The sequence below is a fragment of the Corynebacterium sp. LK2537 genome, assembly GCF_040946485.1.
GTDB lineage: Bacteria > Actinomycetota > Actinomycetes > Mycobacteriales > Mycobacteriaceae > Corynebacterium.
Map to the genome: position 1 here is coordinate 171,516 of NZ_JAYWLQ010000003.1, position 57,671 is coordinate 229,186.

The 57,671-nt window shown below is 66.4% G+C and carries 46 protein-coding genes, 1 tRNA gene and 1 pseudogene (2 of these 48 cut by a window edge); 28 read left to right on the forward strand and 20 right to left on the reverse strand.

Going from position 1 to position 57,671, the window contains the following annotated elements; all coding sequences use genetic code 11:
- Together VVS03_RS05650 and VVS03_RS05655 are read left to right on the forward strand one after the other, a co-directional pair.
- A protein-coding gene (locus VVS03_RS05650) for an LLM class flavin-dependent oxidoreductase (RefSeq protein ID WP_368519943.1) crosses the window boundary here: on the forward strand, positions 1-648 show its 3' portion. 417 nt of this gene lie to the left of the window's left edge; only the last 648 of its 1,065 coding nucleotides appear in the window; the start codon falls outside the window, past its left edge; its stop codon occupies positions 646-648.
- A gap of 45 nt (positions 649-693) precedes the next feature.
- On the forward strand, positions 694-1,875 hold the full coding sequence (locus tag VVS03_RS05655; RefSeq protein WP_368519944.1) for a 2-polyprenylphenol hydroxylase: 1,182 nt from the start codon (positions 694-696) through the stop codon (positions 1,873-1,875).
- A gap of 13 nt (positions 1,876-1,888) precedes the next feature.
- On the opposite strand, the gene VVS03_RS05660 is transcribed toward VVS03_RS05655, so the two are convergent.
- Positions 1,889-2,704: a carbon-nitrogen hydrolase family protein gene (locus tag VVS03_RS05660; RefSeq protein WP_368521288.1), complete on the reverse strand. Its 816-nt coding sequence runs from the start codon at positions 2,702-2,704 to the stop codon at positions 1,889-1,891.
- 104 nt (positions 2,705-2,808) lie between these two features.
- Here VVS03_RS05660 and VVS03_RS05665 point away from each other — a divergent pair, with 104 nt between their 5' ends.
- Positions 2,809-3,090 (forward strand): hypothetical protein, encoded by a 282-nt coding sequence (locus tag VVS03_RS05665; protein ID WP_368519946.1) that lies wholly within the window; start codon positions 2,809-2,811, stop codon positions 3,088-3,090.
- Complete coding sequence (locus VVS03_RS05670; RefSeq protein WP_368521289.1) at positions 3,087-4,268, forward strand: alpha/beta hydrolase; 1,182 nt, start codon at positions 3,087-3,089, stop codon at positions 4,266-4,268. The genes VVS03_RS05665 and VVS03_RS05670 overlap by 4 nt, the downstream gene beginning before the upstream one ends.
- On the opposite strand, the gene VVS03_RS05675 is transcribed toward VVS03_RS05670, so the two are convergent.
- The 5 genes from VVS03_RS05675 to dnaK all read right to left on the reverse strand — a co-directional run bounded on the left by VVS03_RS05675 (position 4,265) and on the right by dnaK (position 10,394).
- Entirely contained in the window at positions 4,265-5,785 is a 1,521-nt protein-coding gene (locus tag VVS03_RS05675) for an aldehyde dehydrogenase family protein (protein WP_368519948.1), read from the reverse strand. The genes VVS03_RS05670 and VVS03_RS05675 overlap by 4 nt on opposite strands.
- A gap of 268 nt (positions 5,786-6,053) precedes the next feature.
- Positions 6,054-6,464 (reverse strand): heat shock protein transcriptional repressor HspR, encoded by a 411-nt coding sequence (locus VVS03_RS05680; protein ID WP_368519949.1) that lies wholly within the window; start codon positions 6,462-6,464, stop codon positions 6,054-6,056.
- A gap of 13 nt (positions 6,465-6,477) precedes the next feature.
- Positions 6,478-7,668 carry a molecular chaperone DnaJ gene (dnaJ, locus tag VVS03_RS05685; protein WP_368534188.1) on the reverse strand — a complete coding sequence of 397 codons (1,191 nt, stop codon included), beginning with the start codon at positions 7,666-7,668 and terminating at the stop codon, positions 6,478-6,480.
- A 126-nt stretch (positions 7,669-7,794) separates the two neighbouring features.
- Positions 7,795-8,532 carry a nucleotide exchange factor GrpE gene (gene grpE / locus VVS03_RS05690; protein ID WP_368534187.1) on the reverse strand — a complete coding sequence of 246 codons (738 nt, stop codon included), beginning with the start codon at positions 8,530-8,532 and terminating at the stop codon, positions 7,795-7,797.
- On the reverse strand, positions 8,532-10,394 hold the full coding sequence (dnaK, locus tag VVS03_RS05695; RefSeq protein ID WP_368534186.1) for a molecular chaperone DnaK: 1,863 nt from the start codon (positions 10,392-10,394) through the stop codon (positions 8,532-8,534). The genes grpE and dnaK overlap by 1 nt, the downstream gene beginning before the upstream one ends.
- Positions 10,395-10,816: 422 nt before the next feature.
- Between dnaK and VVS03_RS05700 the strand changes: the two genes are divergently transcribed.
- From VVS03_RS05700 to VVS03_RS05725, 6 genes are all read left to right on the forward strand, one after another.
- The gene (locus tag VVS03_RS05700; RefSeq protein WP_368519953.1) at positions 10,817-11,008 is read left to right on the forward strand and encodes a hypothetical protein; all 192 of its coding nucleotides are present in this window, start codon (positions 10,817-10,819) and stop codon (positions 11,006-11,008) included.
- Between the two features lie 316 nt (positions 11,009-11,324).
- Positions 11,325-12,509, forward strand: a complete 1,185-nt coding sequence (locus VVS03_RS05705; RefSeq protein WP_368534185.1) for a sensor histidine kinase — start codon at positions 11,325-11,327, stop codon at positions 12,507-12,509.
- A gap of 96 nt (positions 12,510-12,605) precedes the next feature.
- A complete protein-coding gene (locus tag VVS03_RS05710; protein WP_368534184.1) occupies positions 12,606-12,770 on the forward strand; it encodes a hypothetical protein in 165 nt (54 codons plus the stop codon).
- Positions 12,755-13,423, forward strand: coding sequence for a response regulator (locus tag VVS03_RS05715; RefSeq protein WP_368519955.1), 669 nt, complete (start codon positions 12,755-12,757; stop codon positions 13,421-13,423). Before VVS03_RS05710 ends, VVS03_RS05715 begins: the two co-directional genes overlap by 16 nt.
- Positions 13,424-14,072: 649 nt before the next feature.
- Positions 14,073-17,537: a proline dehydrogenase family protein gene (locus VVS03_RS05720; RefSeq protein WP_368534183.1), complete on the forward strand. Its 3,465-nt coding sequence runs from the start codon at positions 14,073-14,075 to the stop codon at positions 17,535-17,537.
- 52 nt (positions 17,538-17,589) lie between these two features.
- Positions 17,590-18,957, forward strand: a complete 1,368-nt coding sequence (locus VVS03_RS05725; RefSeq protein WP_368534182.1) for an AI-2E family transporter — start codon at positions 17,590-17,592, stop codon at positions 18,955-18,957.
- 90 nt (positions 18,958-19,047) lie between these two features.
- Here the strand turns inward: VVS03_RS05725 and VVS03_RS05730 are convergent, their stop codons facing one another.
- The 4 genes from VVS03_RS05730 to VVS03_RS05745 all read right to left on the reverse strand — a co-directional run bounded on the left by VVS03_RS05730 (position 19,048) and on the right by VVS03_RS05745 (position 22,988).
- Positions 19,048-19,641: a nucleosidase gene (locus tag VVS03_RS05730; protein WP_368519958.1), complete on the reverse strand. Its 594-nt coding sequence runs from the start codon at positions 19,639-19,641 to the stop codon at positions 19,048-19,050.
- Between the two features lie 87 nt (positions 19,642-19,728).
- Positions 19,729-20,544 (reverse strand): arylamine N-acetyltransferase, encoded by an 816-nt coding sequence (locus VVS03_RS05735; RefSeq protein ID WP_368519959.1) that lies wholly within the window; start codon positions 20,542-20,544, stop codon positions 19,729-19,731.
- Positions 20,544-21,545 (reverse strand): amidohydrolase family protein, encoded by a 1,002-nt coding sequence (locus tag VVS03_RS05740; RefSeq protein WP_368521295.1) that lies wholly within the window; start codon positions 21,543-21,545, stop codon positions 20,544-20,546. The genes VVS03_RS05735 and VVS03_RS05740 overlap by 1 nt, the downstream gene beginning before the upstream one ends.
- A 33-nt stretch (positions 21,546-21,578) precedes the next feature.
- Positions 21,579-22,988, reverse strand: coding sequence for an MFS transporter (locus VVS03_RS05745; protein WP_368534181.1), 1,410 nt, complete (start codon positions 22,986-22,988; stop codon positions 21,579-21,581).
- Between the two features lie 238 nt (positions 22,989-23,226).
- Here VVS03_RS05745 and VVS03_RS05750 point away from each other — a divergent pair, with 238 nt between their 5' ends.
- A complete protein-coding gene (locus VVS03_RS05750) occupies positions 23,227-24,114 on the forward strand; it encodes an Lrp/AsnC family transcriptional regulator (protein WP_368519961.1) in 888 nt (295 codons plus the stop codon).
- A gap of 18 nt (positions 24,115-24,132) precedes the next feature.
- Here VVS03_RS05750 and VVS03_RS05755 read toward each other — a convergent pair whose 3' ends face one another.
- From VVS03_RS05755 to VVS03_RS05765, 3 genes are read right to left on the reverse strand one after another with little or no spacing between them, the layout of a single operon-like run.
- A complete protein-coding gene (locus VVS03_RS05755; RefSeq protein ID WP_368521296.1) occupies positions 24,133-25,428 on the reverse strand; it encodes a sulfate adenylyltransferase subunit 1 in 1,296 nt (431 codons plus the stop codon).
- Positions 25,428-26,327 (reverse strand): sulfate adenylyltransferase subunit CysD, encoded by a 900-nt coding sequence (gene cysD, locus VVS03_RS05760; RefSeq protein ID WP_368519963.1) that lies wholly within the window; start codon positions 26,325-26,327, stop codon positions 25,428-25,430. Before cysD ends, VVS03_RS05755 begins: the two co-directional genes overlap by 1 nt.
- Positions 26,327-27,112: a phosphoadenylyl-sulfate reductase gene (locus VVS03_RS05765; protein WP_368519964.1), complete on the reverse strand. Its 786-nt coding sequence runs from the start codon at positions 27,110-27,112 to the stop codon at positions 26,327-26,329. The genes cysD and VVS03_RS05765 overlap by 1 nt, the downstream gene beginning before the upstream one ends.
- A gap of 201 nt (positions 27,113-27,313) precedes the next feature.
- Here VVS03_RS05765 and VVS03_RS05770 point away from each other — a divergent pair, with 201 nt between their 5' ends.
- The 8 genes from VVS03_RS05770 to VVS03_RS05805 all read left to right on the forward strand — a co-directional run bounded on the left by VVS03_RS05770 (position 27,314) and on the right by VVS03_RS05805 (position 39,578).
- A complete protein-coding gene (locus VVS03_RS05770; protein WP_368534180.1) occupies positions 27,314-27,733 on the forward strand; it encodes a methylenetetrahydrofolate--tRNA-(uracil-5-)-methyltransferase in 420 nt (139 codons plus the stop codon).
- A 126-nt stretch (positions 27,734-27,859) separates the two neighbouring features.
- Complete coding sequence (locus VVS03_RS05775; protein ID WP_368534179.1) at positions 27,860-29,581, forward strand: ABC transporter ATP-binding protein; 1,722 nt, start codon at positions 27,860-27,862, stop codon at positions 29,579-29,581.
- 3 nt (positions 29,582-29,584) lie between these two features.
- Positions 29,585-31,555, forward strand: coding sequence for an ABC transporter ATP-binding protein (locus VVS03_RS05780; protein WP_368534178.1), 1,971 nt, complete (start codon positions 29,585-29,587; stop codon positions 31,553-31,555).
- Between the two features lie 76 nt (positions 31,556-31,631).
- Positions 31,632-34,730 carry a (Fe-S)-binding protein gene (locus tag VVS03_RS05785; RefSeq protein ID WP_368534177.1) on the forward strand — a complete coding sequence of 1,033 codons (3,099 nt, stop codon included), beginning with the start codon at positions 31,632-31,634 and terminating at the stop codon, positions 34,728-34,730.
- 89 nt (positions 34,731-34,819) lie between these two features.
- Positions 34,820-36,289: a cation:proton antiporter gene (locus VVS03_RS05790; RefSeq protein ID WP_368534176.1), complete on the forward strand. Its 1,470-nt coding sequence runs from the start codon at positions 34,820-34,822 to the stop codon at positions 36,287-36,289.
- Between the two features lie 10 nt (positions 36,290-36,299).
- Positions 36,300-36,935 (forward strand): DUF1707 domain-containing protein, encoded by a 636-nt coding sequence (locus tag VVS03_RS05795; protein ID WP_368534175.1) that lies wholly within the window; start codon positions 36,300-36,302, stop codon positions 36,933-36,935.
- A 56-nt stretch (positions 36,936-36,991) separates the two neighbouring features.
- Entirely contained in the window at positions 36,992-38,224 is a 1,233-nt protein-coding gene (locus VVS03_RS05800; RefSeq protein WP_368534174.1) for a pyridoxal phosphate-dependent aminotransferase, read from the forward strand.
- Positions 38,225-38,318: 94 nt separating this feature from the next.
- Positions 38,319-39,578 (forward strand): YibE/F family protein, encoded by a 1,260-nt coding sequence (locus VVS03_RS05805; RefSeq protein ID WP_368534173.1) that lies wholly within the window; start codon positions 38,319-38,321, stop codon positions 39,576-39,578.
- Here VVS03_RS05805 and VVS03_RS05810 read toward each other — a convergent pair.
- Positions 39,517-40,833, reverse strand: a complete 1,317-nt coding sequence (locus tag VVS03_RS05810; protein ID WP_368534248.1) for a UDP-glucose/GDP-mannose dehydrogenase family protein — start codon at positions 40,831-40,833, stop codon at positions 39,517-39,519. The two genes, VVS03_RS05805 and VVS03_RS05810, sit on opposite strands and share 62 nt — an antisense overlap.
- Before the next feature lie 70 nt (positions 40,834-40,903).
- Entirely contained in the window at positions 40,904-41,467 is a 564-nt protein-coding gene (gene dcd / locus VVS03_RS05815; protein WP_296203483.1) for a dCTP deaminase, read from the reverse strand.
- A 115-nt stretch (positions 41,468-41,582) separates the two neighbouring features.
- Between dcd and VVS03_RS05820 the strand changes: the two genes are divergently transcribed.
- The 3 genes from VVS03_RS05820 (at position 41,583) to VVS03_RS05830 (ending at position 43,678) form a co-directional block, all read left to right on the forward strand.
- A tRNA-Gly gene (locus VVS03_RS05820) sits at positions 41,583-41,656 on the forward strand.
- A 350-nt stretch (positions 41,657-42,006) separates the two neighbouring features.
- Positions 42,007-42,420, forward strand: coding sequence for a hypothetical protein (locus tag VVS03_RS05825; protein WP_368519973.1), 414 nt, complete (start codon positions 42,007-42,009; stop codon positions 42,418-42,420).
- Between the two features lie 913 nt (positions 42,421-43,333).
- On the forward strand, positions 43,334-43,678 hold the full coding sequence (locus tag VVS03_RS05830) for a pentapeptide repeat-containing protein (protein ID WP_368521301.1): 345 nt from the start codon (positions 43,334-43,336) through the stop codon (positions 43,676-43,678).
- Positions 43,679-43,820: 142 nt separating this feature from the next.
- On the opposite strand, the gene VVS03_RS05835 is transcribed toward VVS03_RS05830, so the two are convergent.
- Both VVS03_RS05835 and VVS03_RS05840 read right to left on the reverse strand, forming a co-directional pair.
- Entirely contained in the window at positions 43,821-45,512 is a 1,692-nt protein-coding gene (locus tag VVS03_RS05835; RefSeq protein ID WP_368534172.1) for a VanW family protein, read from the reverse strand.
- 122 nt (positions 45,513-45,634) lie between these two features.
- Positions 45,635-46,909 carry a glycoside hydrolase family 3 N-terminal domain-containing protein gene (locus tag VVS03_RS05840; RefSeq protein WP_368519977.1) on the reverse strand — a complete coding sequence of 425 codons (1,275 nt, stop codon included), beginning with the start codon at positions 46,907-46,909 and terminating at the stop codon, positions 45,635-45,637.
- A gap of 60 nt (positions 46,910-46,969) precedes the next feature.
- On the opposite strand from VVS03_RS05840, the gene VVS03_RS05845 reads away from it, so the two are divergent.
- From VVS03_RS05845 to VVS03_RS11310, 3 genes are read left to right on the forward strand one after another with little or no spacing between them, the layout of a single operon-like run.
- Entirely contained in the window at positions 46,970-47,476 is a 507-nt protein-coding gene (locus VVS03_RS05845) for a universal stress protein (protein WP_368521303.1), read from the forward strand.
- Positions 47,477-47,494: 18 nt separating this feature from the next.
- Complete coding sequence (locus VVS03_RS05850; protein WP_070768425.1) at positions 47,495-47,692, forward strand: DUF2613 domain-containing protein; 198 nt, start codon at positions 47,495-47,497, stop codon at positions 47,690-47,692.
- A gap of 53 nt (positions 47,693-47,745) precedes the next feature.
- Complete coding sequence (locus VVS03_RS11310; RefSeq protein WP_409338393.1) at positions 47,746-50,850, forward strand: alpha-(1->3)-arabinofuranosyltransferase family protein; 3,105 nt, start codon at positions 47,746-47,748, stop codon at positions 50,848-50,850.
- Positions 50,851-50,912: 62 nt separating this feature from the next.
- Here the strand turns inward: VVS03_RS11310 and VVS03_RS05860 are convergent.
- Positions 50,913-51,926: pseudogene (locus VVS03_RS05860) on the reverse strand (acyltransferase family protein); the annotation flags it as partial.
- Between the two features lie 101 nt (positions 51,927-52,027).
- On the opposite strand from VVS03_RS05860, the gene VVS03_RS05865 reads away from it, so the two are divergent.
- Positions 52,028-53,200: a porin PorA family protein gene (locus VVS03_RS05865; RefSeq protein ID WP_368534170.1), complete on the forward strand. Its 1,173-nt coding sequence runs from the start codon at positions 52,028-52,030 to the stop codon at positions 53,198-53,200.
- Between the two features lie 18 nt (positions 53,201-53,218).
- Positions 53,219-54,808, forward strand: a complete 1,590-nt coding sequence (locus tag VVS03_RS05870) for a hypothetical protein (protein WP_368534169.1) — start codon at positions 53,219-53,221, stop codon at positions 54,806-54,808.
- Here the strand turns inward: VVS03_RS05870 and VVS03_RS05875 are convergent.
- Positions 54,762-55,865 (reverse strand): glycosyltransferase family 4 protein, encoded by a 1,104-nt coding sequence (locus VVS03_RS05875; RefSeq protein ID WP_368534168.1) that lies wholly within the window; start codon positions 55,863-55,865, stop codon positions 54,762-54,764. The two genes, VVS03_RS05870 and VVS03_RS05875, sit on opposite strands and share 47 nt — an antisense overlap.
- A gap of 23 nt (positions 55,866-55,888) precedes the next feature.
- Here VVS03_RS05875 and VVS03_RS05880 point away from each other — a divergent pair, with 23 nt between their 5' ends.
- A complete protein-coding gene (locus VVS03_RS05880) occupies positions 55,889-56,653 on the forward strand; it encodes a class I SAM-dependent methyltransferase (RefSeq protein ID WP_368519983.1) in 765 nt (254 codons plus the stop codon).
- 5 nt (positions 56,654-56,658) lie between these two features.
- Here VVS03_RS05880 and VVS03_RS05885 read toward each other — a convergent pair whose 3' ends face one another.
- Positions 56,659-57,671, reverse strand: the 3' portion of a protein-coding gene (locus VVS03_RS05885) for a phosphoenolpyruvate carboxykinase (GTP) (RefSeq protein ID WP_368534167.1). 817 nt of this gene lie beyond the right edge of the window; only the last 1,013 of its 1,830 coding nucleotides appear in the window; its start codon lies off the right edge, out of view; the stop codon is at positions 56,659-56,661.

The window sequence follows — 57,671 nt, forward strand, 5'->3', positions numbered from 1 at the left end:
TTCGAGCGCTTCCTGGCGGGCATCGATGGCGCGGGCATGGCCACCGCCGCGCCGCTGGACCGCCAGTACCCGAACATGTTCCAGCCGGGCTCGCAGCTGCCCGTCTTCCCGCACTCGCCGGGGCTGCGCCGCAATATCTTCTGGGGCTCGGGAACCTACCAGTCGGCGGAGCAGGCCGCCCGCGACGGAGTGAACCTGATGTCGTCCACCCTGGTCTCGGAGACCTCCGAGCACACCTTGGGAGAGATCCAGGCCGAGCAGATCCGCCGCTACCGCGCGGCCTGGGCCGCGGCCGGACACGATTGGGCCCCGCGCGTGAGCATCTCCCGATCCATCTTCCCCATCGTCGACGGCGCCGATCACCAGCTGTTCGGCATGCAGGCCACCAGCCACGACCAGGTCGGCATCCTGCCGGACACGGGCGCGTCCACCTTCGGCCGTACCTACGCGGCGGAGCCGGACAAGCTCATCGCCCAGCTACGCGAGGACCCGGCCATCGAGGCCGCCGATACCCTGCTGCTGACCATCCCGACCGCCATGGGCCTGGAGACCAACGTGAAGATCCTGGAGAACTTCGCGAAGCACGTCGCACCGGAGCTGGGCTGGCAGCCCAACACGGAAGGCCCGGTCACCGGCTACGAAATCTAGCCCGCCCGCATCGACCGGCCGCGCCGAGCCAGTAGACTAAGGGACATGAATTCGCGTGTGGAGACCTACGGGTTAGCGGCTGCGTTTTCCCTGGAGGAAGCCGCGGAGCTCATCGAAGCCGGCCACCCGGACGCCGAGCGCCTCCACCGCGCGCTGCACGAGAACCTGTTTGTCGACGTGGTCGAGTCGCGCCAGGTCTTTGCCTGGGACCAGCACCGCGTCCACGCGGACTTCCTGCCCGCGCTGGCCTGGCTGGTGCGCGCCGTGCGCGTTGAACCGGGCGAGCTGGTCATCCCCGCCGAGGTCACGAAGCGGCTCGAGGACATGGCCCGCGCGCACCGCCGCCACGGCTTCCCCGCCGAGCTCTACTCCACGCTGGCTAGCGCCTTTGGGAAGGCGCTGCGGGATGTGGGGGCATCGACGACCATTTCGCGGCGGCTTTCCGGCGTCTTCACCCAGGTCTGCACCATTATGCGCGAGGCTCACCACGCCGCGGACGTCGCCGGCATCCCGCCGGCCTACGCGGGCCGCGTGGTGGCGGTGGACAAGCCCAACCGCGCGACTGCCATCGTGCACGTGGAAATCGGCACGGCCTTAGAATGCGCGCCCGGCCAGTCCGTGCCGGTGACTTCTTCCCTGCTGCCCGGCACCTGGCGGGAGATGACCCCGGCCACCCCGGCGGATTCGACAGGCCAGCTGGAATTCCACCTGGCCGCGGCTGGCGATGCCTCCACCTCCCTCATCCGTTCCCACCCCGGGGATTGGTGGACGCTTGGCGCCCCGGCCCAGGATTTCCCGCACGGGGCCGGCAACGCCGAAGTCCTGGTCAGCCGCAGCACCGGCTGGTCCGCGCACAAGGCCCACCTCCTGGCGTTGTGGGCCGACGTCGCTGCGGGCAAGGTGCCCGAACCCGCGCGCATCGATGTCATTCGGCTGGCCGAAAGCCCCGGCGCCTTCTACGACACCCATTTCCAGGAAAACTTCGCCGCGCTGGCGCCCTGGGTGCGCTTCCACCACCTGGCGGAAAGCCCGCGGGATCCGTGGCTGTTAAGCCCGGCGGATCCGGCGCAATCGCTGAACGTCGAGGTTACCGACGACCCGGCGGCGGCCATCACCGCCATCGCCGGCGGGCGGCCCACCCACGTGGTCGGCCCGGGGATTACGCAGCTAGCCGGCCGCGTGGCGGCGCAGGCCGCGGACTGGCAGCCGGCCGGTTTTCAGGCCTAGCCGACTACGGCTTTTAGGTCCGCGACTCCAGCACCGGCAGGGAACGACGCATGTCCGCGACCTCGTCGGCGTCGATATCGGCGTAGATGATCTCTTCCTCATAGCCGGCCTCGGCGAGGCGCCGGCCCTGCGGGTCCACAATGACCGAGTGGCCGATGCCCGTGGGCCCGGAGGGGTTGCCCGCCTCGTCGTTGCCGCCCGGGCGGGCCTGGCCGGCCGCGCACAGGTAGCTGGTCGAGTCCAGCGCGCGGGCCGCAGACAACAGGCGCCACTGCTCGAGCTTGCCCGGGCCGTCGGCCCAGCTGGTGGGCACGACGATGAGCTGCGCGCCGCGCTGGGCTAGGGCCCGGAACTGGTCCGGGAAGCGGATGTCGAAGCAGACGGCCACGCCGACGGTCCACTCGCCCACCTCGAAGGTCACGAGGTCGACGCCGGGGCGCACGGTGTCGGATTCGCGGTAGTCGAAGGCGTCGTAGGTGTGGATCTTGGCGTAGCCGCGGTGGATATCCGGCCCGGTTATTAGCGCGGTGTTGTAGACGCGGTTGATGGTCTTGTCGCCCTTGACGTAGCTGTCGGCGGGGCTGAACATGCCCGCTACCACGGTGACGCCGAGCTCGGTGGCGAGCGCGTGCAGGCGCTGAGCAAATTCACCATCTAGGTCTTGGGCGCCCTCGTCGAGACGACCCGTGGCAAAGGCCTGCATGGTCGCTTCCGGAAGGACCACCAACTGCGCGCCTTCCGCCGCCGCTTTGCGTATCTGACCTTCGGCTTTGGCGAGGTTCTCCGCCCAGTCAGGGCCCGTGGTTACCTGGACTGCTGCAATCTTCATGGTCTCCACAGTAGGGGGATATCCGCCCGGTTGCGAGAAAAATTCTGGCACTAGATCCGTGACAGCCCTAGCGCCCGCGGCGCAAAGGGGCCCAGACTAAAGGCATGAACCAGTTAACTATTAGTAGCTCTGCCCGTGAATTAGTACGCCAGCAATTAGCCACCACCTACCCCTACCCGGCGGCGGAGACCACCCCGCACCTAGGGCGCTACGGCGCCCGGACGGCGGCGGCCCTCCACCGCGCGCACGCCGCCTGGAGCGCCCGCACCACCGGCTGGGAGGCGCGCCGGAGGGCGCAATTAGCCGACCTGTCCTACTTCCTCGACCACGTGGCCGACACCGATGAGACACTGTCCGCCGCCTTCGAGAGAGGGCAGCACCGATGACGACCTCGCTCGCCCTGCGCCAGGCCGCCGGGACCCTAGACGCGGCCAGCGGAACGCTCGCCGGCCGCTCTGCACTACTTACCCATGATGGGGCCGCGCTATTGTGGGCTGGACTAAGCGGCGACGCACCGCTGGTGGCCAGCCAAAACCTGCGGCACTACGCCCGGCAGCTCGAGCCCGAAGCACAGCAGATGCGACTGGCGGCCGGGCTCCTGGAGGCCTACGCGGAGCTCCATGCTCGCCTCGAAGACTTGGAAGGCCGCGCCGTCCTAGCGCTGGGCGGGACCGCGGCCACGCCGCTGCTGCTGGCCCTGCGCGGCATCGGCGACGGGCTGGACTGGGCGTGCGCGCGCAGCATCGACGCGCTGTGCACGGGCACGCTGCCGGAGCCGCCGCAGCGGCTGGGCGATTTCGAGGACCTGAGCGTCGATGCCATCCACGAGCTCAACCTGGTGACCTCCTCCGAATTCGTCCAAGAACTGGCCCGGGCCAACCCGGATATCCGGCTCCTGGAGGTCTCGAAAGGCCGGATGGTGGCGATTGTCCCGCCGCCCGGGGAGCCGGTATCCACCGAGCCGGCCAGTGTTACCGCCTTCATCGAGGGGGTCGGCTCGGCCGAGCCGGAGAAATGGCAACGCACCATCGACAGGACGCGCCAGATAGCCCAGGCCACGGGCGGGACGGCCGTCGCGTGGGCCGGTTACGCCGCCCCTCCCGGCCTCGCGCACGGGGTCCACGCGGAGCCCGCCCAGCGCGCCGGCCGCGACCTGGCCCGCTTCCAGCGCTCACTGCGGCAGCGTTACCCGGACGCGCGGCATACGGTGGTCGGCTACTCCTACGGCAGCGTCGTCGCCGGCTCCGCCGCCACCCAGCCGGAAGGCCTGGCGGCGGACGACCTGGTCCTGCTGGGCAGCCCCGGCGCGGTGGCCGAAAACGCGCAGGACTACCGCCTGCACGGCCACAACCCGCAGGTGCACGCGCTCACGGCGAAAGGGGATCCGATCGACGCGGTCGCCTCACCGTGGGGCGGGATCCACGGTCCCGATCCCACCAGCCGCGGTTTCGGGGCCCGGCCCTGGCCCGAGCCGGTGTACGGCGATCACGGCGCGTATTTCTCGGATCCCCGGTTCTTCGCCCACCTCGGCGACATCGCGCGAGGTAAGACAGGAGGTGCTTAGAACAGGCCCGTCGGCTTCTCGGAGTAGGACACGAGCATGTTCTTGGTCTCCTGGTAGTGGTCCAGCATCATCAGGTGGTTCTCGCGACCCAGGCCGGACTCCTTGTAACCGCCGAAGGCAGCGTGCGCCGGGTAGTTGTGGTACTGGTTAATCCACACACGACCAGCCTGGATGGCGCGGCCAGCGCGGTAGCAGATGTTCTGGCTGCGCGACCACACGCCGGAGCCCAGGCCGAAGTTGGTGTCGTTGGCGATCTGGATGGCTTCGTCGAAGTCCTTGAAGGTCGCCACGGACAGCACCGGGCCGAAGATCTCCTCTTGGAAGATCCGCATGTCGTTGGTGCCCTTGAAGACAGTCGGCTCGATGTAGTAACCGTTTTCCAGGCCGTCGAGCTGGTTGACGTTTCCGCCGATGAGCGTCTCGGCGCCCTCTTCCGGGCCGATTTTCAGGTACTCGGTGATCTTGTCCATCTGCTCCTGGGAGGCCTGCGCGCCCATCATGGTCTCGGTGTCGAGCGGGTGTCCGATCTTGATCTTCTTCACGCGCTCGATGGCCAGCTCCAGGAACTTGTCCGCGATGTCCTCGTGGACCAGCGCGCGCGACGGGCAGGTGCAGACCTCACCCTGGTTCAGGGCAAACATGACGAAGCCCTCGACGCACTTTTCCAGGTAGGAGTCGTCCTCGTCCATGATGTCCGGGAAGAAGATCGACGGGGACTTGCCGCCGAGCTCCAGGGTGACCGGGATGACCTTGTCCGCGGCGGTCTTGTTGATGATCTTGCCGACCGGGGTGGAGCCGGTAAACGCAATCTTGGCGATCCGGTCGGAGCCGGACAGCGCGGCGCCGGCCTCGTCGCCTAGGCCGTTGACCACGTTGAGCACGCCCTCCGGCAGGAGGTCGCCGATAAGATCGAGCAGGAAGAGGATGGAGGCCGGGGTCTGCTCGGCGGGCTTGAGGACAATGCAGTTGCCGGTGGCCAGGGCCGGGGCGATCTTCCACGCGGCCATCAGGAGCGGGAAGTTCCACGGGATGATCTGGCCCACGACGCCGAGCGGCTCGTGGAAGTGGTAGGCCACGGTGTTCTCGTCCAGCTGGGAGATGCCGCCCTCCTGGGCGCGGATGGCGCCGGCGAAGTAGCGGAAGTGGTCCACGGCCAGCGGGATATCCGCGGCGAGGGTCTCGCGCACGGCCTTGCCGTTTTCCCAGGTCTCGGCGACGGCGATCTTTTCGAGGTTCTCCTCGATGCGATCGGCGATGCGCAGCAGCACGAGGCTGCGCTTGGCCGGGGAGGTCTTGCCCCAGGTCTCGAAGGCCTTCTCGGCGGCATCGATAGCCAGGTTGATGTCCGCTTCCTTACCGCGGGCGACCTGGCAGAAGACCTCGCCGGTCACCGGCGTGATGTTGTCCATGTACTCGCCATCGACCGGCGGGACCCACTGCCCGCCGATGTAGTTGTCATAGCGCTCGCGGAAGTTGGCGATTGCGTCCGGAGTACCGGGGTTTGCGTACTGCGTCATGGTGTGGAGTCCTTCAACTGGTAGTCGGCATGGAGTGTGGTTTATGTGAAGACCTTCGCACCAAGCTCTACTTAGTGAGCCCAGTCACGAAATCTTGCACGCCATCATATCCAGTCGGCCCGGCTGCCGCTAGGGGGTGATCCTTTCCTGCTACGAACTACCAGTTGGGACAAGCAAAAATCCCTGCCCCCGGAGTCGGGGAACAGGGATTGACTTGGCCGCGCACAACGCACACGGCGCGGCCTAAACAACACGCAAACGTAGGCGCTTAGGCCGGGCGGTGCTTGCCGCCGCGGCGCGGGGACCACATGACCACGGAGGTCGAGCGCGGCACGTGGACCAGCTCGCCGCGCTGCGGCTGGTTTCCGCGCTTTTGTAATTCGGCGCGCAGCTGCGCGACCTCGTTTTCCAATTCGTCGCGCTCGGCGGCCAGCTTGTCCCGTTCCTCGGTGAGCTCGATGATCGCCTTGATGCCGGCCAGGTTGACCCCGTCCTCCTGGGACAGGTTCTGGATCTTGCGCAGCATCGAGATGTCGCGGTCCGAGTAGCGGCGGCCGCCGCCGCTGGTGCGGGCCGGGGTGACCAGCCCGAGACGGTCATAGGTACGCAACGTCTGGGCGTGCATACCGGACAGTTCTGCTGCCACGGAGATGACGTACATGCTAGAAAACTCGCTCATAGCTTTTCACCTCCTAGTTCCGTGTGGTGTCCCCGGCCCATCCGGCGCGGGGGTTGAACCCGGAGTCCTTCTCGGCCTGGGCGTAGGAGCGCAGCGCGCTGGAGGCGGCGGCGTCCAGGTTGTTGGGAACCTTGACCTGGACGGTGACCAGCAGGTCGCCGGACTTGCCGCCCCGGGTCGGGATACCCCGGTTGCGTACGCGCAGCGTCCGGCCGTCCGGCGTGCCCGCCGGGACCTTGACGCGCACCGGGCTATCCAGGGTCGGCACCGTAATGGTGTCGCCCAACGCTAGCTCCGCGAAGGAGACCGGGACGGTGATTTCCAGGTCGTCGCCCTTGCGGGTAAAAACCGGGTCGGATTTCACGTGCACGGAAACGAACAGGTCGCCGGCCGGGGTGCCGTTGGGCCCGGCTTCGCCCTGGCCCGCCAGGCGCACCTTCTGGCCGTCAATAACGCCGGCCGGGATGCGCACGGTAATAGAGCGGGTGCGGTGGACGGTACCGGTGCCGTTGCAGGTCTCGCACGGATCCGTGACGGTCTGCCCGGTGCTGCCACAGTTCTGGCAGGGCGCGGAGAACCCGAAGCTACCGCGGTTTTCCGAGGTAAAGCCCGTGCCGTTGCACTTCGTGCAGGTGGTGGTGTGGCCGGTCTTCGAGCCCGAGCCGTGGCAGGTGGTGCACGGGGCCTCGCCGCTGAGCTGCAGCGGGATGGTGCTGCCCTTGGCGGCCTCGCGGAATTCGAGGGTTATTTCCGTTTCGACGTCCGCCCCGCGCGTCGGCCGAGCTGTGTGGCCAGCACCACCGCCGCGGTTGAAAACGCCACTGAAGATATCCCCAAAACCACCGCCTCCAGTTTGTCCAGAGTTCCCGAAGAGGTCGGAGAGGTCGAAGTCTTGCGCCCCGTGCGTTTGGCGAAACCCGCCGGGAAATCCGGCGCCTCCTGCCCGGCCGAAGCCGCCGCCCCTGCGCAGCATGGCCTTAAAATCGTCGTACTCCTTGCGTTCCTTCTCATCGGAGAGGACGTCGTACGCCTCGGCGGCTTTCTTAAACTTCTCCAGCGCCTCCGGATTGTCCGGGTTGGCGTCCGGGTGGTTTTCCCGGGCTAGCTTGCGGTAGGCGTGCTTAATCTCGCTAGCGCTCGCGGACGAGGAGACCCCCAGATCCGCGTAATAATCTTTGTCTGCCCATTCTGGTTTAGCGCTCACTGGGCATCTCCTCCTTTCGAGGTGAAATAGTGTTTCTCAGCCTCGCTATATGTTTACTAAAAATTTTATCTAAGACTAAATAAAAGGGGCGCCGAGGATAACCTCCCCCGACGCCACCATTAGGAACTAGCTCTGCTCGGACCCGTGCGAGTCCGCGCCGCCTTCCGCCTCATCCGCGGATGCGGACGAATCACTGGGGTCGGCGATGATGACCATCGCGTTGCGTACCAGCCGGTCGCCGACGCGGTAGCCGCGTCGCAAGACGGTGCCCAGCACCTTCTCGTCACCGCTGGAGAGATCCTGAACTGCTTCGTGGATCTCCGGGTCGAAGGCGTCGCCCTCTTCGCCGAAGGCGGCGAGCTTTTGGCCCTGCAGCACGTTGTTGAGCTTGTCGGCCATCGACTTCAGCGGGCCTTCCTCCAAGTCCCCGTGCTGGCGGGCCAGCTCGAGGTCGTCGAGGATGGGCAGCAGCTGGGCGATGACCTGGGCCTTGGCGTTGTCAATAACGCCCTGGCGCTCACGCTCGGTCCGGCGGCGGTAATTGGTGTACTCCGCGTTCAGACGCTGCAGGTCCTCGGTGCGCTCGGCCAGCTGTGCCTCGAGGTTCGGCTCGGCGGCCGCCTCCGGGTCGACGTCGCCCTCGACGTCGTCCAGGGCCTCGTCCACATCTGCCTCGAGCGTGGGATCCAGCACGGCCTCTTCGGCGGCGTCCGCTTCCGCGTCGGCCTGGGCGTCCGCGGCTTCGGCCGACTGGGCATCGGCAGCCTCGGCGGCAGCTTCCTCAGCACGGTCCGCCGAGGTAGCCTCCGGATCGGTGTTGTCCGGGTCGCCGGGGTTATCCGGCATTCCGTTGAACTGAGTCATTACTTGTCGCCATCCTTGTTGTCGGTGTTGTCGGTGTCCTCGTCCACGACCTCAGCGTCGACGACGTTCGGATCTCCCTGGGCGCCAGCGTCACCAGCCTGGCCTTCCTGGCCAGCCTCGGCAGCCTGTGCCTCGTAGATCTCCTTGCCCATCTCCTGGGAGACGGTGGACAGCTTCTCCACGGCGGACTTAATAGCCTCGATGTCGTCGCCCTTGAGGGCCTCGTCGACGGCGTCGGCAGCCTCGGTCACCTTGGTCTTGGACTCTTCGGAGACCTTGTCGGAGTTCTCGTCCAGGAACTTGCGGGTCTGGTAGGAGGTGGATTCCGCGTTGTTGCGGGTCTCCTGCTCCTCGCGGCGCTTCTTGTCCTCTTCGGCGTGCTGCTCGGCGTCCTTGACCATGCGGTCAATCTCCTCCTGGGACAGGCCGGAACCATCCTGAATCTTGATGGTGTTTTCCTTGCCGGTGCCCTTGTCCTTGGCGGACACGGAGACGATGCCGTTGGCGTCGATGTCGAAGGTGACCTCAATCTGCGGAACGCCACGCGGTGCCGGAGCGATGCCGCCCAGCTCGAAGGAACCCAGCAGCTTGTTGGCGGAAGCCATCTCGCGCTCACCCTGGAAGACCTGGATCTGGACGGAAGGCTGGTTGTCTTCCGCGGTGGTGAAGGTCTCGGACTTCTTGGTCGGGATGGTGGTGTTGCGCTCGATGAGCTTGGTCATCACGCCACCCTTGGTCTCAATACCCAGGGACAGCGGGGTGACGTCCAGCAGGAGGACGTCCTTCACCTCGCCACGCAGGACGCCGGCCTGCAGGGCAGCGCCCACGGCGACGACCTCGTCCGGGTTAACGCCCTTGTTCGGCTCGCGGCCGGTCAGTTCCTTGACCAGGTCAGACACGGCCGGCATACGGGTGGAGCCACCAACCAGGACGACGTGGTCGATATCGCCGACGGACATGTCAGCGTCCTTGATGACCTGGTTGAACGGAGCCTTGGTGCGGTCCAGCAGATCCTGGGTGATCTTCTGGAACTCGGTGCGGGTCAGGGTCTCGTCCAGGAACAGCGGGTTCTTGTCAGCATCCACCGTAATGTACGGCAGGTTGATGTTGGCCTGCTGGGAAGCGGACAGCTCAATCTTGGCCTTCTCCGCGGCCTCGCGCAGACGCTGCAGAGCCATCTTGTCCTTGGTCAGGTCGATGCCCTGGGCGCTCTTGAACTTCTCGACCAGCCAGTCAACGATGCGCTGGTCCCAGTCGTCGCCGCCCAGCGAGTTGTCACCGGCGGTGGCCATGACCTCGACGACGCCGTCGCCGATTTCCAGCAGGGAGACGTCGAAGGTGCCGCCGCCCAGGTCGAAGACCAGGATGGTCTGCTCCTGCTCGCCCTTCTCCAGGCCGTAAGCCAGTGCAGCCGCGGTCGGCTCGTTGACAATACGCAGGACGTTCAGGCCTGCAATCTGGCCGGCCTCCTTGGTGGCCTGGCGCTGTGCGTCCTCGAAGTAAGCCGGCACGGTGATGACCGCGTCGGTGACATCCTCGCCCAGGTAGGATTCCGCGTCGCGCTTCAGCTTCATCAGCGTGCGGGCGGAGATCTCCTGCGGGGTGTACTTCTTGTCATCAATGTCGACGGTCCAGTCGGTGCCGATGTGGCGCTTGACGGAGCGAATGGTGCGGTCGACGTTGGTCACCGCCTGGTTCTTAGCGGACTGGCCGACCAGGATTTCCCCGTTCTTGGCGAAAGCCACGACGGACGGGGTGGTGCGGGAGCCTTCCGAGTTAGCGATAACGGTGGCCTCGCCACCTTCCAGTACGGAAACCACCGAGTTAGTGGTACCGAGGTCAATACCTACTGCGCGTCCCATAGTTCTTTACTCCTTCTAAGTGTTTGTTTCTCGTAAGTTGATTGCCTGTGGCTCAACTTCTGATGAGTACGTCAGCCACTCTAACAGAAGTTTGCTCCAAGTTGTTCCAAACCTGAGTGCTGGCCACTCAATCTACACAACGCACCACCCGTCAAAGTTGTTCCCACTCGACTCAACTTTTTAAAAATTTCCCGTTTTCCCAGCTCAGAGCACGTCGTCCACCTTCGGTTCCGCGAGCGTGTCCGAAAGTTACCTCCAACAAGTATCCGAAAGAGGATAGGCAGCAGGCCCAAAACTCGGCAGACTGTAAAGCACAGCAGCCGGGAACGGTCGCAACAGCAACGGGACTGGCTGGTTTTTCGACCACCCCGGGCTGCTCCTACTCGAGAGACTCAGATTCTTATACACCGAAAGGAACTTTCATGTTCGACTTCCTGACCGACCTCAGCTCCGCCATCGACTTCGAGCAGCTCATCAAGGGCATCTCCGGCCTGATCGACAGCTCTTCCGAGGGCTCCGAGGGCGAGGGCCTGTCCTCCGCTTTCGAGGGCCTGTCCTCCTCCGAGGACTCCGCTTCTGAGGCTGCCGAGTCCACCGAGGCTGCTTCCGAGTAAGCCTTAAACCTCCACTAAACAGAGGCACGAGACTCTTTCACTGAACTTCCCCCGCCGCCCGAGTTCGCGCCGCTCCCCAAAAGAGCGTCGCATGGGACAGACTCGGACGGCGGGGGTTCCTCTATCTTCAGCCCGGCCACGGCCCACCGGCACACCAGCGCTAACGATGCCACCTGGCCCGCACTGGCCGCCCACCCCGCCACACCAGCTCGGCCCATCCGACTCCCCATATCTCGGACGATTCCTTCACGGACTAACGTTGCATACAGAACTTTCGTCAAAACCACGCCTTGTTCCGCTCGCCAAAGGAGTCCGCATGTCGGCACTACGACCCCTGCCCGCCCTGCGCAAGCTCCGATCCGTCATGACGCTCGAGCGGGCCGCTATCTTTGTGGGCGCCTTCTGTCTAATACTCAGCCTGCTCGGAGCCACCATGGAGCCGCCGGAACTCCAACTGGTCTCCGTAGTATTGGGAATCGCGCTGAGCTGCGCGACCGTGGGGGCCTACCGCTACCCCCTAGCCATGACGGCACTCTTCCTCATCGTCTGGATGGGCGCCTCGCTCAGCACGCACAACACGTATCTCAGCTGTGTTTTCATCGTTCCGGTCCTAGTCGCCATCGTGGCCTACCACGGGCGGGTGTGGCTCACCGCGGGCGCCGGGCTCACGATGTGGGTCGCCGGGCTCATCGATCCGGTCTCAGACCAAACCACCGTCAACCTCCCTACGGCTGCTACCTGGGGTATGTACGTCAGCCTGGGCATCGTCATCGGCAGCGCTTACGGACACTCGGCGCGGCGCTACAAATCGGCCATGGTGGAATGGGACCGCGACGTCCGGAGGCGGCAGAACGATCTCGCCGAAATGCTGCACAATTCGGCCGTGTCCAGCATGACGGTCAACACCATGCAACTGGAGGCCTTGAGCTTGGAGTACGCCAAGGACCCCAAGCTGGCCGAGCGCCTCGACGAGCTCAGCGACTCCATGCGCGCGACCATGTCGGAGATCCGCGCCTTGACTAGCGTGCTGCGCAGCTCCAACGACGATCCCCAGTCGGCCCTCGGCATCGGCGACAAGACCGGCAAGAAGCCCACCACGTTCGCGAAGCTGCTGACCGAAGAAGCCGCCCGACTCCAAAAACTAAACCGGCATCCAAATACGACGATCATGCTGGACGACTTCGATCCCAGCTTCAGCCAGGACGTCCTCGACGCGGTCTCCGCCATCGTCAACGAGGCGTGCATCAACGCCGTCAAATACTCCCCGCCCGGCGCAGAGATTAGCCTGACCGTCCGGCCCTATCTGGGATGGATCAGCCTGACGATTTCCAACCCGATCGCTACGTCCCGGGTGGCTGACAACGCCATGTCTTCGGGCATCGGCCAGGCGTCCATGCACCGGATCGCCACCACTATCGACGCCAAGCTCAGCAGCGCGGAAGACGACGGCAACTGGGAGGTCACGTTGTCTCTTCCACCACATAGCTATACACGTCGGTGATCTCACATAACCTTGGCGGCTATCATTGAGCTAAGTTATGCTAACGCTTGCTATCATCTCGAACACTCTCTAGAGACATCCCTGGAAAGGACCCCAATGAACGCTCTCGCAGGTTTCCTCGCACCGTTGCTCCTCTCTTCGCAGCTGATCGGCGGCGCCCCCGCCCTTGGCTCCCAGGACGCACCGGTTACCGTCGCTCCGTACGAGTCCCTCGCCGAAAAGGCCTTCGGCTGCCCGTCCCCGTTTTGCCCGGGTCGGTAATTAACCTCCTGGTCGTCGACGACGACCCGCTGGTACTCGAAGCGCTAGGACACTACTTCGCTAGCGCGGACGACATGAAGGTGGGCGCTACCGCCGAAAATGGAAAAGCCGCCCTTGCTCTGCTCGGGGAGCAAGATTTTGACGTCATCGTGGCAGATATTCACATGCCGGAAATGGACGGCACGACGCTGCTGCGCAAGGTCGGGGAGATGGACAATCCCCCGGTCTTTATCGCGATGACCGCCATGGACAATGACGACACCCTCTTGGACGTCATGTCCCACAAGGCGGCCGCCTATATCCTGAAGAGCTCGAAGCCCGCCTATATTTTGGAAACGGTGCGCGAAGCCGTGAAGGGCGGCACGGTGGTCACGCCGCAGTCGCTGACCCGCCTGGTTGAGCACCTTCCGGAGCTACAGAACACCACCACTATGCGGCCGACGGCGGCGCTCGACAATCACGATGTTCCCCCGGCGCAGCTGCGGGTACTGGAGCTGCTGTGCGAGGGCCAGTCGAACGCGGAGATCGCGGCATCGACGGGCTACGCCGACGGCACGATTAAGAAATACATCTCTTACCTACTGGCCGAATTCCAGGCCAAGTCCCGTCTTGATCTCGCCATCAAGGCGCTCAAAGCCGGCTACGGCCAGTAAAGCTGCCCAGCCCCGACCTACCCCCTAGGTCGGAACTTCCTGGGGAAACAAATCAACCTTTCTACCCCCATCGGGCAATTTCGCCTACCCACTAGCGTCAGTTGTGTGGGTCTCTTATAATGACCGCAATAGCAAGCAGTATTACACCCACCCGCTTGTGGTTGCTTAGGTCACAAAGGGAGTAGGGTGGCTGCACAACATAACGGTCGTTCCGCCCGGGGCGTCCGCAACCACGAGTCTTAGTCTTAGCTCTAGTGCCTGTGTGCTAGCTCCAGACCTAGTTCTATCTCTTTGTCCTCTAGCCAGGTAAGGAAGGTGAGCGTTGAACGTCTTTCTGGCGCGGATTCGCCGCGCGAGTGACCGGCCTCCCGTATAGATAGCCGGCACACTCCGCCAAAAGATTGGTCCAACCTGCGGCACGCGCACCCGCGTGCACGGCAAGCGTATGGCTGCTTCCCCGCCAGAGACTTCTGCCCCAACCCTGTTGGGGCGACGTTTGGCGCGGCGGAAGCGTTAAACAACACTTTCCATTTCCACCCGGCCCGGGTAAGACCCGGGACGCTCGACTAACCCGCATGCCAGCTGGGGATAGCCGCAGCGGGCCACCATTACCGGCCCGGGTCTCACCGCACAAAGAGGTAGAACCACTATGACTTCTCCTGCCAACACCCGTTTGCCCGAATCCGACGACGTCGAAGCCATCGTCGAATCCGCCGTCCGCCAGGCCCGCACCTGGCTCGCCGCTAGCGCCAACGAGAAAGACCAGGCCACCGAGCAGCTCGCGGACCTGCTGCGCGACACCGACGGCGTGAAGTTCACCATGGACTTCGTCGACCGCGTTATGCGCCCGGAAGACGACAAGGTCGCAGCTCACGCGCTGAAGAAGATTAACGAAAACTTCGATCCGGCCTTCCTCGGCAAGATTAACGCCTCCCTGATCGGCTTGGGAGGTTTCTTCGGACCGATCCTGCCGAACCTCGTGATGCCGCTGGCCCGCATGCGCATGCGCCAGATGGTCGGCCACCTGGTCGTCGACGCTGAGTCCGACGCCCTGAACAAGACCCTGGACAAGGCCGCCGAGTCCGGCGAGCAGCTCAACCTGAACCTGCTGGGCGAGGCCGTCCTCGGCGAGGACGAGGCCCGCTCCCGCGCCGAGCGCACCCTGGCGCTTATCCGCAACCCGCGCGTGACCTACGTGTCCGTGAAGGCCTCCTCCATCGTGGCCCAGCTCAACCCGTGGGACATCGACGGCTCCGTCGAGCGCCTCAAGGAGCGCCTGCGCCCCCTCTACGAGGAGGCCGCCAAGCGCAGCCCGAACGTCTTCATCAACCTGGACATGGAGGAGTACCACGATCTCCACCTGACCATCCGCCTGTTCAAGGAACTGCTCAGCGAGCCGGAGTTCAAGGAGCTGGAAACCGGCATCGTTCTGCAGGCCTACCTGCCGGATACCTTCGCGGCCCTGCAGGAGCTGGCCGAGTTCGCCAAGCAGCGCGTGGCCGAAGGCGGCGCCAAGATCAAGATCCGCCTGGTCAAGGGCGCCAACCTGTCCATGGAGCACGTCCAGGGCGAAGTCCACGGCTGGCCGGTCGCCCCCTACATCACCAAGCCGGAGGTCGACGCCAACTACTTCCGCCTGCTGGACTACATCCTGCGCGAAGAATTCGCTGACTCCGTCCGGATTGGTGTGGCCACCCACAACCTCTACACCGCCGCCCTGGCCGCGGAGCTGGGTAAGAAGCGCGGCGTGATGGACATGATGGACTCCGAGATGCTGCAGGGCATGTCCCCGGCCCAGCAGGAGGCCGTCCGCAAGGTCTTCGGCGGCCGTCAGATCCTCTACACCCCGGTCGTGCACATGGAAGACTTCGACGTAGCCGTGTCCTACCTGGTCCGCCGTCTGGAGGAGAACTCCGCCCCGCAGAACTTCCTCTACGCCCTGTTCGCCCCGGACGAGGCCCGCAGCGATCACCTGACCCCGCTGCAGGATCAGGAGGCCCGCTTCCGCCGCGCCGTGGAAGACCGCTGGGACACCTTCGCCGGCGCCCGCCGCCAGCAGGACCGCACCGCCGAGGAGGGCCAGGGCCGCCAGGCTCCGGTCACCGGCCGCTTCGTCAACGAGCCGGACACCGACCCGGCACTGCAGGCCAACCGCGAGTGGGCCCTGAAGTGGCTGTCCACCGACCCGGGCGAGCACACCGTCACCCAGGTCACCGACCCGGCCGAGGTGGAAACCGCCGTGGCCAAGGCCAAGACCCTGGCCGAGGACTGGGGTTCCAAGACCGGCCACGAGCGCGCTGAGGTCCTGGAGACCATCGGCGACCGCCTGGCCGATTACCGCGGCCGCCTGGTCAGCGTCATGGCTCACGAGGCCAACAAGACCGTGACGCAGTCCGACCCGGAGGTCTCCGAGGCCATCGACTTCGCCACCTACTACGCGCACTCCGCGCGCCTGCTGGACGAGGCCCGCTCCAAGTTCACCCCGAACCGCGTGACCGTGGTGACCCCGCCGTGGAACTTCCCCGTGGCCATCCCGGTCGGCGGTGTGCTGTCCTCCCTGGCGGCGGGCTCCACCGTCATCATCAAGCCGGCCCCGCAGGTGGTTCACTGTGCCCAGGTGGCCGTGGAGGCCATCCACGCCGGCCTGAAGGAGCATGGCCTGGACACCGACCTGGTCCAGCTGGTCTACACCGATGAAAGCGAAGCCGGCAAGACGCTCATCTCCCACGCGGACGTCGACGCCGTCATCCTGACCGGCGCTTCCGACACCGGTGCGCTCTTCCGCTCCTGGCGCCCGGACATGAACCTGATGGCGGAGACCTCCGGCAAGAACGCTCTCATCATCACCCCGGCCGCCGACCCGGATCTGGCCATCCAGGACCTGTACCTGTCCGCCTTCGGCCATTCCGGCCAGAAGTGCTCCGCCGCCTCCCTGGTGATCTTCGTCGGCGCCGCCGGCACCTCGGAGCGCCTGCGCAACCAGCTGCTGGACTCCGTGCGCACGCTCATCCCGGGCCCGGGCTACGAGGTCAAGACCACCATGAACGGCCTGGCTGAGCCGCCGAGCGAGAAGCTCTACCGCGGCCTGACCCAGCTGGAGCCGGGCGAGAAGTGGCTCATCAAGCCGGAAAAGCTCAACGAGGAGGGAACCCTGTGGTCCCCGGGCATCCGCGACGGCGTCCAGCCGGGCTCCTGGTACCACCTCAACGAGTGCTTCGGCCCGGTGCTGGGCATCATGCACGCCGAGACCCTGGAGGAGGCCATCGAGTGGCAGAACTCCACCGGCTACGGCCTGACCGGCGGCATCCACTCCCTGAATGACGAGGAGATCGACTACTGGATCGACCACGTCGAGGTCGGCAATGCCTACGTCAACCGCGGCATCACCGGCGCTATCGTCCAGCGCCAGTCCTTCGGCGGCTGGAAGAAGTCCGTCATGGGCCCGGGCGCCAAGGCCGGCGGCCCGAACTACGTGCCGCAGATGGGCACCTGGGAGGACGGCGAGCTGCGCGCCCGCGACGTGGACATCAAGGCCAACATCGCCGGCGAGCTGCGCCAGTGGACCGACCGTCTGGACTCCGTGCTGGACGAGGGCGACGCCGCCTGGCTGTGGCGCGCCGCGGAGCTGGACCAGCTGGCCTGGCAGGAAGAGTTCGGTCGCAACCACGACCGCACGGCCCTGATCTCGGAGGCCAATATCTTCCGCTACCGCCCGCTGCTGTCGGCCCTGTCCGTCCGCGTCGGCGAGGGCTACAAGGTCCGCGACGTGGCCCGCCAGCTGCTGGCCACCGCCATCACCGGCACCCCGATCGACATCTCGGCCCCGGCGAATATCGCCGCGGACCTGTGTGACATGGGCTTCCGCGCCCGCACCGCCAGCGCCGAGGAGTTCGCCAACGAGGTCGCCGAGATGTCCTCGGCCCGCATCCGCGCCCTCGGCGCGGTGGAGGAGCCGGTCCAGGAGGCCGCGGTCAAGTCCAACTCGGTCGTCCTCGACCAGCCGGTCCTGGCCGATGGCCGCCGCGAGCTGCTGCCGTACCTGCTGGAGCAGGCCGTCTCCGTGACCATGCACCGCTTCGGCATCATCCGCGAAATCGGCGATATCCGCCGCTAGGGGCGGTACCAGCGTTTCCGCGGCCGCCGCTTGTATGGCATAGTTGGTTCCTATGGATAGCCAGCATGACGATATAAGCACCGGACAGGCGTCCGCCTCCCGCCAGGCGGACGCCCAACCGGCCAAGGAAAACGCTGAACAGGACGCTAAGAAGGACCAGACCACCACCCTGGTCAGCCAGGACGACCACGGCCTGGGCCGGGAGACCGCGCGCGATACGCCCGGCGACCCGGACAAGAAGGCCCAGGTCCTGCGCGCGGACTTGAAGTCCGCCTCGCTCACCTCGCTGCAGCTCATCGCTGTCATCGCGGGCGTGGCCGTGGTCGGCTACCTCCTGCGCTTTATCTGGGTCGGGCTCTTGCCGGTCATCCTGGCCATCCTGGTCAGCACCGTGCTCTTTCCCATCGCGGCCTGGCTGCGCCACCACAAATTCCCGCGCGCTCTCGCCGCGGTGACCACTTTGCTGGCATTCTTGCTTATCTTCGTCGGCATCTTCTCCGCGATGGCCCCGGTGGTCTCCAACCAGGGCGCGACCCTGGTCAGCCAGGCCGAAAGCGGCATCAATGAGCTGGGCCGCCTGGTCGAAGAATCCCCCATCAACGTCGACGGGCAGCAGCTCGAATCCGTCATGGAAGACGCGGTCAACTTCCTCAAGGGCCAGGCCAGCAACATCGCCACCGGCGTGATGACCGGTGTCTCCGCGGCCAGCTCCATCCTGGTGGCCTTCGTCATCATGCTCTTCGTGACGTTCTTCATCATCAAGGACGGCGACAAGTTCCTGCCGTGGCTGCGCAAGTACACCGGCTCCGCCGCCGGCTGGCACATCACGGAGCTGGGCTCCCGCATCTGGGCCACCCTGGCCGGGTTCATCCAGGCGCAGGCCGCCGTGGCCTTCGTGGACGCCGCGCTCATCGGCCTGGGCCTGTGGGCCCTGCAGGTGCCGCTGGCCTTCGTCATCGCCGTGGTAACCTTCTTCGCCAGCTTCATCCCGATCATCGGTGCGGTGACCGCCGGCGCCCTGGCCGTCATCATCGCGCTGGTCTCCAACGGCCTGACCAACGCCCTGCTGGCGCTGGCGCTTATCGTCATCGTGCAGCAGGTCGAGGGCAACCTGCTGCAGCCGCTGCTGCAGTCCAAGGCCATGGGCCTGCACGCCGCCGTCGTCCTGCTGTCGGTGACCATCGGTTCTACCCTCTCCGGCATCATCGGCGCCTTCCTGGCCGTGCCGGTGGCCGCGACCATCACCGTCATGCTGCGCTACTACGCCGAGATGACCGGCCTGCGCTCCGGCGAGATCGCCCCGGACGAGCTGGACATCTCCACCGGCGAGAAGCAAAAGGATAAAGACTCCGACAGCGACGCCCCCACCCCGCGCCAGAAGGTCGCCGAGCTCTTCCAGTCCATGAGTCCACAGCGCTAAGCACCTGGCCGCCCCAGCCCAGCTGCGCGCGCACTAATACCCGGGTCGGTTTAGACCGGCCCGGGCATTGTTGTGTTTTAGACGGCTAGGCTAGCGCGGCAGCAGGCCCAAGTCGGTGACGGCGGACATCAGCTGGCGGGCGCCGCGGTCCAGCACGCCGGCCCAGGTGCCCACGGAGGACTCGTCGGCCGGGTCGGAGACCTGCTTGAGCAGGGTGCAGGGCACCTCGAAGCGCTGGCAGACCGCGGCCACGGAGTAGCCCTCCATGTCACACAGCGCGGACTCCTGGGCCAGGCGGTTGCGGGTCTGGGTATCAGAGACGAATAGGTCGCCGGTGGCCAGCGAACGCACCGGCAGGCGCCCGGAGGTAGGCAGCTCAATGCGCTCGGGCAAAAGGTACTTGCCGAGGTCGGACAGGACCTCCAGCTTGAAATCATGCTTGGTAACCGCGTCCACCTCGAAGACGCCGGCCAGGCCGTCGTGTAGGGCGCCGGCGGTGCCGATATTGACCACCCGGGAGGGCATCTCGTCACGCAGGCGGGCCTCGGTCAGAACCTCCGTCAGGGAGATTGCGGCCGGCAGCGTCCCAATGCCGGTAATCAGCAGTGCGGCGTCGTCAGGGACGTGCGCCGCTTCAGCGTCGACGGCAGCCACAAACAGCGGTTTATCAGCAATGCATCTCATACTTTCGATCTTACTTGGACGCCAAGTGACTTAGCACGGCGGCTCGGGTTTAGCCCGCATCCGCGCCTCCACAATCACGCCGCGGCCTCAGCCCTGGTGGGCGAATTGCCACAGGGTGGCTGCCTGGTGCGGATCCACGTCGATGTCGAAATGCTGCTGCAGCGCGCCGCGCAGATCCTCTGGGTCGCTCAGCTCTCGGGTCTCCTGCGCGGTTTTCAGCTTGGCATTGAAGATGGACTCGGTGCCCTCGCCGCGGCGCACCACGACGAGGTTCCCGGTAAACATCTCGCCCTCCCGGGTGGCCGCATACCAGCAGGCCATGTCCAGATCCGCCGGCTTAGGGTGCCAGTTGCAGATCCCGTAGACGTCCTTGTAGCCCGTGGGATGTTTCTCGGAGACCTCGGTGCGTGACTGCAGGATGTAGTCGACCGCGCGCGGGTCGTCGTCGGCCGCGGGCACTAGGCGGAAGCCGGCGCGTTCCGTGCCGTCGAAGGGAACCGCCACGGTGGGCGTTCCCCCGCCGAAGCCGGGATCGATGAGGTAGCGCTCCCCACCAAAATGCGCGATATTGCCGCAGTGGGTGGCCGCGCCCGGCTCCTGGCTGCCGCTGAGCAGCACCCGGGCCAGGAAGCGGTGGTGGTTTACTCCTAGCTCGTCCAAGGCCTGGTGGATGATTTCCGCGTGCTCGAAGCAGAAGCCGCCGCGGCCCTGATCCAGTAGCTTGCGGCGCACGTCGGCGGGCTTAATACTCACCCCGCGGCCCAAGGCCACGTCCACGTTGTCGAAGGCAATCGTCTTGGTGTGGCGGTCTACGACCTCGTCGAAGAAGGCGACGCCGTGGTCCGCTGCGGCATCGACAAGCGCCGCCGGACCTCCGATCCGATCGCGGTAGTTTTCCAGCATTATTCCTCCTCACTCTGGCCCGTCCGGGCGCTATCCGCGAGCTTAAGCAGGTTTGCGGCGTTGGACCACAGAATCTGTTCCTTTTCCTCCTCGCTGAAGCGGGAGTTACGCACGTAGTCGAAGGCGCGGACGTATTTTTCCTGCTGGAAATACGGGAAATCGGAGCCGCCCATCAGCTGCGAGAGTCCGAAGGTTTCCGCGGCGAGCGCTAGCGAGGGCTCGTGGAAGTTGGCGGCGTCGAAATAGAACTGCCGCAAGGTCGCGTTCGGCGATGCCGGGAACGCGTCCCAGTCCTCGTAGTTGTCCTCAATCCGCTGCGCCAGCATAGGCAGGTCGCCGCCCAGATGCGCAACGTGGAACGTAATCTTCGGGAAGCGGCGGGGGATATCGGCTTTCAGCAGCTCCAACGTGGCGGTGGCGTCCTCGACCGGTGCGCCGTTCACCCACTCCAGGTGCTGATCAAGCAGCCACTTCGAGTTCACGCCGCAGCCGGTCGGGTGGATATTGACCACCGCGCCCTTTTCGTTGAGGAAGTCCCAGACTGGGTCGAGGTAGCTTTCCGACAGGTAAGGACGCTGCGCCAGCAGGGTCGGCAGCCCGATGCCGCAGAACTGGCCGGAGCTTTCAATCCACTCCAGTTCCTTTAAGGTCGCGTCGACGTGCGGGAGTGGCAGGGCCGCGTAGTTATAGAAGCGGCCCGGGTACTGGTCCGCGATGTCGATATAGCGCTGATTAATCATGCGCGCGGCATAAGCGGCGTGTTCGGCTTCGGGCAGCGCGGGGCTTTGCGGAGTCACCGCGAGCACCTGGGCCTTGACCCCGGCTTTATCCATCCATTCGATCCGCGCCTGCATGTCCTCGCTACCGGAATCAGCGCCCATGCCCTTGGCGATCTCGGTGCTGCCTTCCGGGGCGCCGTGCGCGCCGAGGTAATCCAGGTAATCGTCCGGGTAGACGTGCGCGTGCGTATCGATGGCGTCGAGAACTCGTTCGTGCTGCATCAACTTCCGTCCTAACTGTCGGTGTTTATTGGCCTATTCCTGCCCACGAGCGCCGCGGGGAGTGCGCGCTGCGGCGGCGAAGGCAACTGCGGCTGCCCCCAAGACTATGCCGATTACTGCGAGCAGGTTGAGGGCGGCTGCGCTCGGGCTGTGTTCTGCCATGAGCGCGGCGGTGACGGCGGAGACCAGCGCGGAGGAAATCGACATGCCGATGGAGCGCATCAGGGCGTTCACGGCGTTAGCCGAGCCGATCTCCGCCGCCCGGACATGATCGACCAGCATCATCGGCAGGCCGGCGTAGCCGATGCCCACGCCGATGGAAATCACGGTCGCCCAGACAAGGATCCACCCGCCGTTGAAGTCAATAACCAGGCGGCAGAGGTAGCCCAGCGCGGTGATGACGGAACCGATGGTGATGACCATCCGCGCCCCCAGCGCCTGCGCGAGCCGGGCGCTGACCGGGGCGACGAGCAACATGGCGGCGGCGGACGGCAGCATCACGAGGCCGGCCGCGGCGGCGCTCCACTCGTGCCCGCCCTCCGTAGTGGGGTTCTGCAGCTCCAGGGTGGTCAGCAGCAGGTTTGTGAACATTAGGATGCCCAGCAGGATCGAGGCGAGGTTGGTCAGCAGCACCGGCCAGTAGGTGGTAGTGCGCAGGTTGACCAGCGGGAACTCCTGGCGGACCTCCCAGCGGATCCAGGCGGCGAAGAACACCACCGCCAGGATGAAAAGGGCGACGGTCGGCAGGCTGGCCCAGCCCCACGCCGCGCCCTGGGAAAGCGCGGTCAAAAAGGCGCTCAGCCCCAGCGCCAGCCACACCGCACCGCCGTAGTCGAATCGGCCGGCCACGCCGCGGGAAGAGGGAACGAAAACCCCCACTGCCACGAAAGAAATGACCGATAGGGCGGCGGCGATCCAGAACATGGACTGCCAGCCGAAGGAGTTAAAAAGCACTCCGCCCAGCGGGATGCCCACGCAGCCGCCGATGCCCAGGGTGGCGCTCAAGATGGCCAGGGCGGAGCCAATCTTTTCGCGTGGCAGGCTATAGCGCATCTCGGCCATCGCCACCGGGATGAGCGCCGAGCCGATGCCCTGCAGAGCACGACCAATGATGAGGGTCGCGATGTTGCCGAGCGGCGCGATGATGGAGCCCGCGACAACGGCCGCGATGGTCACCAGCATGACCGTCTTGCGCGAGTACATATCGGCCAGCCGGCCGATGATTGGGGTTGCCACGGCGCCGGCCAGCAGCGTCGCCGTGACCGCCCAGGACACCGCCGTGCCGGAGGTGCCGAGGATGCCCGGCAAGTTCGGGATCGCCGGAACGACGATCGACTGCAGCAGGGTGACCACGAGGCAAGAAAAGCCGGCGACGGCAATCAAGATCCCCGGCACCGCGCTGACCCCCGCCTGCGGCCTTTCCTGGTGCTTTTGTCCTTCCATAAGTCTGCTCCCATCCTTAGTGGCTCGATTGGGTTAAATGATCTGGAAGCGACACTAAGGAACCGGTGCATAAAGACGCTTATTAAGGCATAGTTTGAGCCATTTTTCTTTCATGCAGCATATATCCGTTACTTTTTCACTCGATGCTGCCTAGTTCCGCCACGGGAACCGGACTACGCTGGAAGCTACGGGGATAATCACCCCGAATGGCATCTGTACACACCTACGAGGAGCCGCCGTGCGCATATCCCCGTCCGCCCTGGACGACTTCGATCATCGCCTCTTATCTGCCCTGCGGCGCGCCCCCACCGCTTCTTTCGCGGACTTGGCGGCGCAGCTGGACTCGGCACCGCGGACCGTCGCGCGGCGCTACCACCGGCTCACCTCCAACGGGATTCTCAGGGTGGTGGGCCGAACCGCGGCAGCGTCGCCGGCCTCCATCGCCTGGTTGGCGCGGCTTTATGGCTCTCCCCAAGAATTGGAAAAGCTGGGGTCGCAGCTCGTGGAGCGCAAAAACACCCGGTGGATCCGTATGGCCATCCACCGCGGGGAGCTCATGTGCGGCTTCGCCACGCCCGCCCAGAGCAAGGAACCGCTCCTCGACCAGCTGCGGACCTCGCTACCCTTCGACCAGGTCGAGACTTTCCAGCTGCTGAAGATCTGGGGAATCCCGGTCGCGAACTCCGGCGCCTTCGCCGCCCTCGATGCCACCGATAAACGCATTCTCGCTGCTCTAGCCGTTAACGGTCGCGCCAGCTCCGTGGAGCTCGCCGAGGCCGCCCACGTGGATCAGGCAACCGCCTACCGGCGCCGGAAAAAGCTGGTGGAGTCCGGGATACTCTATTTCGAGGCGGACATCCCCCGCCAGGCCACCACCCATATCGCGGATGCCATGGCCTGGTTCAAAGTCGCCCCCGGGCACATCGCCGCGCTCGGCGATGCCCTCTCCGCCTCGGGCTCCACACAATTCGTAGCCGCCACGACAGGGCGCTTCCAGCTGGTGGCCAACCTCTGGGCCGACTCGCAGACGGAGCTTTTCAGCTTCCTCGACTCCCTGGCCGGGTTCCACATTGTGGACACCGAGCTCGTGCCGATGGGCCCCTCGTTTAAACAGGTGCCCTTCTGACCCGGGGACGCCGGCCGGCTAGCGCAGGCGCCGGCCCACGAAGCCGGCGGCCAGGGTGTTGCCGGTGCTCGGGTCCACCAGCAGGAAGTTGCCCACCGCGCCGCGGGCGGCGTAGTCCTCGACCGGCAGCTCGACCGGGGTCTGGACCACGACGTGCGCGATCTCGTTGAGGGTGACCGCCTCCGGATCTTCCTGGTCGGCCACGCCGTCTAAATCCAAGATGCGCTCGACCTGGGTGATGCGGGCCTTGACCACGGCGGTGCCGTAGCGCAGCTTGACCATCGGGCCGGGCTTTAGGTCCTTTTCCGTCAGCGCGACGACGGTGGCGGCGAACTCGCGGGTGGCCTCCGGCCGGTCGGTGCCGGCGATGAGGTCGCCGCGGGCCAGGTCCACGTCGTCAGCCAGGCGCAGCACGACCGATTCGCCGGCGCGGGTGGCCTCTACCTCCCCATCGGTGGTGTCGATGTGGGTGACGGTGCTGGTGCGGCCCTCCGGCAGGGTCACCGTGTCGCCGACGGCGATGGAACCCGCCTGCACGCGGCCGGCGTAGCCGCGGTAGTCGCTGGCGTGCTCGCGGATGACGTACTGGATGGGGAAACGGAAGTCCAGATCCTCGGCGCGGCCGCCGGCCACCGGCACGTCCTCGAGCGCCTGCAAGACGGTCGGGCCGGAGTACCAGTCCATCTGGGTGGAGGGCTCGACCACGTTGTCGCCCTTGAGCGCGGAGATCGGCACGACCTGGGTATCGGTCAGGCCCAAGCGTTCGGCCAGGGTGCCGAATTCTTCCTCGATGGCGCGGAAGGTCGCCTCGTCGTAGTCGACCAGGTCGATCTTGTTGACGGCCAGGATGACGTGGCGCACGCCCAGCAGGGCCGCGACGTTGGCGTGCCGGCGGGTTTGCTCGACCACACCGTGGCGGGCATCGATAAGCAGCACCACGACCTGGGAGGTCGACATGCCGGTGACGGTGTTGCGGGTGTACTGCACGTGGCCCGGGGTGTCCGCCAGAATGAAGGTGCGCTTGTCCGTGGCGAAGTAGCGGTAGGCCACGTCGATGGTAATGCCCTGCTCACGCTCGGCGCGCAGGCCGTCGACCAGCAGGGACAGGTCCATGCCGTCGAAGCCGCGGTCGGCGCTGCTGCGCTCCATGGACTCCATCTGATCGGCCAGCACGGATTTGGTGTCGTGCAGCAGGCGGCCGACGAAGGTGGACTTGCCGTCGTCGACGGAACCGGCGGTGCACAGGCGCAGCGTCTCGCGCTCTTTGAGCTGATCCACTCCCTGGACCGGGGACGGGCTTTGGGTGGTAGGCATCAGAAATAGCCCTCCTTCTTGCGATCTTCCATGGCGGACTCGGATAGCTTGTCGTCCGCGCGGGTCGCGCCCCGCTCGGACAGGGTGGAAATGGAAATCTCGGCCAGCACCTCGTCCGGGGTGGAGGCGGTGGACTCAACAGCACCGGTGCAGGACATGTCGCCGACGGTGCGGTAGCGCACGGTCTTGGTCACCAGCTCCTCGCCCTCGGCCGGCCCGCCCCACTCGCCCGGGGCCAGCCACATGCCGTTGCGGTTGAACAGCTCGCGCTGGTGGGAGTAGTAGATATCCGGCAGCTGCAAACCGCGGGCGCCGATGTATTCCCAGATATCGGACTCGGTCCAGTTGGAGATGGGGAAAACGCGGATATTCTCCCCGGCCATCTTGGCGCCGTTGTAGAGGTTCCACAGCTCCGGGCGCTGGCGGCGCGGGTCCCAGCCGCCGAAGGAGTCGCGCACGGAGAAGATGCGTTCCTTGGCGCGGGCGCGCTCCTCGTCGCGGCGCGCCCCGCCCAGCACGGCGTCGTAGCCGCGCTCGGCGATGGTCTCGACCAGCGGGACGGACTGCAGCGGGTTGCGGGTGCCGTCGGGGCGCTCCTGCAGGTCGCCGCGGTCGATCCAGTCCTGGACCTTGGCCACGTGCAGGCGGGCGCCGGATTCCTCGACCAGGCGGTCGCGGAACTCGATGACCTCCGGGAAGTTGTGCCCGGTGTCCACGTGAAGCAGCTCGAAGGGCACGGTGGCCGGGGCGAAGGCCCGGCGCGCCAGCTCGAAGACCACCACGGAGTCCTTGCCGCCGGAAAAGAGCAGCCCGACCTTGTCGAACTGGCCGGCTACCTCGCGCAGGATGTGGAGGGATTCGTTTTCTAGATCTTTCAGGTGTGGGGAAAGTGCAGTCATTATTCGTGTAACCCGCATTCTGTCTTGCCGTCAGCGAATACTCGTCCCGAGCGGGCGTCGTCGCCCTCTGCCACGGGGAAGGTCAGGGGCGCGCACCCGATGGAGCGGTACCCCTGCAGGGTAAGGGGGTGGATGATGAGATCGTGGTCTCGGATGTAGGCGTCCGTGTCATCCAGGTCCCAGGTAATCATCGGCGAAATCTTGAGCCGGCCCGTGCGGTCCAGGCTGAGCGCCGGGGCCTCCGCGCGGTGCTCGGAGTCCGCCCGGCGCAGGCCGGTAATCCAGCCCACGTAGTCGTCCATCGCCATGTTCAGCGGCTCCACCTTGCGCATGCGGTTGTAGGAGGCCACGTCCCAGGAGTACATGCGCGGGCCGTAGATTTCGTCCTGCTCCTCCGGGGTCAGCAGGGGCCGGATGCGGCGCAGCGGCAGGTCCGGGTAGCGCTTTTCGACGGCGTCGGCGGTCTCCAGGGTCTCCGGGAAGTGGAAGCCGGTGTCGATGAAGAGCAGATCCCCGTCGAGCCCGGCCTGGTGGGCCAGCTCGGCGAGCACGGTGTTTTCCATGGACATGGTCACCGCCACGCGGCCCGGCGCGTGGTTCACGGTGAAGTCCATGATCTCTTCCGCGCTGGCGTTATACAGCTTGTCCGCCCAGCGCTCCACCAGCTCCTCGTTGGCGGCGGCTACCGCGGGCGACAGCGGCGCGGTGTCCCGGGTTCCTTCCGGACTCTGGCTGGCGTCGCGATAATTCTTACCACCACCCAGCAAGTTCACGTTTGTTGTCATTATTTTAAGTGCGCTCCTTTGGGGTCAGTGCACCTTACTCTAGGTAATGCGGGCGGTTCGTGCAGCAGAAATTCCAGCTCCGGACGGCCGTGGGGGCGCTGTACTTGGGGAACGGGCAGAATATAATTGTCCCCATACTGAACCGCTCGGACTATATTTACAGACAGTACGGTCTAGACGAATTGCACTAAGGAGGTCATCATGCCTAGCGCCCTCGGCTCGCGCGTCGCTGTCATCGGCGACGGCCCCGCCGCGCTTTCCGCCACGGAACGACTCATCGGGGCCGGCATGTGTGTCGACCTCATCTCCTCCCGGCCCGCCCCCTTCGGGTTCCTGCGCCACTTCGCCGCCTCGGGCACGGCCGCTGACGGCACGCCGCACCTGCGGCTTATCGGCAACGTGCGTGTGGGGGTCGACGGCGACATCACCCACCGCGAGCTGCACGCCCTGAGCAACCACCCCGACCCCGACCTGCTGGTCCTTGAGCTCCACGCCCGCGGCCTGGCGATTACCACCTGGGAGGGCTGCTTCCACCCCGCCGCGACGACCGCGGAACCCACGACGCCCACCGACTGGGACGCCGTCATCAACCGCGCCAGCCTGGCGCCGCTGTGCTTCTAGGATCCCCGGCTTTTAGATTCCCCACCGGCCCGGACCACTTGAGACATTAGCGCTGCACAGGCAGTAAATCCCCGGCGACTTGCACCCACCCAGTCGGGTGTCCCGCCTTAGGCTACTATTGCCTGCGTGGAACTTATCCGAATTATTATGAGCCGCTCGAAGCCCTACGTGGGCTTCGTCATCGCGGTGCTCGTGCTGCAGTCGGCCTCGACTGCGGCGACGCTCTATCTGCCCTCGCTGAACGCCAGCATCATCGATGAGGGCGTCTCCCGCGGCGACGTGCCCTTTATCTGGCGCACCGGCTCCATCATGCTGGGTGTGGCCTTAGTCCAGGTGCTCACCGCCGTCGCCGCGGTCTGGTTCGGCTCCCGCACCGCCATGGGGCTGGGCCGGGACCTGCGCCGGGAGGTCTTTGCGAAGGTCACCAGATTTTCCTCCGAGGACCTGCACCACTTCGGCACGCCGACGCTGATCACCCGGGCGACCAACGACGTGCAGCAGGTGCAGATGGTCTACCTGATGGCGCTCAACTTCATCATCACCGCGCCGATCATGTCCGTCGGCGGCGTCATCATGGCCATCCGCGAGGACGCCGGGCTGTCCTGGCTGGTCTGGGTCTCGGTGGGCGTGCTGCTGGTGGTCATCGGACTCCTGATCGCCAAGCTGGTGCCGCTGTTTGGCCGCATGCAGCTGCAGCTGGACGCGCTGAACGGCACGGTCCGCGAGCAGATCGCCGGCATTCGCGTGGTGCGCGCCTTCGTGCGCGAGCGCTTCGAGACCGAGCGCTTTACCGAGGACAACCGCCGGCTGACCCAGCTGTCGCTGCGCATCGGCCAGCTCTTCGTGCTGATGTTTCCCATCATCACGGTCATCCTCAACGTCGCCACCGGTGCGGTGTTGTGGTTCGGCGGCCACCGCGTCGAGGCCGGCGACGTCGCCGTCGGCTCCCTGACCGCGTTCCTGCAGTACCTGCTGCAGATCCTCGCCGCGGTCATGATGGGCTCGTTCATGGCCGTGATGTTCCCCCGCGCGATGGTCTGCGCCCGGCGCATCACCCAGGTGCTGGCCCACTCGCCCAGCATCGACGAGCCGGCCACCCCGCAGGACCCGCCGGCCGCGGGTTCCGGCTGCACCGTCGAGATGCGCAACGTGAGCTTTAGCTACGCCGGCGCCGAGGAGCCCGTGCTCAGCGACATCAGCTTCACCGCGCACCCCGGCCGCACGACCGCGATCATCGGCTCGACCGGCGCGGGCAAGACCACGCTGCTCTCGCTCATCCCGCGGCTCTACCTGCCGGCTTCCGGGCAAGTGCTCATCGACGGCGCGGACGCCGCGCTGATGTCGCAGGCCGCCCTGGTCGAGCGCGTCAGCATGGTCCCGCAGAAGCCCTACCTGTTCAGCGGCACTGTGGCCAGCAACCTGCGGATGGGCGACCCGGAAGCTAGCGATGCCGACCTGTGGGACGCCCTGCGCATCGCCCAGGCCGACTTCGTCGACGACCTCGACATGCCGATCGCCCAGGGCGGCACGAACGTCTCCGGCGGCCAGCGCCAGCGCCTGTGCATCGCCCGCATGCTGGTCGCCCGCCCCAAGGTCTATCTCTTCGATGATTCCTTCTCGGCCCTGGACGTGCTCACCGATGCCCGCGTGCGCGAGGCCATGCAGGAACGCACGCGGGAGGCGACCACCATCATCGTCGCCCAGCGCGTGGCCTCCATCCAGGACGCGGACCAGATCCTCGTGCTCGAGGCCGGGCGGATCGTCGCCCGCGGCACCCACGAAGAATTGCTCACCACCTCCCCGACGTACCAAGAAATCGTCGAATCCCAAGAGACTGCGAGGACCTAAACCATGGCTGATACTCCTTCCACCTCCCAGCCCACCGATTCCCAGCCCACCGACGCGGAGCTGGCGGCCCTCGAGTCCCAGGTCTCCGGCGACGACTGGTCCGGGGCCGCGCCCCGCCAGGCCAAGCACTTCTGGCCCTCGGCCACGCGGCTGGTCGGTCTGCTCGCGCCGTACAAGTGGCAGCTCGCCTTCGTGGGGCTTTTGACCGTCGGCTGCGTCTTCCTCACTGTCTACGCGCCCCGGGTGCTCGGGCGCGCGATGGACGTCATCTTCTCCGGCGTCGTCTCGCGCCAGCTGCCCGCCGGCCTCAGCGCCGAGCAGGCCGTCGAGGGCCTGCGCCAGACCGGTCACGACCGGATGGCCGACATGGCGGCCGCGATGGATCTGGTGCCTGGCAGCGGGATCGACTTCACCAAGCTCGGCCAGCTCATCCTCATCGTCATCGGCATGTACGTCGTCTCCTCCGCCTTCCAGCTCTGGCAGGGTCTGGTGCTCAACCGCCTGGTGATGGACACAGTCTTCAAGCTGCGCCAGGACGTCGAGGCCAAGATCCACGCACTTCCGCTGAGCTACTTCGACACCACCCAGCGTGGCGACCTCCTCTCGCGCACCACCAACGACCTGGACAACGTCCAGCAGGCCCTGCAGCAGGCGCTGTCCCAGCTGTTCTACAACCTCCTGCTCGTGGCAGGTATTACCGTCATGATGTTCACGGTCTCCTGGCAGCTCGCGCTCGTCGCGCTACTGGCCATCCCGCTGACCGGCGTCATCATGGCGGTCATCGGCACCCGCTCGCAGCGCCAGTTCGTTTCCCAGTGGCGCTCGACCGGCCAGCTCAACGGGCAGGTCGAGGAGTCCTTCACCGGCCAGGAGCTGTCCCTGATTTTTGGGCGCACCCAGGCCATGCGGGAGGAATTCGATAACCGCAATACCGCGCTCTACGAGGCCAGCGCCTCCGCGCAGTTCCTGTCCGGGATGATGATGCCCATCATGCAGTTCGTCTCCTACCTGTCGTACGTGGCCATCGCCGTCCTCGGCGGCCTGCGCGTGGCCCACGGGCAGATGACGCTGGGTGATGCCACCGCGTTCATCCAGTACTCCCGCGAGTTCAACCAACCGCTGGGCCAGCTCGGCGGCATGATGCAGCAGATCCAGTCCGGCGTCGCCTCGGCCGAGCGCGTCTTCGAGTTCTTGGACGCCGACGAGCAATCCCCGGAGCCGGCGCCGGCCGAGGGGCGCTCGCCGCAGCGCGCCCGCGGCTTGGTCGAGTTCCGCGACGTCAGCTTCTCCTACGACGAGGACACCCCGCTCATCGAGGGCCTCAACCTGCGCGTCGAGCCCGGCCAGACGGCCGCCATCGTCGGCCCCACCGGGGCGGGCAAGACCACGCTGGTCAACCTCATCATGCGCTTTTACGACATCGACTCCGGGCGGATTCTCCTCGACGGCACGGACACCGCCGAGCTCTCCCGCGGGCAGCTGCGCAGCCAGGTCGGCATGGTGCTCCAGGACGCGGTCCTGTCCAAGGGGACCATCGCGGACAATATCCACTACGGGCGCCTGGACGCCACCGACGAGGAGGTCATCGAGGCGGCCCAGGCCACCTTCGTGGACCGCTTCGTGCACTCGCTGCCGGATGGCTACGACACCGTCATCGACCAGGACGGCGGCTCGGTCTCGGCCGGCGAGCGCCAGCTCATCACCATCGCCCGCGCCTTCCTGGCCCAGCCCGCGCTGCTCATCCTGGACGAGGCGACCTCCTCGGTCGATACCCGCACCGAGATGCTGGTCCAGGACGCCATGAACGCCCTGCGCGCCAACCGCACCTCGTTCATCATCGCGCACCGGCTCTCTACTATCCGGGACGCGGACGTCATCATCGTGATGGACAACGGGCGCATCGTCGAGCAAGGCAGCCACTTCGAGCTGCTCGCCCGGCGCGGCGCCTACTGGCGGATGAATATGAAATCTTGATTCCACGCCCTACCCTTTAGGCTAGGTTAGGTACTTTCCCCCTTGACTTATCCGCAGCCAATGAAGGAGCCCGCCCATGCTTGCCGGCTGGATCGCCGTTGTCCTCTCGTTGCCCGTCTGGGCGTATTTCGGCTACCGCGCCTGGGGCAGGTTTACCTTCATCCGCTCCGGCGGGCCCACCCAGCTCAACCGCTTCGACCAGCCGCTGCGCCGCCTGGGCCGCGTGCTGGTGGAGGTCTTCGGGCACGCCCACTTCAAGGGGCGCCCGCTAGTCAACGCCGCGCACTGGCTGGTCATGATCGGCTTCCTCTTCGGCATCCTGGTCTGGTTTGAGGCCTATATCCAGGCCTTCAACCCGGCCGGCGGCTGGCCGCTGTTGAGCGACTGGCCGGTCTACCACTTCCTCGAAGAGGTCCTGGCGCTCGGCACCGTCTTGGGCATCGGCTTCCTCGTCGCCGTCCGCCTGAAGTTGGGCCATACTGAGCGGGGCAGCCGCTTCTATAATTCGCAGACCACCAGCGCCTACCTGGTCGAGGCCATCGTCTTTTCCGAGGGACTCGGCATGCTGCTGGTCAAGGCCTCCAAGCGCGCTACCTACGGCGGTGGGAGCTGGGCTACCGACTTTGTCAGCCTCCCGCTTTCGCAGTTGCTGCCGGCCTCCCCGGGCCTTATCCAGGCCTTCGCGCTGTTCAAGCTGCTGACCGGCCTGGCGTTTATCGTGTTCATCTCCCGCCAGTTCACCTGGGGCGTGATGTGGCACCGCTTCCTGGCGTTTTTCAACATCTTCTTCCAGCGCAACCCGGATGGGGAGAAGGCCCTGGGCAAGCTGCCGACCCCGGATCTGGAAGAAGACCTCACCCCGGGCAGCTGGAAGCTGCTGCTGGACACCGGCACCTGCACCGAGTGCGGGCGCTGCCAGGACCTGTGCCCGGCCTGGAATACCGACAAGCCCCTGTCGCCGAAGAAGCTGGTCATGGACCTCGGCTCGGCCGCGGTGGATAACTACAACCCGCACGCGGGCGTGGACGTGCTGTCCATGGCCGGGGTCATCGATGACGATGTCCTGTGGTCTTGCACCAACTGCGGCGCCTGCGTGGACCAGTGCCCGGTCGACATTGAGCACCTCGACCACGTCGCGGATCTGCGCCGCTTCAAGGTGTTGGCCGAGTCCGATTTCCCCTCGGAGCTGACCGGCCTGTTCAAGAACCTGGAGACTAAAGGCAACCCGTGGGGCCGCAACAATTCTGAGCGCCGCACCTGGGTGGACCAGGCCCGCGCCGACGGCATTGAGGTCCCCATCATCGGTGAGGACGAGACCGATTTCGCGGACCTGGAGTACCTGTTCTGGGTCGGCTGCGCCGGCGCCTACGACGACGCCGCCAAGGTCACCACCCGCGCCGTCGTCGATCTGCTGCACACCGCCGGCGTGAAATTCGGCGTGCTCGCCACCGGGGAGACCTGCACGGGTGATCCCGCCCGCCGCGCCGGCAACGAGTTCCTGTTCCAGATGCTGGCCCAGGAAAACGTCGCCACCCTCAACGAGACCTTCGAGGGCGTGCCCGCCGGGCAGCGCAAGATCATCACCACCTGCCCGCACTGCTTCAACACCCTGCGCAACGAGTACCCGGACTTCGACGGCCACTTCGACGTCTTCCACCACACGCAGCTGCTCAACCGCCTGGTGCGCGACGGGCTGCTCAAGCCGGTGCCCCGCACGGCGGAAAACCGCAAGCCCATCACCTACCACGACCCGTGCTTCCTAGGCCGCCACAACAAGGTCTACGACCCGCCCCGGGAGCTGCTGGAGGCCACCGGCGTCAAGGTCAACGAGATGGACGCCAACCGCGACTCCGCCTTCTGCTGCGGCGCCGGCGGCGCCCGCATGTTCATGGAAGAAAAGCTCGGCACCCGCGTCAACGAGTTCCGCACCGAGCAAGCCCTTTCCACCGGCGCCGAGGAAATCGCCACCGGCTGCCCCTTCTGCAACGTCATGCTCACCGGCGGTGTCAAGACCCTCAACGAGGGCAAGACCCCCGTCACCGACGTCGCCCAGATGCTGCGCAGCTCCATCGCCACCGATGCCGACGGCACCCTGCCGCCAGCCCGCCCCAAGGCCTTCTTCGGCGAGCCCATCCGCCTGACCCGCAAGACCGACCAGGCCACCGAAAACACGACCGACACAGCAGAAACAGCGAACACCGAAACCGCCAAGCCGGCACAGCCGGCAGCCCCAGCGGCGCCTGCTTCCAAGACCCCGGCAGCACCTAGCGCGCCCGCGGCACCCAGTGCCCCCACTGCCCCGAGCGCTCCAACCGCGCCGGCCGCACCAGCCGCTGCTCCTAGCGCTCCGACGGCACCGGCCGCCCCGAACACTCCTTCCGCGCCGGCTGCGCCTTCTGTACCCAAGGCACCTGCTGCCCCGGCATCGCCTGCGTCTTCTGCTCCGGGAGCACCTAGCGCTCCCGCTGCACCAAGTGCGCCGAGCGCTCCTGCCACCCCGGCAAGCCCCGCGTCTTCGGCTCCCGCAGCTCCAAAGGCACCTTCCGCGCCGACCGCGCCTTCTAAGCCGAAGGCACCTGCTGCCCCGGCATCGTCTGCGTCTTCTGCTCCGGCCGCACCTAGCGCGCCCGCAGCTTCCAGCGCACCTTCAGCCCCGGCTGCACCGAAGGCTCCTTCTGCACCCACAGCTCCCCAGGCACCTGCCGCACCTAGCGCCCCGAGCGCACCCGCTACGCCTTCGGCACCCAAGGCACCAGCAGCGCCTGAAGCACCGGCCGCGCCTTCTGCTCCGGCTGCACCAACTGCACCAAGTGCGCCTGCAGCCCCGGCCGCTCCTAGTGCTCCCGCAGCACCCCAGGCACCTGCCGCGCCTAGTGCCCCGAGCGCGCCCTCTGCTCCCGCAGCCCCGGCAGCACCTGCTTCATCGACCCCGACCGCGCCGAAGGCCCCAAGTGCGCCAGCCGCGCCAAGCGCTCCTGCCGCCCCTGGAGCACCGAAAGCTCCTTCTGCACCCGCTGCTCCCCAGGCACCTGCCGCACCTTCCGCGCCGGCAGCGCCGGCAGCGCCGAGCGCACCCGCAGCACCCGCAGCGCCCGCTGCTCCTTCGGCCCCGGCTGCTGGCTCGACATCGGATGCTGAATCGGACACTGAGGCAGACGCCGACCAGGACGACTAAGGAGGCGTCGGCTGCGGCGGCATCGTTAGTGAGCTGCGCGCGGCTGCTGGAGTTCTGGGAAAAGGCCTGTTCCGGCTAAGGTATAGCAGGTGTTCAATAGCGACTCCGGCGCCGCCCTGATTCTGGCGGCGAGTGACGAAGGAATTACGAATTCGCTGGTCTCCTTCGCGTGGATTATGGCCGCTGCGCTGGCCGCGCCCCTGGTTTCCTTCATGACTGGGCGGCGGCTGCCGGCGGTGCCGCTGCTGCTGATTTTCGGCATGATTATCGGCCCGTCGGTGCTGGATCTGGCGCACGAGGACCCCGGCATCGAGATGCTCAGCGAGATTGGCGTCGGTGCACTGTTCTTGCTGGCCGGCTTCGAAATCAACATCGCCTCGCTGAAGTCCAAGGAAGCCCGCACGGCGGCCTCCACCTGGGCGCTGTGCCTGGCGGCGAGTCTGCTGGGTGCGTGGGCGATCTTCCACTTCGATAACCTGCCGCTGGCCATCGTCATCGCCATTGCGGTGACCTCAACGGCGCTGGGCACCATCACGCCTATGCTCAAGCAGAACGGCATGATGGGCACCCAGGTGGGGCGCTCAGTTATGATCCACGGCGCCATCGGTGAGGTCGGCCCCATCCTGGCGATGGCGCTGCTGCTGTCCACGCGTTCTACCTGGCAGACCGGGCTCATCCTGCTGGGCTTTTTCGCCATCGCGGTGGCCCTGGCGATGGTGCCAGGCCTGGTCGCCAAGGCCATGCCGCTGGTGCGCAACGCCTTTCTGCAGGGCGCCGGTTCGACGAACCAGACCATCCTGCGGCTCATCATGCTGGTGCTCGCCGTGCTGATGGCGGTGGCCGCGGTCTTCGAGCTCGACATCGTGCTGGGCGCGTTCGCCGCGGGCATGATTTTCCACCAGATCATCCCCAACGAGTTCCACCAGCGCCTCGAGCACCGCCTGGACGTGCTGTGTTATTCCATGCTCATCCCCGTCTTCTTCGTGGTCTCCGGCATGTCGATCGACTGGAACGTCATCACCAGCCGCCCACTGCTCGTAGTAAGCATCCCGCTGCTCATCCTCATCACCCGCGGCCTGCCAGTCTTCCTGCGCGAGAACCTCCACCACACCGGCTCCGAAATCGAGACTGTCCGCGAGCGCCTCCAAGTCGCCTTCTACGCGGCCACCGGCCTGCCGATCATCGTGGCGGTGACCTCCATCGCGGTCAGCTCCGGGATCATGGACAACGAGCAATCCTCGCTCTTTATCGCCGGCGGCGCGCTGACCGTGCTCATCTTCCCCATCCTGGCCAGCCTGTGCCAGGAAAAGGACCCGGTCACCGGCAAGCGTTCCACCTACCGTGCGCGCGTCGTGGAACAGACCCCGGCGCATGATTCCGAACCGACCTCCCTGGCCGAGCTGCGCGACCGCGACAACGCCGAACACGAGAACCTCAAGCGCCACGAGGCCAGCCACAACGGACAGGGGTCCGAGGCGGATAGGTCTGAGTCCTCTGGAGCTGAGGCTACTGGGGATGGTGTCGCACAGGATGGCGACGGCGGCGGCAAGAACGGATAGACTTTTGGGTATGAGCTACGACGATTCCCTGCGCCTGTCTGATGCCGAACGCAACGACGCCCTGACCGCTTTGGCCAAGGCCGTCGGCGAGGGCCGCCTCAGCGTGGACGAATTCGAGGAACGCTCCGATTACGTCATGGGCGCACGCACCCGCCGCGACATCGTCCCCCTGTTTACCGACATCCCGGACCAGCCCATCGCCGAGCCGAAGATCTATTCCCGCGCCGACGTCGAGCGCGCCTGGGAGGCCGGCCGCAAACCCAAGCTGGCCACCGGGCTCATCGGCAGCCTGCTGCTGACCATCGGCGGGACCTCCGCATTCATCGGCGCCTTCGGCGCGGCCGGGGTCGGCGCCGCGGTGGGGTTGGTGTCTGCCTCCGTCGCCGCCTTCCTGCTCATCCCGGTGCTGTGGATCGCGCTCTACGTGCTCAAGGTAGGCCCCAGCTCCTGGCACGCGCCCAGCCCGCGCCAGGTAGAGCGCCAAAAGCGCAAGGAAATCCTGGCCACCCAGGCCGAGCAGCGCGCCCTGATGTGGGCCCATAACAAGCAGACCGCGGGCGAGCTGACCGGCCAGGCCCTCGACTTCGCCAAGCGCCGCGTGGACAACTGGAGCCAGCCCAAGGACACCAAGAAGCACAGCAATTAGGGCACTTCCCGGCCCAAATTTCGTCACCACGGTCCAAAAGATGGCACAATTGCGGCATGACTACCACGCCGAACCGCCGAATTTTTGACCAATCCGACAAACTCAAGGGTGTCGCCTACGACATCCGTGGGGAGGTCTCGGCCGAGGCAGAGCGCATGGAGCTCGACGGCCACAACATCCTGAAGCTCAACACGGGCAACCCGGCGGTCTTCGGCTTCGACGCCCCGGACGTCATCATGCGCGACATGATCGCCGCCCTGCCCACCTCCCAGGGCTATTCCACTTCCAAGGGCATCATCCCCGCCCGCCGCGCCATCGTCACCCGCTACGAGCTGGAGGACTTCCCGCACTTCGACGTCGGGGATGTCTACCTGGGCAACGGTGTCTCCGAGCTGATTTCCATGACCACCCAAGCGCTGCTCAACGACGGCGACGAGGTCCTCATCCCAGCCCCGGACTACCCGCTGTGGACGGCGGCCACCTCCCTGGCCGGCGGCACGCCGGTGCACTACCTGTGCGACGAGGAGGACGACTGGAACCCGTCCATCGAGGACATCAAGTCCAAGGTGACGGAGAAGACCAAGGCCATCGTGGTCATCAACCCGAACAACCCGACGGGTGCGGTTTACTCCCGGCAGACGCTGCAGCAGATCGTGGAGATCGCCCGCGAGCACAACCTGCTCATCCTGGCTGACGAAATCTACGACCGCATCCTCTACGACGGCGCGAAGCACACCTCCATCGCCTCCCTGGCCCCGGACCTGCTGTGCATTACCTACAACGGCCTGTCGAAGGCCTACCGCGTGGCCGGCTACCGCGCCGGCTGGATGGTGCTCACCGGCCCGAAGAACCACGCCTCCGGCTTCATCGAAGGCCTGGAGCTGCTCGCCGGCACCCGCCTGTGCCCCAACGTTCCGGCCCAGCACGCCATCCAGGTTGCGCTCGGCGGGCGCCAGTCCATCTACGAGCTGACCGGCACGGACGGCCGCCTGCTCAAGCAGCGCAACATCGCCTACGAAAAGCTCAATGAGATCCCCGGCGTCAGCTGCGTGAAGCCAATGGGCGCGCTTTATGCCTTCCCACGCCTGGACCCGAACGTCTACGAGATCCACGACGACTCCAAGCTGATGCTGGACATCCTGCGCTCGGAGAAGATCCTCATGGTGCAGGGCACCGGCTTCAACTGGCCGGACCCGGATCACTTCCGCGTGGTCACCCTGCCGTGGGCGTCCCAGCTGGACAACGCCATCGAGCGCCTGGGCAACTTCCTGGCCAGCTACCGCCAGTAGCCGCGGTAAGCACGGTCCCAGCCCCGGAGTGATTTTTCGCTGCCGGGGCTACTTTGTGCGCGCACAGAATTGAAAACATTTACTATTAGTGGCTATGGCACGACACTCAGTAAAGCCGGCCGGTCTGAACCTGTGGCAGCGCCTCCTCTTAGGTCTGCTGGGGCTGGTAGTAGCCGCCACCGCCGTGGGGCTCGTCTGGCTCTGGCCTAGCACCGGCCCGGACACGAGCGAAGACTTCGACCGCGCGTACTCGCTGAACCAGCAGCGGGTGACCGGCACCGTCACCCAGGTCGATTCCAACGCCTGCGCTTCCCCGGCTACCGGCACGGCCTTTGATACCCCGCCGCGCACTACCGCCGCGGAGGCCGCCGGGGCCCACGATGATTCTTGCCGCCGCGCCCTGGTGGACCTGGAAGACGGGCCGGATGCAGGGAAGATGACTCAGCTGGTGCACTACGGCGTGGCCGGCGAGCCGGTACTTGAGGTAGGTGACCACATCACCATGACCCTGTCGGAAAACCCCGCCAACGGGCAGGCTCAGTACGCTTTCGCCGACTACGAGCGCAGCTCCGCCCTGTGGGCCTGGGGCCTGGTCATCGTCGCCGCCATCCTCATCTTCGCCGCCTGGCACGGGTTGCGTTCGCTCATCGGCCTGGCCTTCAGCCTGGCCATCGTCTTTTTCTTCCTCCTGCCGGCCATCACCGCGGGCCAGCCCATCATCCCCGTCACGATTATCGCCTGCGCGGCCATCCTGGTGGTGGCCATCCCCTTGGTCCACGGCTGGAACTTCAAGTCCGCCTCGGCGCTGGCCGGCAGCCTGGTCGCCCTGGCCGTGGCCACGGTCGTGGCCATCATCGCCATCCGGACGTCCCACCTGCAGGGCCTGTCCTCCGAGGACAACCTCAAGCTGCTGCTCTACCTCCCGCAGCTGTCCGTGGTCGGCGTGCTGCTGGCCGGGTTCATCGTCGGCGCGCTGGGCGGGCTCAACGATGTCTCCATCGGGCAGGCCTCCACCGTCCACGAGCTGGCGGCCATCGACCCGACGATGCCGCGGTGGCGGCTGTTCGTCTCCGCCATGAAGGTCGGGCGCGACCACATCGCGTCCATGGTCTACACCATCGTGCTGTCGTATACGGGTGCGGCGCTGCCACTATTGCTGCTCATCTCCGCGGCCGATGCCTCCGCCGGCCAGGTCTTGAGCAGCGACGTCATCGCCACCGAGCTACTGCGCTCCGGGGTAGGCGCGCTTTCCCTGGTCAGCGCCGTGCCGGTCACGACGCTGATTGCAGCGTTTACACACTCCGACCCAGGGCCACGAGATCCCAACCGGCCGCCTGCCATTCACGCACATTAAGCACGTTGCGCCCGTCGATGATGTGTTGGCGGGCGACCAGCTTGCCGGCGGCGACCGGGTCGAGCTCGCGGAACTGCTTCCACTCCGTGGCCAGGATGACCAGCTCGGTATCCTTAAGAGCCGTGTCCACGTCGGGGGCGTAATCCAGCGTCGGGAAGACCTTCTTGGCGTTGTCCATGCCCTCCGGGTCGTAGACCGTCACCGCCGCACCCGCCAGGGACAGCGAGCCGGCCACGGATAGCGCCGGCGAGTCGCGCACGTCGTCCGAGTTCGGCTTGAAGGAGCAGCCCAGCACCGTCACGCGGTGGCCCAGCAGGGAGCCGGCGAAAGACTCCTTGGCCAGGTCCACCACGCGGTCACGGCGGCGCATGTTGATGGCGTCGACCTCGCGCAGGAAGGTCAGTGCCTGGTCCGCGCCGAGCTCGCCCGCCCGCGCCATAAACGCGCGGATATCCTTCGGCAGGCAGCCGCCGCCGAAGCCCAGGCCGGCGCCTAAGAACTTGCGACCGATGCGCTCGTCCAGCCCGATGGCATCCGCCAGGGCCACGACGTCGGCGCCGGCGATCTCACAGATCTCCGACACGGCGTTGATGAACGAAATCTTGGTGGCCAGAAACGCGTTCGCCGAGACCTTGACCAGCTCGGCGGTCTGCAGGTCCGTCACGATGAAGGGAGTGTCCTGGCGCAGCGGCTCGGCGTAAATCTCGCGGGCAATCTCCTCCGCGCGGGACTCGCCCTCCCGGCAGCCGATGACGATGCGATCCGGGGTGATGGTGTCCTTGACCGCGTAGCCCTCGCGCAGGAACTCCGGGTTCCAGGCGATCTCCACCTCGGTGCCCTCCGGGGCCAGCTCGTTAGCCATCTGCTGCAGCTCCGCGGCGGTGCCCACCGGCACGGTGGACTTGCCTAGGATAAGATGCTGGCCTTTGAGCAGCGGGACCAGCTTTTCGATGACCGTGCGGACATAGGTCATGTCCGCCGCGTAGGAACCGTGGCGCTGCGGGGTGCCCACGCCCAAAAAGTGGACGTTGGCGAACTCGGCGGCCGCGGCGTAATCGGTGCTAAAGCTCAGCGTCCCGCCGCCCAAGTTGCGCTCGAGTACCTCCGGCAGGCCCGGCTCGTAGAAGGGAACCTTGCCCGCTGCCAGGGAGTCGATTTTTGCTTGGTCCACGTCCACGCCGAGAACCTCGTGGCCGAGCTCGGCCATGCAAGCGGCGTGCGTCGCACCCAGGTATCCGGTGCCAATCACAGTCATGCGCATAAGCGGTTATCTTAAGCGCCCGAGTTGAACACAGGATTAAATCTGGGTGCCGGATCCTAAAACCTTAGCGAAAGTTCAGGTAGGACTTCGACGGCGTCGGCCCGCGCTGGCCCTGGTACTTCGAGCCCAGCGCCCCACTGCCATAGGGATCCTGCGCCGGCGAGGTCATCTTGAAGATCGCCAGCTGGCCGACCTTCATGTTCGGCCACAGGACGATCGGCAGGTTCGCCGTGTTCGACAACTCCAGGGTGATGTGCCCGGAAAAGCCGGGGTCAATAAAGCCCGCGGTGGAGTGCGTGAGCAGGCCCAACCGCCCCAAGGAGGACTTGCCCTCCAGGCGGCCAGCCAGGTGCGGCGGCAGCGTGAACTTCTCCAGCGTGGCCCCCAGGACGAACTCGCCCGGGTGCAGCACGAAGGCGTCTCCGTCGGCCACCTCGACCAGGCTGGTCAGATCCGGCATCTCTTCCTTCGGATCAATATGGGTGTACCGGGAGTTGTTGAACACGCGGAAGTACTTATCCAAGCGCACGTCCACGGACGAAGGCTGGATAAGGTTGGCATCGAAGGGCTCGATCTGCAGCGATTCATCCTCGATGGCGGCCCGGATATCTCGATCTGATAAAAGCACGTGTCCGAGTCTACTAGCAGCTAGGCGACCCGGTTTTCACCCGGGGTCAGCGAGGGTGTAGAGTGTTTCCCAGCGCTTGATGTATGCCCAGCAATGGGCGCACAATTCAGGCTCTGCCGGCGTAGTTTAATGGTAGAACATCAGCTTCCCAAGCTGAGAGCGCGAGTTCGATTCTCGTCGCCGGCTCCACACATGAGCTACACCTTTTGGTGTGGCTTATTTTTTATAGGACGGCAGGTAGGCCCAAACTATCCAACTTTCCCTAGGTCTTCCCACACCGCGTGCGTAGCCGCCGACGGCACCCACCCCTCATGCGTCGTATGCTCCACTCCGGCGGACTTGACCCTTTAGAACAATTATGGATCTTGAAAGCAATGCAGAATACCCTGTTACTTAACCGCAATCATCCACAAGCAAGGACAATCCTGAAACACCGTCTCCTCTCAATCCCCCCTTGCCACGCTCACTGCACTCAGCTTGACAACCGGGACAGCCCACGCCACCGAGACCCCAAGGAAGAGAAGCTAGCGAATCAAGTAATGAACGCTGCTGATCCCAACGAGGAGTACAGCAAGCTCACCAACGAGGAGAAATCCATCTTCTTGAGGGCAATGAATCCCGTCGCAGTCGAACAGAAGGTTACTCAACCGAAACAGACAACCACATCGATTCGATCGGCAGGAAACGAAGTAACAAGCGTGGAGATCACCAACCAAGGTGGAGAAACCAAGACCCCGGGTTACACATACACCGGAGTGCTCAACAGTGGTGCACGACCGGCCGGTCCAGTCGGCCGAGCATATTCAGAGGTTGGCCTCAAACTGGGCGAGAACATTCCAGTAGTCAATCAGCTGCCGGCGCTCACACCGTGCATCAAGCTCACCGGCCATGCCGACGGCCACTCCGAATCGATGGCGGATGTAGGAGCCGGAAACGGATGTAGGGATATCTAATGGAGATACCAGTTGCTTATGACGCACTATGGGTAGGAATTCCTCTCTTGTGCATTATCCTCGCTAGCATCGTTCCCCTTTGGGAGAAGCAGCGCGGAAGTTCTACCACCCGAATATTCCTGTGGTGTCTTGCCCAATTCGTGATTCCCCTTGCAGGTTTCTTGATTTGGATCGTGTTCCACAGGTTTTCCTCTAAGAGGCAAACCTAAGTAATAAACTGTTTCCCGGTAGCCAACGAGGAATTGATGCCCTGACTTGCCCCGATCGTTAATGCCATCATCCAGCGGGCGCGGATCATGAGCGGCCCGTCCTCGATGACACGTAGTAGCCCGGCGAATTCGGCACGAGAAAAGGCTTGCCCCTCTGTGCTGTTGGCGCGGGACGCATCCATTCGGTCGCGAGGGTTGTGCGGAATTTTGCCCTCTCGTACCGAGTCCTTAAGCGCTCCGCTTAGCGTGAAGAATGTGGCTTAGCAGATGCGGCCGCTAAGTCCGTTCTTCTTCATTGCTTGCAGCATGCAGCAGATGTGATCAGGGGTGATTGTGTTGATGCGGTTTTTGCCGATATGGACGATATGCCCGCGGGTCAAGTCCGCCGGAGTGGTGTATCTACCCGGGCGGTTCTGGCTACGACAAAATATGCCCCTAAAATAATATGCCCCTAAAATAAAGAATTTTGGCAACCGGTATGAATACAGATTGCCGATGGATCACATTTCTTGCAAAGGCTGGGAACCGCTGAGAAAGTGCCGAAAGCTTGAAACTAAAAATGTTTTGACGGTAGTTGGTTTCAATAAGATACAGGATGGTAAACCTTACGGAGTGGTTACCACACGGAGTGGTTACCACCTATTGCGAAGGATTCGACGGCCGTTGCCCCCAGTGGATTATTAACTCTCCACAGATTAAATAACATGTATAAAGCAATGCCTATTTCACGGTCTACTGATTTGGCCGGCAAAGACATTTCTGGAAGAGATATGTCTAATTATGACCTAACTGATATCAACCTTGAAGAGAGCGTGTGCCGGGGATGCTCATTCCGAGGCTCCATGTTGGCATGGGCTAATTTGAAATCAGCAGATTTCACCGGCGCAGATTTTACGGATGCAATCCTTAGTGAATCAGATTTTCGTGGAGCGACGCTAACCCATGCTGACTTAACAGGCGCATATCTAGTTCCCATTATTGCTGATGAGGAACAATTTTCCGACTGCATAGGGGTTGAGGAATCTGCGATTGAGTTTCCCAGTTCTTGATCTGGTTTGTGCTCCCAAAACTCGGCTACAAACTCCGCTGACGCACAACATCGTCGCCGGCTCCATGCGTAAAGGCAGGACACCACTCGGTGCCCTGCCTTTTCTCATGCGGTCTTTAGACCGCGCTGTGGTTGATTCTTGCCTAGCTGCAGGTGACGATCGGCTGCGGGTCGTAGACCGTGGTGGTGGTCTCCCGGGAGATTTCCTGTCCGCTCAGGTTGCGGATGACGCGCGTGTCCGAGGTGGTAAAGCCCGGCGCGCCTGACGACGGCGAGCAGTCCTCGGCATCGACCTGCTTGGGCTGCGGCTGGGTCTGGGCCCACCGGCCGTTGTTGATGGATTCGACCTCGACGGTCTTGGTGCCCTTGAGCTGCACGGTGATTTCGCTGTTGCTGTAGCTAGTCGAAATCATCACTGGGTGCTCGGAGTTGTTGGTGAACTGCAGGTCGATAGCGCCCTCGTACACGGTGGCCTCGCGGCCGGCCGGGTAGCGCGAGATGTAGTAGGAGTGCGGGGTGTGGGCGGTATCTTCCATGCCTGCGAAGTAGGCGGCGTTGTACAAGGTGGTGGCGAACTGGGAGATACCGCCGCCGACGGCCTCGCCCGCGCGGCCGTCGATGATGATGCCGGACTCGACATAGCCCTGCGCGGTGCCGCGCGGGCCGGTGTAGCCGTTGAGCGAGAAGGTCTCGCCCGGGGCGAGGAAGGCACCGTTGACCTGGTCGGCCACGCGCTTGATGTTCTGCCCCGACGCGCCCGAGAAGCCGCCGGTGGTGAACTCCCCGATGACGTCGTCGAAGCTGGCGTTTTCGGCCTGCTCGGTGGTGAACGTGGCGGGCTCGTCGCGGTACTCGGCGTCCCACTCGCGGTCCTTGTTGTCCTTGACGCGCTCGTCAAAGCCATCCATGGTCTTGTCCCAGTCGATGACCACGCCGTCGCGGTGCGGGGTGACCTGCTTGGAACCGCCGGCAAAGGAGATGGTGGCGTTCTGCTTGACCTGGACCGAAGGCTTGAGGGCCTCCCCGATCATCTCCTGGGCGCGCTCGTTGTTGATCTTCAGCTCCAGCTTGCCGTCGTGGGGCTCAATCGTGACGAACTGTTCGATCTCGTCCGGGGTGATGCGGGACTCGACGTCGTCGCGGCCGCGGGTGACCAGATCGCCAGCCACGGCATCGGCGGCGTCGCCCTCGGCCATCTTTTCCACCTCGTCCTGGGTGATGGCGGGCTCGGTTTCCTCCGCGTCCACCTCGACGCCCTCGGGGTTGACCCACCCCTCGGAGACCTCCGTGGCCAGCTCCTCGCGGTCGACGGACTGGCCGGTCACGGCGTCGGTGACGTTGACCTTGCCGCCGGCGAGATTAATCGCACCGTCCTTGGGCTCGACGTTCAGGTCTTGGCTGAGGCGATCGACGGTCGGCTGGAACGCAGCCTCGTCAACATCGGTGTCTACGTCGTATTCGCGCTGGGGCGCGAAGAAGCTGTAAACGCGGGCGAACGGGTTGAGGGAAGCATTCTCGATGCCGTCCACGGCCTTCTTAAAATCCATCCGCAGGCCGGCCTCGCGGGGGATGAACTCCGTGGTCTTTTCCCCGGCGGTGACCGTCACGGGCTGGTTTTCCACGTCCCCGAGCTCGTCCTCCAGTTTCGCCACGGCGTCGCGGCGTTCCATGTTGGAAATATCTACTCCACCGACGGAGACGGCCCGGGGCGTCTTGCCTTGGTTCGCCACGACATCCATGGCGTAGGCAACGCCCGCGATGACGAAAAGGCCGACCAAAATGCCCAGGGCAATGGCCCAACCCTTCACTCCGCGTTTTCCGTTCGCTTTACTCACACGCACTACAGTAATGGCTTACCGGCCCTAATTCCTAGTCAGGAGGCCTAAAGTATTATCAAGACAACCGCCCTGGGCGGGCAAGAGGACGTTGGGGGTGACACATGTCGCGGGCTCGGAGGCTACTCCGCGGGTGGAGCCGTCCCGGGATCCGCGCCTGGGGCGGGCTCGGGTTCCGTGTGAGATTCGGCCACGCGCAGGGCGGATTCGGCCACCCGCGCGGGCGGGAGTTGGCCGCCATCCACGGCCGCTTCCAGGTGGTTTAGGACGCTCTGGAAATCCACGGCGGTTGACCATAGCGCCTGGTCCGCGCCGGCGGCCAGGGAAGCAGTGACGGCTTCCTCCGGGGACATCTGGTCCGTAATCGCCTTCATCCCGGTGAGATCGTCAGTATAGGTCAGGCCGCGGAAACCCGCGTGCTCGCGCAGCAGCCCGTAGGCGTGGTTGTTGAGACTGGCCGGGGTGACCCCATCGCCCAGCCCCGGCACCACCAGGTGCCCCACCATGACCCCGGCGCCCGGCGATTGGGGCAGCGCGACGTCGAAGGGCACCAGGTCGTAGCCCACCAGCTGGTCCAGCGGCGGGGTGGTTGCCATTCCCTGGTGCGTGTCCCCGCTGGCGCGGCCGTGCCCCGGGTAGTGCTTGAACACCGGCCGCACCCCGGCGTTGTGCAGGCCCCGGGCAAAAGCGGCGCCGAGCTCACCCGCGGCGGCCGGATCCGGGGAGAAGGAACGGTCGCCCACCACGTTCAGGCCACCGCCGTCGACGTCGATAACCGGAGCGAAGTCCACGGTAACACCGTGGGCGGACAGGGTCTGGCCCACCGCGAAGCCCTGGCGCTCGGCCTCTGCGGTCCCGCCGGCGACCATGTCCCGCGGGGTCGGGAAATCCCCCAGGATTTCCGAGAAACGCTGGACCCGTCCTCCCTCAAAGTCGATGGAGACATCAAAGTCGCGACCGACCGCCGCGCGCAGAGCGTGGATATCCCGCCCCGGGGTCTGCAACAACTCCGGGTCCGCCCAGCTGGTGATGAAGATACCGCCGGCCCCGGCCTTGAGCTTCGCCAGCGCGTCGTCGTAGTTGACCACGCCCGGCATCAGCAACGAGGCGAGCTGCTCGCGCCGGGTGGCCGGCAGCTGCACCGCCGGTGCCGGTTCCGGCTGGCTCGTGGAAGAGCTCGTCTGCGGGGCCGAAGAACTCGTTTTAGTTTCGCTGCTGACCACACCAGCCGGGGGCGCGGCCTGCTCTGCCTCGTCCGACGAGCAGGCGCTGAGCGCGCCACCACCGGCCACGAGGGTTACCACGGCAACCAGCGCGACCCGTGCACACGGGGTACCAATGCGGGTGGCAGCGAGCAGGCGACGACGCCACTGCGCGGGCCGGGGAAACGGAATCATGGCATATAGTCTGCCATTAGTCAGCCACATCACGCCCGAATGCCTACTAAGATGGCGGGCATGAGTAACGGCCAAACCATGTTAATTGCGTTCGACGGCTCGGAGCGCGCCGCCCGCGCCATGCAGCAAGCCGCTCAGCTGCTGCGCCCCAGCACGGTGGAGATCCTCACCGCCTGGGAGCCGGCCGCCCGCCAGGCCGCCCGTGCGGTTAGCCGCACCGGCCTGCACCAGTCGACGGTCTCCCCGGAGGCCACCGAGGAAGACCCGGCCTACGAGGAGGCGCTGGCCATCTGCCGCCGCGGCGTCGAGGTGGCCGAGGGGCTCGGCCTAGCGGGACGCGCCCACCTGGTCGAATCCGCCACGACTATCGCCTCCGCCATCGTGGATGCCGCCCAAGAGCTGGACGTGGACGTCATCGTCACCGGTACCCGCGCGCTGACGGGCTTCCGCTCCTGGTGGACTAACTCCACCGCGGACCAGATCGTGCGCAACGCCGGCATCCCGGTCTTTATTGTCCCGCCGGAAAACGACGAGGACGAAGAAGATGACCCGGAATACTTCGAGTAGCTGCTAGGATTTGGTCCCATGGCAGTAGAATCCGACTCTTTGACAAAGCGCACGCTGGGCCCGGCCGTCGGCAGCGCCGTGGTCGGCCTGGTGCTCGGCGTGGTCACCATCGTGGGGATCGCCCAGTTCAGCGACGCTGATACGGTGCCTTCCGGCCACGCGGTGCCGGCCGATGACGCCGTGCTGGGCGGGCCTGAGTACGGCTCCCGCCAGTAGGCGTGCCCCGGCTGTCTACTAAACTCCGCCCCCACCTCGCCGGGTGGGGGCTTTTGGCGATCGTCGTCTTTGTCCTGCAGTTCGGGCACAACGCCCAGGTCGCGGCCGACACCAAGCACGACCTGCTGGTCGACCCGGCGGGTTTTCTGCGCGGGGCGCTGACCCCCTGGACGGATGTGTTTACCCTGGGGCAGCTGCAAAACCAGGCCTACGGTTATCTCTTCCCGCACGGGCTCTTCTTCCTAGCCGCCGATCCCCTGCCGGAGTGGGTGGCGCTGCGGCTGTGGTGGCTGCTGGTGACCGGCGTGGGCTTTTCCGGGGCCTTCCTGCTGGCCCGGCGCGCCACCGACGCGGGCCCGGGCTGGTCGTTTATCGCGGCGCTGGCCTACGCGCTTTCCCCGCGCGTTATGACCACGCTGACCACGATCTCCTCGGAGACCTGGCCGGTCATGCTGGCCCCCTGGGTCCTGGTGGCTTGCCTCGCCCCGCGGTCGGGGCGCTGGCAGTGGGCGGCCGCGGTCATCCCGGTCGCGCTGATGGGCGCGGTCAATGCCACCGCCACCCTGGCCGCCTGCGTGCCGGCGGCGGTGGTCTTGCTCTGCCAGCGGCGCTGGCGTTTCTTCGGCGCCTGGCTGGCCGGCTGCGCGCTGGTCAGCGCCTGGTGGATCGTCCCGCTGCTGGTGCTGGGGCGCTTTGCGGCGCCCTTTACGGAATTCATCGAGTCGGCATTCGTCACCACGCGCTGGCTCAACCTGGCCGAGATCCTGCGTGGAACTACCAGCTGGTCCCCCTTCGTGGACACCGAGCGCACCGCCGGCGTGCTGCTGGTGGCCGAACCCGTCTTCGTCCTGGCGACCGTAGCCGTGGCCGCCGCCGGGCTGGTGGGACTGTGCCGCCTGCCGCGGACGTGGTCGGTGGTGCTGATAGTGGGCATCGCGGTGCTGGGTACCAGCCTGCCGGCTTACCGGGAGCTGCTCGACGGGCCGCTGGCCGCGCTGCGCAACCTGCACAAATTCGATCCGCTGGTCCGCCTGCCGCTGGTACTCGGCCTGGCGCAGCTAGGCGCGCGCCTCGGCTGGCCGCGGACCTTGCGCCCCGACCGCCGGCAGACCGCCGGGCTGCTGCTGGCCGTGGTGGTCGCGGCCAGCGCGTTCCCGGCCCTGTCCGGGCGCCTGCTGCCGCGCGGGGCCTACGATAAGGTACCAAGCTACTGGACCGCTGCCACTGATTTTCTGAACGAACACGCCGCCGGCACCCGCACGCTCATCTACCCGCCCGCGTCCTTTGCCCGGCAGGACTGGGGCTGGACCCGCGACGAGCCGGCGCAGCCGCTGCTTGAAGTCCCCTGGGCCGTCCGCGACGCCATCCCGCTTATCCCGCCGGAGGCCATCCGCGGCTTGGACGGGATTACCGCGGCCTTGGAACACGACCCGGCCGCGGGGGCGAAGGCCCTACAGCGCCTGGGCATCGGCGCGGTGCTGCAGCGCCACGACCTGGACGAGCCGGCGGCCAGCGATAGCTCGGTGCGCGCGGAAGACCTGCCGGGCACGGTCCACACCTTCGGCGAGGTGGACGTGGTGCTGCTCGACCCGCAGCAGGACCTGCAGATGGCTGACGGCGCCCCGGTGCGCGTGGCCGGCGGCGGCGAGGTCCTCGCCCTACTGGACATGGTGGATGCGCCCGGCGCGCGCGAGCTCGTAGACGCGGACGCCGACATCGTAACCGATACCCCGCTGCTGGTGGACCGCAACTACGGCACGCTAGACGGCCCGGTCTCCGCGCCGCTGGCCAAGGGCGATAGCTCCCGGGTCCACAACCGGCTGCGCGACTACCCCTCGGCAGGACAAACGGTGGCGGTCGAAGAACACGGCGGCCGCGTGGTGGCGGAGTCCTCGGCCGACGATGCCGACTCCTTCGGCGGCGCCGATCCCGCCCGCTCCGTGACCGCCGCGGTCGACGGGCAGGACGACACCGCCTGGTGGCCGGCCCCGGGGCAGACCGGCTGGCTGGAGCTCCAGGCCCCGCAGGGCGAGGTCTTTGCCTCCCCGGTGCTCAGGCTCACCGCCACCGACGACACCCGCGCGACTGTCTCGTCCGGCTCCGCCTCCGTCGAGGTGGAGCTTAGCGCCGGCGAGGAGTCCACGGTGCGCGTGCCCGGCGGCGACAGCGCCGCGGTGCGCATCACCCCGCACGAGCGCGTCGGCATCACCGCCGCCGAGGTCGCCGGCCACCCCATCGAACGCGTCGTGACGGTGCCGGATACCTCACCTAACGTGGAGGCCTTCTTCTTCCAGCGGCTGACCGTGGACACGGGTGCCATCATCCGGGACTTCACCGCGCCGCGGGAGATGGAGCTTCCCCTGCGCGCAGGCGCTGAATCCGACGCCGACAAAGACGCCGAGGCGCCGGGGGTGCGCATCGACGGCCGCGACTACCGCCCGGGCGAGACGGTGCGGCTGCCGGCCGGCCCGCACCGGCTGGAAACCGCGGCGGCCTGGGTCCAGCTGGGCGAGCTGCCGCGCACTCCCCTTGAGCCCACCGGGGAGGCTATCGCCCCGGCAGACCACGAGCGCCTGCTGATTACCGGGCGAGCGTATAACGCCGGGCTCAACGGCTGGCTGGACGATGCCCCGCTGCAGGCCCGACAGGTGGACGCGGCCACCCAGGCTTTTGTCATTCCGGCGGGCGCGAGCGGCACCTTCCGCCTGACCTTCGCCGCAACGGGCGCGTACCAGGCCGGCCTTCTCGGCGGCGGGGCGCTGGGGCTGCTGACGGTTATCGCCTGCGCGGTGGTCTGTTGGCGCCGGCGCGGCGAGCACGTGCCGCGCTCCTTCCCGGAGCCGTCCCGGGCGCTGTGCCTGGCACTGGCCGCGGGCGGGCTCGCGCTGCTGGGCTGGCCGGCCCTGCTGGCGGGGATAGCGGCGTTCGCGGCGGTGCGCTGGACGACGCTGCCGGCCCCGGCCTTGTCCGCCGCGCTGCTGGCGGCCGCCGGGGCAATGCTGGCCCGCGCGCCCTGGCCGAGTGCGGGCTATGCCGGCGATTCGGCGCTGGTCACCGCCCTGTGCGCCGGGGCGGTCGCGTGCGTGTTCGCCGCTTCTTCCCGCACCGGCCACAGCGCCCGCACCACGCGCGCGCCGGGGCGTTCCACCCATTCGTAGCCGGCGGCGCTGACCACTACCGTGCCGGCCACCGTGGCCAGCCACACGAGGACGAAGTTTATGGCCCCGCCGCTAAACAGATCGATCCCCAGCAGCGGGAAGACCAGGTCCAGCACCGCCACGTGCCAGAGGAAGATGCCATAAGACCAGACTCCGGCCGCCTGCAGGGGCGCGGATTCCAGCACCCGCGAGCGCGGTGCGAAGATGAAGGGCAACACCACGCAGGCGGCGAAGACCCCGCCGACCAGGATGCGGCGGGCAAACTCGTCCGGGTCCGGGTGGGTCAGCCCGCGCGGGCCGAACCACTCCCGGCTAGCCAGCCAGATGCACCCGGCGGCCAGGCCCAGCCACATCCAGCGCCACGAAGCCACCCGCTGGACCCAGGCCGGAACGCGGCCTTCGGCCTCGGCGGCCAGCATGCCCACGGCGAACCACAAGGTATAGGCCGGCGGCCAGATCTGGGTATTAATCCCGTCCGGGTCCGCGTTCGCCACGAAGGGCAACCACGCCCAGCCCAGGCTCAGCGCGGCCGAAGCCGCAATCACCAGGCAGCGCACTCGGCGCCCGCCCGGGAGGAGTTGGGCGGCGATGGCCAGCAGGGGCATCGTTAAGTAGAAGGCGATCTCCACGCACAGCGACCACAGGTGGGTCAGCCCGGGGGCCAGGCCGTCTGGCCAGAAGATCTGGGTCGAGGTGAGGTTGGCTACAACCTGCTGGAGGCTCACCCCGGCGGCCGAGGGCAGGAAGGCCAAGACCGCGATCACGCAGGCCAGGTAAGCCGGCGCGATGCGGGCGGTGCGGCTGCGGTAGTAGCGCGACCAGCCGCGGGCGGCGTAGCGCTCCCGCCGGCGCCACAGGACGAAGGCGCTGAGCGCGAAGAAAACCGCCACGAAATAATCGAAGCGCTCGGCCCAGCCCCAGCCGGTGCCGGTCTGGAAGCTGACGTGGGTGACGATGATGCCCAGCGACGCGACCGCCCGCAGACCGTCTAGGGCGTCGAGCCGCTGCGGTAAGGTGTTATGCACGCCGGTGTGGGGCGCGGCGGGCTGGCGGTGCTTCGCGTGAGCGTGCGGCACGCTGCCTCCTTCCCTCGCCGGGGCATGGTCGCTTGGGGCTTCACCGCAAGCGTCCGTGCAACCAGAACCTGTAACTTTCCGTGATTGGACATGATACTGCAATGAAGCGCTTCCTCCGGCTCCGCGGCCGCCTGTTCTGGACCGTGGTGGCGGCAGCCTGCGCGCTCATTATCGGCGCGATGGTCCCCGCGATGTATGAGAACCAGACGCGCCAGCTCTCCCGCGACATCGACTACCAGGTAACGGCTACCTCCCCCGAGTCGATGGTGCTGGACTACCAGGCCTTCCGCGCCGGGAAGCCGAACTCGCAGCGCGCCGCCAGCCCCGAGTGCGAGCCGGCGAAGCTGGCCAACGACCAGACGCAGTACCCGCTGGCTTGCTTCATCCGCGACGTGCCGATGGAGGTCGAGCGCCACACCCAGACCGGCAAGGCAGACGACTCGACGCTGGCCAGTTCCGAATCCGAGGTCACCACCCTCATCGACGACCACCTGGCCGCACGCGTGAGCGAGTCCTCGGTGCTGAACCGGGAGTCGACCTTCCCGGCCTCCGGGCCCTCGACCGCGCTGACGCTGTCGCTGGGCGAGGGCGGCGACGAGATCACGGACCCCGGCTTCGAGCGCGACGGGCTGCAGTACTTCTTCCCCGCCGACACCGAACAGCGCTCCTACCCGCTCTACGACCCGCTCCTGCACGGCTCGGAGCCGCTGGACTTCTCCGGCACCGAGAAGGTAGACGGCATCCCCACCTACACCTTCCAGCAGGACCTGCACGGCCGTGAGCTCGACCCGGAGGTGGAAAAGCTGCTGTTTTACTCCCTCGCCGGCGCGAGCGCGGACGCGGAAGAGGCCACCGAGGTCGTCGGCCCGGCGGGGAACTTCTATTCGCAGGCGGACATGGAACGCTTCGGCTACCACCCGGAGGACACGGTCGTGCTGGAGCCGTATTACTCGGTCAGCCGCACGGTCTGGGTCGAGTCCACCACGGGCACCATCGTTAACGCCGTGACCCACGTGGACATCAGCTTTGCGACCTCCCCGCAGGAAGCCGCCCAGCTCGACGCCACCGACCCGGCGCGCGAGCGGGCCGTGGTCAACGCGCGCCTCGAGTGGAGCCCGGACAGCCAGCAGCGCGCCCTGGACAAGGTCGCCAGCACGGTCAACATGACCAAGGCGATGTCGATTCTCGGCTGGGGCGGCAAGGCCCTGGGCGTGGTCCTGCTCATCATTGCCGCGCGGATGTACATGCGCCGCCGCGCCGGCGAGGCGAACTAACCGCCCGCAGGTCCGCCCATGCCGCGCCTTCTTCCCGCCAGCCGCCCCGCCGCGGTGCGCGCGGCCTGCTTGATCGCGGTCGCCGCCGCGTGCATCGCTAGCGTTACCTGGCCTTTTGTCCTGCCGGGCGAGCTTGTCTGGCGGGACATGGTCGTGCCCGCGGATATGGCGTTCAGCCCCGCCAATTTCGGCGGCGGGGACCTGCCCGCCCGGGCTGTTCCCCAGGACGGGCTGCTCGCCCTAGCCGCCCAGCTCGTGCCGGCGCACTGGCTCGTGCGCGCGCTGGTCATCGGCTCGGCAGTCGCCGCCGCCTGTGGCGGCTGGCGGCTGACCAGGTTGTGCGCGCCGGCGGCAGGGCAATCTCCGGAAGTTGTGGCGGACCGGCACCTGCTGGGCCCGGCCGCGGCCATCGCCTTGTGCGTGGCCAACCCCTTGGTGATCGAGCGGCTCCTGCAGGGCCAGTGGTCCATCGCGGCGGCCGCCTGGCTGGGCCCTGCCATCGCCGCGGCGGGCCTGGCGGGGCGGCGGCCCGGGCAGTGGGCGGCCATGTTCGTCTCCTCGCTGACGCCGACCGGCGCGCTGTTGGGCGCGCTGACGGGCATCGCCACCGCGCGGCAGCGGCTAGCCACGGCCTGCTACGGCCTGGCGCTGTGCCTGCCATGGGCCCTGCCCGGCCTGCTGGGGGTCGTGCGCGGCACCGCGCCGGGGATGGATGCGGCCGCCGCCGTGGCGGCCTTCGCGCCGCGCGCTGAGGCCCACGCCGGGCTGCTGGTCACCGTGCTCGGTCTGGGCGGCATTTGGAACGCGGACGCCGTGCCCGCCTCCCGCCAGGCCGGTTTCGCCCTGGTCGGCGTGCTGCTTATCGCCGTGGTGGCGCTCGGCTGGGCCCGGCTTTTCGGTGCGGGCCGGGGCGCGGGCTCCGTGCGCTGGCCGGCCGGCGCCGGGGCGCTACTTGTCCTGGCCGCGCTCGGGCTGGGCGGGGTTCTGCTGGCTGCGTTATTCCCCGGCGCGCTGGCCTGGGTCGTGGACACGGTGCCGGGCGGCGGGCTGCTGCGCGACAGCCAGAAATTCCTGGCCCTGGCCGTGCCCGCCTACGCGGTGGGCCTGGGCGCGGTGCGCGGCCCGAGTGCCACGGCCGGGCTGGTGGCCGTGGCACTCTTGGTTCCCGATGCCGCCCGGGCGGTGGCGCCGCTGCAGCCGCGGCCGGCGGGCACGGACAGCGCCCTGGTCCACCAGCTGGGCGGCCGGGACGCCCTCTTCGTCGACCGGCCGGAGCTGGTGGAGGCCCCCGGCGGCGTGGCCGTGGATCCGTATTCCAAGGTTGCGGCGAAGGTCCAATCCGGCGCCTTGCGCGTCGACGGCGCTCTCCTGGACTACCCGGCGCCGCGCTGGGTGGCCGCCCAGCGCGCGTGGCAGGAGCGGGACTTGGGACGGTTGGAGCACCTCGGCGTGGGCGCGGTCGTCGAGGGCGGCCAGGTTGTTGCCGAGACCGGCGCCGGCCCGCAGCCGCGGCCCTGGGGCCTGGTCGTGGCCTGGCTGCTCACCCCGCTGGCGGCCGGGCTTATCGCGCGCTGGTTTTCCCGGTCACGCGCGCGAGCAAATCCATAAACCGGCGGCCGGTGCTCTCCCAGGAAAACTGGGCGGCGAATTCTTGCGCCCCGGCACCGAGGCGGTCGCGCTCGGCCGGGTCGGCGATAAGCTCGCGGGTGGCCTGGAGTAGCTGCGCCGGGGTCTCCACCAGCCGGCCGGTGGCCTGGTCGTGGACGCTGTCGCGCAGGCCGAAGGAATACCCCACTGTGGGCACCCTATGTTGGGCCGCCTCCATGACTGCTAGTCCCCATCCTTCCTTGCGGGAGGGCATAAGGTGCAGGTCCGCCTGGGCCAGCAGGGCGTGCTTGTAGTCCTCGGTTACCTGGCCGCGGAAACGCACGCGCTCGCCCAGCCCCAGCTTTTCGGCGTACTCGCGCAGGCTGTGTTCCCACCAGCCGGAGCCGACGATGTCCAAGACCGCCTCCGGGATCTGCGCGACGGTGTCCATGGCGTGCTCGATCTGCTTGTGCGGCACCAGGCGCGACAGGGTCACCAGGTGGATGGCGGCCTCGCGCTCCAGGCGCGGCACGTGCGGCGGGATTGGATCCACGCCGTTTTCGATGATCTCGGCCCCCTGCACGCCCAGGGTCTCCAAGTCCTGACGGGACGCCGGCGAGACGGTCACGTACGGCGCGCCGCGGTAGACCGCCGGCGCCACGCGGGACTCCAACCACCAGCCCAGGCGGGCCAGCACCGGGCCGGCCACGGGCCACTGCTCCTTGTGGAGGTGGTGGGTCAAAAGGACCGTCGGCACGCCGGCGACGGGACGGGCGAAAAACGGGATGCCGTTCTGGGTATCCACCACCACGTCGATGCCGCGCAGCGGGCCCAGCCCCACCCGGCCGGCCAGGATGGCGGCCAGGGCATAAGGGTAGACGCTGTACTTGCCGCCCACGCGCCAGTAGTTCACGCCGTCGCGCTTGTCGTGGCGGGCGCCGTTCATGTGCCGGGAGGTCCAGTAGATGACCTGGTGGCCGTGAGCGGCGAGGTATTCGCCGACCCGCTCCAGGTAGCGTTCGGAGCCGCCGCCCTGGGGGTGGGTGGAATCGCGCCAACAGAGTAGAAGTATTTTCATGTCGAGCTACTAGCCTAGTGGCTATGCGCTACACCCGAGCCCTGGCCACGCTGAGGAGATCCTGGCAACTCCTGCGGGCCTTCCCGCAGGAGCAGACCCACCCCGCCGCCTTCTACGGACCCCTGGCCGAGGACACCGCCGAGCTCATCGGGCGGCTGGCTCACGATGCCGGGCTCGCCCTCCGCGGCTCCTTAGTCCTCGACGTCGGCGGCGGCCCGGGCTATTTCGCCGCCGCCTTCGACCGCCGCGGCGCCCGCTACATCGGGCTGGAGCCCGACGCCGGGGAGATGTCCGCGGCGGGACTCACGCTGGCCAACAGCGTGCGCGGCGACGGCACCCGGATGCCCTTTGCCGACGGGACCTTCGACGTGGTCTATTCCTCCAACGTGGCCGAGCACGTCCCCGACCCGGAAGCGCTGGCCGAGGAGATGCTACGGGTGACCCGCCCCGGCGGCCTGGTGGTGCTCAGCTACACCGTGTGGCTGGGGCCTTTCGGCGGGCACGAGACCGGCCTGTGGCAGCACTACGTGGGCGGGGCCTTTGCCCGGGATTACTACACTCGCCGCCACGGCCACCCGCCCAAGAACGTCTACGGCACCTCGCTCTTCGCGGTCAGCTGCGCGCGCGGGCTGCGGTGGGCCGAAAACGCGCAAAAGCGCGGGGACGCCGAGCTGTTGTTGGCGTTCCCGCGCTATCACCCGCGGTGGGCGTGGTGGCTGACCCGCGTTCCCGGGTTGCGGGAGTTTCTGGTCAGCAACCTGGTGCTGGTGCTACGCGCCAGCGCCTAGACCCTTTAGGCGCTCTGGTGCTCCTCCACGCGCGACTTCAGGGCGTCGAACTGGTCCCAGACCTCCTGCGGGACGCGGGAGCCCAGGAAGTTCAGGTAGTCGGAGTTGTCCTGGATGTCGCCGGACCAGTCCTCGGCGTGGACGGCCAGGGCCTGCTTGACCTTGTCGATCTCCACGTCCAGGCCGTGCAGGTCCAGGTCCTCGGCGCGCGCGGTGGAACCGATGATGGTCTCCTCGGCGCCGACGTTGCCCTCGATGCGGTCGATGATCCACTTGAGCACGCGGGAGTTTTCGCCGAAGCCCGGCCACAGCATCTTGCCGTCGTCGCCCTTGCGGAACCAGTTGACCAGGAAGATGGCCGGCATGCGGTCGCCGCCCTTTTCGCCCATGTTGACCCAGTGCTGCAGGTAGTCGCCAGCGTTGTAGCCGATGAACGGCAGCATGGCCATCGGGTCGTGGCGCAGGGCGCCGACCTTACCCTCGGCCGCGGCGGTCTGGCCGGAGGCCAGCAGGGAGCCGATCATCGTGCCGTGGTTCCAGTCGAAGGCCTGGGTGACCAGCGGGACGGTGTCGGCGCGGCGGCCGCCGAAGAGGATGGCGTCGATCTTCACGCCCTGCCAGTCGTCGTACTCCGGCGCGGCGGTCGGGCACTGGGAGATCGGCACGCAGTAGCGAGAGTTCGGGTGGGCGGCCTTGGTGGCCGAGTCCGGGGTCCAGTCCTCGCCGGTCCAGTCGATGAGGTGGGCTGGGGCGTCGCCGTCCATGCCCTCCCACCAGACGTCGCCGTCGTCGGTGAGCGCGACGTTGGTGAACAGGGTGTTGCCCGGCTCCATGGTCTTCATGGCAATCGGGTTGGAGGCGTAGTTGGTGCCCGGGGCCACGCCGAAGAAGCCGTTCTCCGGGTTCACGGCGTACAGGCCGTCCTCGCGCAGGTGCAGCCAGGCGATGTCGTCGCCGACGACCTCGGCGCTCCAGCCCGGGATGGTGGGCGTGATCATCGCGAGGTTGGTCTTACCGC

What these genes read in the sequence shown, in the direction of transcription:
- VVS03_RS05830 (WP_368521301.1), top strand. Translation starts at nt 43,334, where the DNA reads ATGTATAAAGCAATGCCTATTTCACGGTCTACTGATTTGGCCGGCAAA.
- VVS03_RS05810 (WP_368534248.1), bottom strand. Translation starts at nt 40,833, where the DNA reads ATGACTGTGATTGGCACCGGATACCTGGGTGCGACGCACGCCGCTTGC.
- VVS03_RS05800 (WP_368534174.1), top strand. Translation starts at nt 36,992, where the DNA reads ATGACTACCACGCCGAACCGCCGAATTTTTGACCAATCCGACAAACTC.
- VVS03_RS05785 (WP_368534177.1), top strand. Translation starts at nt 31,632, where the DNA reads ATGCTTGCCGGCTGGATCGCCGTTGTCCTCTCGTTGCCCGTCTGGGCG.
- VVS03_RS05735 (WP_368519959.1), bottom strand. Translation starts at nt 20,544, where the DNA reads ATGCTGGAAAACTACCGCGATCGGATCGGAGGTCCGGCGGCGCTTGTC.
- VVS03_RS05765 (WP_368519964.1), bottom strand. Translation starts at nt 27,112, where the DNA reads ATGACAACAAACGTGAACTTGCTGGGTGGTGGTAAGAATTATCGCGAC.
- VVS03_RS05730 (WP_368519958.1), bottom strand. Translation starts at nt 19,641, where the DNA reads ATGAGATGCATTGCTGATAAACCGCTGTTTGTGGCTGCCGTCGACGCT.
- grpE (WP_368534187.1), bottom strand. Translation starts at nt 8,532, where the DNA reads ATGACTCAGTTCAACGGAATGCCGGATAACCCCGGCGACCCGGACAAC.
- VVS03_RS05745 (WP_368534181.1), bottom strand. Translation starts at nt 22,988, where the DNA reads ATGGAAGGACAAAAGCACCAGGAAAGGCCGCAGGCGGGGGTCAGCGCG.
- VVS03_RS05710 (WP_368534184.1), top strand. Translation starts at nt 12,606, where the DNA reads ATGAACGCTCTCGCAGGTTTCCTCGCACCGTTGCTCCTCTCTTCGCAG.
- VVS03_RS05865 (WP_368534170.1), top strand. Translation starts at nt 52,028, where the DNA reads ATGAAGCGCTTCCTCCGGCTCCGCGGCCGCCTGTTCTGGACCGTGGTG.
- cysD (WP_368519963.1), bottom strand. Translation starts at nt 26,327, where the DNA reads ATGACTGCACTTTCCCCACACCTGAAAGATCTAGAAAACGAATCCCTC.
- VVS03_RS05665 (WP_368519946.1), top strand. Translation starts at nt 2,809, where the DNA reads ATGAACCAGTTAACTATTAGTAGCTCTGCCCGTGAATTAGTACGCCAG.
- VVS03_RS05770 (WP_368534180.1), top strand. Translation starts at nt 27,314, where the DNA reads ATGCCTAGCGCCCTCGGCTCGCGCGTCGCTGTCATCGGCGACGGCCCC.
- VVS03_RS05675 (WP_368519948.1), bottom strand. Translation starts at nt 5,785, where the DNA reads ATGACGCAGTACGCAAACCCCGGTACTCCGGACGCAATCGCCAACTTC.
- VVS03_RS05680 (WP_368519949.1), bottom strand. Translation starts at nt 6,464, where the DNA reads ATGAGCGAGTTTTCTAGCATGTACGTCATCTCCGTGGCAGCAGAACTG.
- VVS03_RS05780 (WP_368534178.1), top strand. Translation starts at nt 29,585, where the DNA reads ATGGCTGATACTCCTTCCACCTCCCAGCCCACCGATTCCCAGCCCACC.
- dnaK (WP_368534186.1), bottom strand. Translation starts at nt 10,394, where the DNA reads ATGGGACGCGCAGTAGGTATTGACCTCGGTACCACTAACTCGGTGGTT.
- VVS03_RS05870 (WP_368534169.1), top strand. Translation starts at nt 53,219, where the DNA reads ATGCCGCGCCTTCTTCCCGCCAGCCGCCCCGCCGCGGTGCGCGCGGCC.
- VVS03_RS05740 (WP_368521295.1), bottom strand. Translation starts at nt 21,545, where the DNA reads ATGCAGCACGAACGAGTTCTCGACGCCATCGATACGCACGCGCACGTC.
- VVS03_RS05670 (WP_368521289.1), top strand. Translation starts at nt 3,087, where the DNA reads ATGACGACCTCGCTCGCCCTGCGCCAGGCCGCCGGGACCCTAGACGCG.
- VVS03_RS05700 (WP_368519953.1), top strand. Translation starts at nt 10,817, where the DNA reads ATGTTCGACTTCCTGACCGACCTCAGCTCCGCCATCGACTTCGAGCAG.
- VVS03_RS05845 (WP_368521303.1), top strand. Translation starts at nt 46,970, where the DNA reads ATGAGTAACGGCCAAACCATGTTAATTGCGTTCGACGGCTCGGAGCGC.
- VVS03_RS05660 (WP_368521288.1), bottom strand. Translation starts at nt 2,704, where the DNA reads ATGAAGATTGCAGCAGTCCAGGTAACCACGGGCCCTGACTGGGCGGAG.
- VVS03_RS05850 (WP_070768425.1), top strand. Translation starts at nt 47,495, where the DNA reads ATGGCAGTAGAATCCGACTCTTTGACAAAGCGCACGCTGGGCCCGGCC.
- VVS03_RS05795 (WP_368534175.1), top strand. Translation starts at nt 36,300, where the DNA reads ATGAGCTACGACGATTCCCTGCGCCTGTCTGATGCCGAACGCAACGAC.
- VVS03_RS05805 (WP_368534173.1), top strand. Translation starts at nt 38,319, where the DNA reads ATGGCACGACACTCAGTAAAGCCGGCCGGTCTGAACCTGTGGCAGCGC.
- VVS03_RS05880 (WP_368519983.1), top strand. Translation starts at nt 55,889, where the DNA reads ATGCGCTACACCCGAGCCCTGGCCACGCTGAGGAGATCCTGGCAACTC.
- VVS03_RS05755 (WP_368521296.1), bottom strand. Translation starts at nt 25,428, where the DNA reads ATGCCTACCACCCAAAGCCCGTCCCCGGTCCAGGGAGTGGATCAGCTC.
- VVS03_RS05840 (WP_368519977.1), bottom strand. Translation starts at nt 46,909, where the DNA reads ATGATTCCGTTTCCCCGGCCCGCGCAGTGGCGTCGTCGCCTGCTCGCT.
- VVS03_RS05705 (WP_368534185.1), top strand. Translation starts at nt 11,325, where the DNA reads ATGTCGGCACTACGACCCCTGCCCGCCCTGCGCAAGCTCCGATCCGTC.
- VVS03_RS05725 (WP_368534182.1), top strand. Translation starts at nt 17,590, where the DNA reads ATGGATAGCCAGCATGACGATATAAGCACCGGACAGGCGTCCGCCTCC.
- VVS03_RS05875 (WP_368534168.1), bottom strand. Translation starts at nt 55,865, where the DNA reads ATGAAAATACTTCTACTCTGTTGGCGCGATTCCACCCACCCCCAGGGC.
- VVS03_RS05720 (WP_368534183.1), top strand. Translation starts at nt 14,073, where the DNA reads ATGACTTCTCCTGCCAACACCCGTTTGCCCGAATCCGACGACGTCGAA.
- VVS03_RS05655 (WP_368519944.1), top strand. Translation starts at nt 694, where the DNA reads ATGAATTCGCGTGTGGAGACCTACGGGTTAGCGGCTGCGTTTTCCCTG.
- VVS03_RS05825 (WP_368519973.1), top strand. Translation starts at nt 42,007, where the DNA reads ATGAACGCTGCTGATCCCAACGAGGAGTACAGCAAGCTCACCAACGAG.